The sequence below is a fragment of the [Bacteroides] pectinophilus genome (assembly GCA_025146925.1).
Taxonomy (GTDB): domain Bacteria; phylum Bacillota; class Clostridia; order Lachnospirales; family Lachnospiraceae; genus Bacteroides_F; species Bacteroides_F pectinophilus.
In genome coordinates, this window is record CP102260.1 from 2,640,172 (window position 1) to 2,697,620 (window position 57,449).

Genomic DNA, 57,449 nt, shown 5'->3' on the forward strand with positions numbered 1-57,449 from the left:
AAGAACTGCTGCCACCTGAGATGACAGACGACCTAATGTATACTGAGAAGCGTCAACCACATACCATTTTCTTTCAATTGTTGATGGACTAGCCACAAAACTCTTCATCGGTTTTCCTCCTGATAATTTTAAAAAGTAACTGTTGTTTTTATGATTAAATGCTTATCCGGGGCTAATGGCTAAGCACCTATCTAACTGAATATAATTATTTGAATATATTAATTGGATACAAATAATACAATAAAACTATAAAAGTATGTCTGCTACAGATTCATACGCCCATACCAAGCGCACCATAAGATTATATAATATACAGACTGTCATGTCAATATTTTTTTCATAGTTTCATAGTTTCGTGCCTACATGCTTAATCTCAATCAGCGTCAGTCCCTGTGGCGGCGCTGTTGGACCTGCAAGCTCCCTGTTGCATCCGTCAAGTGCCTCTTTGACGCTTAACGGTGTACGTCTCTTACAGCCTGCATCTATGAGTGTTCCGGCTATTATACGCACCATATTATAAAGGAATCCATTGCCGCTGACACGGATTACAATCTCACGTCCCCTGTCAAGGTCAAACTTCTCTCCCCCGTCTTCATCCTCACTGTCCGGCACATCCCTGCTAAGACTCCGTCCGGTTACTTCAATGGAATATATCGTACGCACCGTTGTCTCAGCCTGCGTATTAACAGAGCAGAAGCTCTTGAAATCATGTTCACCCAAAAGGTACTGCGCAGCCTCATTCATAGTCTCCAAATCAAGTGCGTAATGACAGAAAAATGTATTATTCCTCATCTGCGGAAGTCTGAAGGTTCTGTTAAGTATATGGTATTCGTATGTCTTGATTGTACTGCAATGTCTCGGATGATAGTCCGGTGGCACCTCGCATGACTTCTGCACCACTATGTCTTCCGGCAGTCTGGCATTAAGCGCATAGGCAAATTTTTCTGCCGGTATTCTCGATTCCGTATCAAATACAGCAATATTTCCAAGTGCATGTACACCTGCATCGGTACGGCTTGCCCCGATAACCCGGATATTCTCGCCGCATATACTGCTGAGCGCAGCATTAAGCCTTCCTTCAATCGTATCAGCATTATTCTGCACCTGCCATCCGCTGTATTTGGTTCCGTCATATGCAACTATAAGCTTTATACGTCTCATATCAGTGCTCCGCCTCTCAGCACACGTATGGCAATCATAAGCGCAAGGTACAGTGCAAGCACCAGATATGCCCTGTGGTCACATGCCTTGTACTTAAGCGGGCGCATCTTGGTTCTTCCTTCACCACCATGATAGCAGCGTGCTTCCATCGCTGTTGCAAGCTCATTGGCGCGTCTGAATGCCGACACGAACAACGGCACAAGAATCGGTATCATTGCCTTGGCACGCTGCATAAGGCTGCCATGCTCAAAATCAGCGCCTCTTGCCATCTGCGCCTTCATTATCTTATCTGTCTCTTCTATAAGAATCGGTATAAATCTCAACGCAATCGACATCATCATTGCTATCTCATGCACGGGAACTCTTACCTTATTAAGGAATCCAAGTCCTTTTTCAAGCCCGTCTGTAAGGTCATTAGGCGTTGTTGTAAGCGTCATAAGTGATGAACCGATTATAAGATAAATAAGCCTTATAACCATAAATGATGCCATCTCCACGCCTTCCCATGTAAGACGGAATATCCAGAACTGCACTATAGGCTCTCCGTCCGTGAGAAACAGGTTAAACACTGCACTGAATATAGCAATGAACACAATACTCTTAAGTCCTCTTACCATGAACTTGAATGGTACGTTGGATATCTTAATCATGGCTGCCAGAAACAGTGTGGCGATAACGTACATAATGATATTGCGTCCGAGGAACAATGATATAAGAAATACCATCGTTCCCACAAGCTTAACTCTTGGGTCGAGCTTATGTATCGGAGACTGTGTCTGGTAATATTGTCCAATAGTAATATCTTTTAACATGTCTTAATCCCTTTATAAAGCCTCAGAATACTCTCCTTAGCTTCCTCTATCGTAATCGCATCAGTATCTACGTCAAGTCCTGCGCCACGCAGTTCATTCATTATATATGTTACGTCCGGTGCAGCAAGTCCTACCCGCTCAAGCTCTTTGTAATGTGCAAATACATTGCGCGGCTTATCGTCATATATAAGCTGTCCCTGATTCATGACCATGATTCTGTCAACATAACGTGCAACATCCTCCATGCTGTGGGATACAAGAATTACTGCAATCCCTGTCTCATCATGAAGCTTTCTTATATGTCCGAGTATCTCGTCGCGCCCCTTTGGGTCAAGTCCCGCTGTAGGCTCATCAAGAATCAGATAATCAGGTCTCATTGCAAGCACACCCGCTATCGCCGCACGCCTCTTCTGGCCTCCCGACAGGTCAAACGGTGACTGGTAATAAAGATTCTCCTCAAGTCCTACAAGGCGCAGTGCCTCGAATGCCCTGAGCTGCACATCCTTCTCGGAAAGTCCCTGATTACGCGGTCCGAAGCACACATCCTTGAATATGTCCGTCTCAAACAACTGATGCTCCGGATACTGGAACACAAGTCCTACCTTGTTACGGAGCTTACGCATGTCATAATCTTTATCGTAAATGTCTTCGCCGTCAAAGAAAATGTTGCCGCTTGTTGCCTTTATAATGCCGTTCATATGCTGTATGAGCGTTGATTTGCCCGAACCTGTATGTCCTATAAGTCCTATAAATTCACCTTTGTCGATTGCACAGCTTACATCCTTAAGAGCATGCTTTTCAAAACCCGAACCTGCCTCATATGTATAATTAACCTTATCAAGTATCAGTGCCATTACTTTGCACCTCCGTTCTTTGGTGCTCCGGCATCAGCCATGCACTTCTTAAGAGCATCCCTGAACTCTTCGTGTGTAAGTATCCCGTCAGGCATGTCAAGTCCTGACTTCTTAAGCTCATATGCAAGCTCTGTAACCTGCGGCACATCAAGCCTCAGCTCCTTAAGCCTGTCTACCTGTGAGAATATCTCCCTTGGCTTTCCCTGCATCACAAGCTTACCGTCATCCATTACAAAGACCTTGTCTGCATCTATTACCTCATCCATGTAATGTGTTATAAGTATTATAGTCACTCCTTCACGCCTGTTAAGCTCATGAAGGACTTTCATTACATCCTTGCGTCCGTGTGGGTCAAGCATCGCCGTCGGCTCATCAAGGACTATACACTTCGGTTTCATTGCCACAATACCTGCAATGGCTATTCTCTGCTTCTGTCCGCCTGAGAGCTTATTAGGTGAAGCGTTGCGGTATTCGTACATTCCGACCGCCTTAAGGCTCTTTTCCACACGTTCCCATATCTCTTCTGATGGTACACCTATATTCTCGGGTCCAAATGCTACCTCCTCATCTACAAGTGTACATACAATCTGATTGTCCGGATTCTGAAAGACCATTCCGGCACTCTGTCTTATATCTAAAAGACGCTCCTCGTCAGAGGTATCAATTCCGTCAACATACAGTGTTCCCTCCGTAGGATACAGGAGTGCATTGATATGCTTTGCAAATGTTGACTTCCCCGAACCGTTATGTCCAAGCACGGCAATAAAATCACCCTTCTGCATTGTGAGACTTACATTGTCCACAGCGGTTGTGATTCCTTCAACATTGCCCTCTTCGTCGCGTCTGTAATATTCAAATGTTACGTTCTCAGCTACTATTATATCCTCATGATTTTTAAGGCTCATGCATATTCCTTCCCATGGTATGGCAAAGGCACAACAGCATACACCGTTGTGCCCCACCTTTATCATGTACAATTATTATACTAACTCAAGTACAACTTCCATTGCAGCATCGCCCTTACGTGGTCCGATCTTAATGATTCTTGTATAACCACCCTTGCGATCTACATACTTAGGTGCGATCTCATCGAAAAGCTTTGCAACAAGATCAACTTCCTTTGTATTCTTCTTGCGTCCGGCTGCCTCTGTAGGAACCTCAGTTACTGTGTAAAGCTCCTTAAGCATAAGATGTCTTGCATGAAGACGTGAAGGCTTATCCTTCTTGATTGTCTTCTCTACTGACTCATATACTGTAACCTTCTTGCCATCAACAACTTCCTTAACTCTCTTGCCTTCAGCGTCCTTCTTAGGAACCTTAGCTGTAACTGTTACTTCCTCGAAGTTATCCTTCTCCTTAACAGCGAGTGTGATAAGGTGCTCAGCAATCTTTCTTACTTCCTTAGCTCTTGCCTCAGTTGTAACAATCTTACCATTGTTGATAAGTGCTGTAACCTGGCTTCTTAATAAAGCCTTTCTCTGGCTTGATGTTCTTCCAAGCTTTCTATACTTTGCCATTGATATCCTCCTTCTCCGCTTATGCGGCAACATACGGTACCGGCAAGCACCGAATGCCGTAACCACGCTTCTTTGGACTTACTGGTTACTTGTTATTATGGAAACACGCAGTACCATGCTTCTTTGGACTTACTGGTCTGCGCGTAACACTACTTCTTAATAATCAATCGGTATCAGTCTTCGTTAGGGCTGAGCTGTAAGCCAAGCTCCTTAAGCTTTGCAAGAACTTCCTCAAGTGACTTGCGACCAAGGTTACGAACCTTCATCATGTCATCAGGTGTCTTATTGCAAAGTTCTTCAACCGTATTGATACCGGCTCTCTTAAGACAGTTGTATGAACGAACTGAAAGCTCAAGTTCATCTATTGTCATCTCAAGAACCTTCTCATGCTCATCTGTGCTCTCTTCAACCATTATCTCAGCTGTCTTAGCGTTCTCTGAAAGATCAATGAACAGGTTAAGGTGTTCGCTGAGTACCTTGGCAGCAAGGCTTACAGCCTCGTCCGGAGCAAGTGTGCCATTAGTATATACATCAAGTGTGAGCTTATCATAGTCTGTAACCTGACCAACACGGGTATTCTGAACAGCCATATTGACACGCTCAACAGGTGTGTAGATAGAATCTACAGCGATAACTCCAACAGGAGTATCCTCTGTCTTATTCTTATCTGAACTTACATATCCTCTGCCCTTTGTGATTGTAAGCTCCATAGAGAGCTTACAACCATCACCGCCGTTAAGATGTGCGATGACAAGGTCAGGATTAATAATCTCAATATCTCCATCAGTCTGAATATCAGATGCCTTAACAACACCCTCACCTTCAAACTCGATGTATGCTGTCTTAGGTTCGTCTGAGTCGCTGTTGTTCTTGATAGCTAAATTCTTGATGTTCATGATGATTTCGGTTACATCTTCCTTAACACCCGGAATTGAACTGAATTCGTGCAACACGCCTTCGATCTTTACCTGACTAACTGCAGCGCCCGGTAATGAAGACAACATGATTCTTCTTAATGAATTACCAAGTGTTGTGCCATAACCTCTTTCAAGTGGTTCTACAACAAATCTTCCGTACTTTTTGTCATCAGAGATTGTTGCAATCTCAATTTTAGGTTTCTGAAAATCGAACACTATTTAGCCCTCCTTATTAATTGGTATTACTTAGAATACAACTCGACGATAAGCATCTCGTTAACAGGGACATCAATGATATCTCTTGTTGGGACTGCCTTTACTGAACCCTTAAGAGCTTCTGCATCAGCCTCAAGCCACTCTGGAACTACTCTTCCGCTTGTAGCATCAAGGATCTGCTTATATCTCTCTGAGCCCTTTGACTTCTCTCTGATTTCGATAACATCACCAGCCTTAACAAGGTATGATGGGATGTTTACGCGCTTGCCGTTAACAAGAACATGCTTGTGATCTACGATCTGTCTGGCTTCCTTTCTTGTTCTTGCAAAGCCCATTCTGAAAATAACGTTGTCAAGTCTGAGCTCAAGTAAGATCATAAGGTTCTCACCTGACTGGCCTGACATCTTCTCTGCCTTCTTATAGTAGTTGCGGAAAGGCTTCTCAAGTACACCATAGATGAACTTTGCCTTCTGCTTCTCTCTAAGCTGAAGACCATACTCGCTGATCTTTCTTCCAGCGTTCTTAGCCTTTCTCTTAGACTTCTTATCTACACCTAAATATATTGGATCAAGATCTAATGATCTGCATCTCTTAAGAACAGGAACTCTATTAACTGCCATCTTATCCTAACCTCCTAATTAGACTCTTCTACGCTTTGGTGGACGGCATCCGTTGTGTGGAACTGGTGTAACGTCCTTAATGCTTGTTACTGTAAGACCTGCTGCTGAAAGTGCGCGGATTGCTGCCTCTCTGCCTGAGCCCGGTCCCTTTACCATAACATCTACTGACTTAAGTCCATGAATAAGAGCAGCCTTTGTAGCTGTCTCTGCTGCCATCTGTGCAGCATATGGAGTTGACTTCTTAGAGCCTCTGAATCCAAGTCCGCCGGCACTTGCCCATGAAAGAGCATTACCTTCTGCGTCTGTCAATGTAACGATTGTATTGTTAAAAGATGACTGAATGTGTGCCTGTCCGTGCTCAACATTCTTCTTAACACGCTTCTTTGTCACTTTTTTTGTAACTTTCTGAGCCATTGTTAAACAAACCTCCTGATAATTTTGACTTAAAGATTGATTATATTATCAATTACTTCTTCTTATTAGCTACTGTCTTCTTAGGACCCTTGCAAGTTCTTGCGTTAGTCTTAGTCTTCTGACCTCTGCATGGGAGTCCCTTTCTATGACGGATTCCACGGTAGCATCCGATTTCCTTAAGTCTCTTGATGTTCATAGCGATGTCTCTTCTGAGATCACCTTCAACAAGGATGTTGTCATTCTCAATTACGTCACGAATCTTTGCTACTTCTTCGTCTGTTAAATCTCTAACGCGAGTATCAGGATTAACCTGAGCCTCTGCGAGGATACGATTTGATGTTACTCTACCTATTCCATAGATATAAGTAAGACCAATTTCAACACGTTTTTCTCTTGGTAAGTCTACACCTGCAATACGAGCCATGTGCTTATTATACCTCCGTTAATATTCTTATTCATTCTTCACTTATGATCGGATAACACGTACGCAGCTCGTCACTTGTGACGCCTGAAATGTGTGCGCAGCACTAAACCGTCATTATATATAATAGTAATAATCCGTGCCCGGCGGCGTTATACAACGTTGCCTGCCGTATCATCACTGCAGCCGCAAAACTATTGTTGGGATGTGATATCCACTTCCCGGTTCATGCCATAAGGCATGTACATGCAAAAAGACAGGAAGATAGCATCTTTCCTGCGATAAAGGACTCGGTATTATCCTTTAGACATATTAGCCCTGTCTCTGCTTGTGCTTAGGGTTCTCACAGATAATTCTGATACTTCCCTTTCTTTTGATGACTTTGCATTTCTCGCAAATTGGTTTAACTGATGATCTAACCTTCATTGCCAAAGCCTCCTTTCAAAAAAGTACGTTTGTTATTATATCACATATAAAATGTGAATAGCAAGAATAAATTTACAAATATATAAAAATATTTTTAAAAATATTACTGTCTGTGCTTACTTATCTCTCCAGATAATTCTGCCCTTAGTAAGGTCATATGGTGAGAGCTCAATTGTTACCTTATCACCAGGAAGGATTCGGATAAAATTCATACGGAGCTTTCCACTGATATGTGCAAGTACCTGATGGCCATTCTCAAGCTCAACCTGGAACATTGCATTAGGAAGCTTCTCAACTACCTTACCTTCGATTTCGATTACATCTGATTTTGACATTTAAATCCTCCTCATAAAACTGATTATTGATTATTCTGATTATATAACTTCAGGCTTCTTCTTACATCTTCATTCGTTATCTCCAGTCCCGAATCCAGCTTTGCTGCAATTTCTTCTGCCTGCGATGCAATAAACTGAAGATGTTTCTCTTTCTTTTTCTTGGGATTGCTTACTTCTTTAAGTCTCCCGTCAGAAAGATACACGAATCTGTCGTCCCTGTCAAGTATAACATACAGGGTATCTTTGTCATGCCCGGCCTTCGACCTCGCAAAATATCCTTTTTTAAAGCGTTCAATCATAACTGTTACTCCTGCGCTGCTTTATAAATACTTTGCTGCTTCTTCTTTGGAAAGAGATAATATCTCAGGTCCGTTGTCTGTTATAAGAATTGTATTCTCATAATGGGCTGAAAGTGAATGGTCTGCGGTAAGTACTGTCCAGCCGTCATCCATCCATTTGACATTCTCCGTTCCTATGTTAATCATAGGCTCAACAGCAAGCGTCATTCCGCTTACAAGCTTCATGCCTCTGTGTGGCTGTCTGAAATTAGGCACCTGAGGATCCTCGTGAAGATTGCTGCCTACTCCGTGACCTACAAGCTCCCGTACTATGCCATAGCCGTAAGGCTCTACATAGTCTGCTATAGCATTGGATATCTCAAAGAGATGTCCTCCGTTAACTGCTTTCTTAATTCCTTCAAAGAAGCTGTGTCTTGTAACATCAATAAGCTGCTGCGCCTCTTTGCTTATCTCGCCAACACCATGTGTTCTTGCAGCATCTGAGTGATATCCTTTATATATAACACCGGCATCAAGGCTTACTATATCACCTTCATGCAGGACATGCTTCCTGTCTGGTATACCGTGAACGACTTCGTCATTAACAGATACACATATTGATGCAGGATAACCTTCATAATTCAGAAAGGAGGGTTCACAGCCATAGCTCTTGATAATGTCGTATCCGACCTGATCTATGTGCTTTGTCGTAATCCCCGGTTCAATTATCTTAGCGAGTTCTTCATGCACGATGGCAAGAATTCTTCCCGCCTCGCGCATTAACTCTATCTCTCTTTGTGACTTTACTGATACTGACATATCTATCCTCTTATATAATATACCCGGGATTAACCAAGTATCTTAACTATTGAGTTAAATACTTCGTCCATATCAACAGTTCCATCAACCTCTTTCATGATTCCCTGCTTAGCATAGTAATCAATAAGTGGCTGTGTCTGCTTGTGATATACATCAAGTCTGTTCTTGACTGTCTCAGGCTTGTCGTCATCACGAAGTATAAGCTTCTCGCCGCATGCATCACATATACCCTCAACCTTGGTAGGGTTATACTTGATATGGTATGTTGCACCACATCCTACACATGCACGTCTGCCTGACATACGGTTGATGATATTCTCATCAGGCACTTCTACGTTAATTGCGTAATCAACCTTCTCACCAATTGCCTTAAGAGCCTCGTCAAGAGCCTCTGCCTGAGGTATTGTACGTGGGAAACCGTCAAGTACATAACCGTTAGCACAATCCGGCTCCTTAAATCTATCTATAACCAAGTCTACAACGAGTGAATCCGGAACAAGCTCACCCTTATCCATGTATGTCTTGGCTTTCTTTCCAAGTTCTGTTCCGTTCTTTATGTTGGCCCTGAAGATATCACCTGTTGAGATGTGTGGAATTGAATACTTCTCAGCGATTCTTTTAGCCTGTGTTCCCTTACCTGCGCCTGGCGCACCTAACATAATAATCTTCATATGACACCACCTGTTCTTAAATAGCGTTATAACGCATGCGCGAAAATATAATCTTCACGCATACGTTATCCGCCTGTCTATGTTCAAATATATTAATCTGACAAAAATCCTTTGTAATATCTCTTAGCCATCATTGACTCGATCTGCTTAGCTGTCTCAAGTACTACACCAACTATGATTATGATTGATGTTCCACCGAATGACACGCTTGCATTGAACAGACCTGAGCAAAGGATTGGAACCAGTGCAACTACCATAAGGAAAACTGCACCGATAAGTACAATATAATTCAATACCCTGTTCAGATAATCGCTTGTAGGCTTACCCGGATTAATTCCCGGAATAACACCGCTCTGCCTTCTAAGATTATTGGCAATCTCAAGCGGGTTGAATGTAATAGATGTATAGAAATATGCAAATACTACAATCAGTATAAGGTATACAAGCAATCCGATTGAATACTTCCAATCAGACGTTCTGCACCAATATGATGAGCTTAAGTATCTAGTCCACTCATGCTGCTTAGTTGAAAACAGCTGAACAAGGATTACCGGGAACTGCATCAGTGATGATGCAAAGATAATTGGCATAACGCCTGCGGTATTGACCTTAAGCGGAATGTTCGTTGTACGGCCACCCTGATAAGGAAGCTTACCTGCGCCGTTGATCTTATTGGCATAGCGAACTTCAATTCTTCTCTCGCCGTCCTGGAGGAAGCATATGAATGCTACCAGGGCAACAAGGATTGCTAATATGATTGCAGCGGCAAGAACACCCTTAGCGATGCTCTGCGGCTTAACGAACTGCTCAAAAAGCACTACCATATCTTCCGGAATGCTGGAAATGATATTGACAAGAAGTACGATTGATATACCATTGCCTACGCCATTTTCAGTGATTCTTTCACCAATCCACATAAGAATTGCTGAACCTGCAGTCAGTGTTGCAATAACAACTATAATGCTTGCAACATAGTGAACTGTACTCATTCCCTTATAGCCGGCAATAAGCCCCTGCTTACCAAAGCCAACTGCCATGGCGATACTCTGTATAAGGGCAAGACCAACAGTCACATATCTTGTAATGGCTGCCATCTTTCTTCTTCCATCTTCGCCCTCTTTCTGCATCTCCTCTAACTTAGGAATTGCAATTGTGAGAAGCTGGATGATAATGGATGATGTAATATAAGGAGTTATACTCAGTGCAAATACCGACATTCTCTCAAAAGAACCGCCGGTAAATGCATCGAGAAGGCTTAAATCCTCAACCTTGTTCAAAAGTGTACTAAAATACTCTGTGTCGACACCCGGAATCGGTACTAAGCTACCGATTCTCATGATGACAATCATTGCAAATGTATAAAGAAGTTTGTTTCTGATTTCCTTAATCTTTAATGCATTACAGAGTGTTTTGAGCATTAGCACACCTCACATGTTCCGCCAAGTGCTTCGATCTTTTCCTTAGCTGCTGCACTGAAGCTGTTAACCTTAACATTAAGCTTCTTTGTAAGTTCACCATTGCCAAGAATCTTAACGCCATCCTTAGGATTGCTTACTAAACCTGACTCAACTAATGCTGCAATAGTAACCTCAGTACCGTTTTCGAATCTCTCAAGTGCGCTGACATTGATAGCTACGATTTCCTTGTGGTTTCTGCATGTGAAACCTCTCTTAGGAATTCTTCTATACAATGGCATCTGACCACCTTCAAAGCCTGGTCTTGGAGCTCCTGAACGAGCCTTCTGACCCTTATGACCCTTACCGGCTGTCTTGCCATTACCTGAACCATGTCCACGGCCTCTTCTGAAATTATCGCTCTTAACTGATCCTGCTGCAGGACTTAAATTTGATAAATCCATTATGGCACCTCCTTCTAATCAATAATTATTACATTTCCTCTACTTTCAACATGTAACCAATCTGCTGAATCTGTCCTCTTGTTGCTGCATTGTCTGGAAGTGTAACTGTCTTATGCATCTTTGTAAGACCCATAGCTTCAACAGTTCTTCTATGCTTAGGAACAGCACCGATTGGAGACTTAATTAAAGTAATCTTTAACATCTTATCTGCCATTTTACTAATCCTCCAAATTCACAACAATTAATCATATAACTCAGCTACTGACTTACCGCGGAGCTTTGCAACTTCCTCAGGTGTCTTTAACTGGCTAAGGCCCTCGATTGTAGCAAGAACTACGTTCTGCTTATTGTTTGAGCCTAATGACTTTGTACGGATATTCTTGACACCTGCAAGCTCAAGTACGGCACGCGCAGGACCACCTGCGATAAGACCGGTACCTTCTGGAGACTTCTTAAGAAGTACGCTTGCACTTCCGAACTTTCCGATAAAATCATGTGGAACACTATTATTCTCATCACGTGCTACTGTAACGAGATGCTTCATAGCATCTTCCTTACCCTTACGGATAGCTTCAGGAATTTCGATTGACTTACCAACGCCTGCACCTACGTGACCATTGCCATCACCAACAACTACGAGTGCTGCAAAGCGGAAGTTACGTCCACCCTTAACAACCTTTGTTACACGCTTGATTGATACTACCTTTTCTGTAAGCTCTAACTGACTAGCATCAACGATTGTACGTTTCATATTGTTTGTTTCCTTTCTTCAATATTAGAATTCAAGACCAGCTTCTCTAGCTGCATCAGCTAAAGCCTGGATCTTTCCCTGATATATGAATCCGCCTCTATCAAAGACAACAGTTGTAATATTCTTCTCTAAAGCTCTCTTTGCAATTACAGTACCTAAGTATGCAGCTGCATCAACGTTATTAGTTTTCTCGAGCTCAGCCTTAACTTCCTTCTGAAGTGTTGATGCTGAAACGAGTGTCTTACCAACTGTATCGTCAATAATCTGAGCGTACATATGATTATTGCTTCTAAACACAGCTAAACGTGGTCTCTCAGCTGTACCGCTGAAACGATTACGTAATTTTCTATGCTTATTCTCACGAACTTCTGTTCTTGACTTCTTACTAACCATCTTTGTTCACTCCTTTAATTATTTCTTACCAGTCTTACCGACCTTACGTCTAATAACCTCATCAGCGTACTTGATACCCTTGCCCTTATATGGCTCTGGAGCTCTCTTGCCTCTGATTTCAGCAGCGTACTGGCCAACTTTTTCTTTATCAATACCCTTAACAGTGATCTTGTTATCCTCAACTACAGACTCAAGGCCTTCAGGATCTTCCATCTCTACCGGATGTGAGTATCCAAGTGAAAGAACAAGCTTCTTACCCTGCTTCTGAGCTCTGTAACCAACACCGTTAATCTCAAGTGTCTTTGCGTAACCTTCTGTTACACCTGTAACCATATTAGCGATAAGAGTTCTTGTAAGACCATGAAGTGACTTCATCTTCTTAAGATCATTAGGTCTTGTTACAACAACCTCTCCATTCTCTAACTTAATGTCCATCTCTGATGGAAGCACTCTCTCAAGTGTTCCCTTAGGACCCTTTACAGTCACCTTATTATTTTCTGCTATCTCAACAGTAACACCTGCCGGAACAGCGATAGGCATTCTTCCTATACGTGACATGCCGTGCACCTCCTAAAATTGTGAGTGATTTATAATTACCAAACAAATGCAAGAACTTCTCCACCAACGTTGAGCTTTCTTGCTTCCTTATCGGTAACAACGCCCTGGTTTGTTGAAATGATTGCGATTCCAAGTCCATTAAGAACCTTAGGAAGCTCTTCCTTATTTGCGTAAACACGAAGACCCGGCTTAGAAATTCTCTTAAGTCCTGTTATAATCTTCTCGTTCTTATCCTTACCATACTTTAATGTAATACGGATATCTTTGAAATTACCGTTGTCAACAAGCTCAAAGCTCTTGATATAACCTTCCTTGAGAAGAATCTCAGCAATTGAGATCTTCATCTTTGATGCAGGAACATCAACTGTATCATGCTTTGCAGTGTTGGCATTACGGATTCTAGTAAGCATATCTGCTATTGGATCTGTCATTGAAATGTACCTCCTATACTAATTACCAAGATGCTTTCTTAACGCCAGGGATCTGACCCTTGTAAGCTAATTCACGGAAGCAAATTCTGCAGATTCCGTATTTTCTTAAATATGCATGTGGACGGCCACAGATTCTACATCTTGTATATTCTCTTGTAGAGAACTTCTGTGGTCTCTGCTGCTTAATCTTCATTGAAGTCTTAGCCATTGAATTTCCCTCCTGTTATTACTTCTTAAAAGGCATGTTGAACTGTGTAAGGAGCTCTCTTGCTTCCTCATCAGTCTTTGCTGTTGTTACGATGATAACGTCCATACCTCTAACCTTGTCGATCTTATCATACTCGATCTCAGGGAAGATGATCTGCTCCTTGATACCAAGTGCATAGTTACCTCTTCCGTCAAATGAATCAGCGCTTACGCCTCTGAAGTCACGTACTCGTGGAAGTGAAAGGTTAACAAGTCTGTCAAGGAACTCGTACATTCTGTCTCCACGAAGTGTAACCTTGCATCCAAGAGGCATACCCTCTCTGATCTTGAAGTTAGCGATTGAATTCTTAGCTCTTGTGAGAACCGCCTTCTGTCCGGCGATTGTCTCAAGCTCCTTCATTGCTACATCAAGAATCTTTGAGTTTTCCTTAGCCTCACCGATTGCCATATTGATTACTATCTTATCAAGCTTTGGTACTTCCATAGGGTTCTTATAACCGAACTTCTTTACCATAGCATCCTTAATCTGATCATTATATAAATCTTTAAGTCTACTCAATTTTCCTGACCTCCTCTCTCAATTAATCGATTACTTCACCAGTTGACTTTGCTACACGAACCTTCTTCTCATCCTGGAATGTGTATCCAATCTTTGTTGTCTTACCGTTATGAACATACATAACGTTAGAAATGTCGATTGGAGCCTCGTGGTGGAGGATTCCGCCCTGCTGGTTAGCTGCGCTTGGCTTAGCATGCTTTGTAATCATGTTAACACCTTCAACTACAACCTTACCCTTCTTGGCATCAATTGAAAGAACTTTTCCTTCCTTATCCTTATCCTTACCTGCGATTACTCTTACGAGATCGTTCTTCTTAATTCTGACAGCTGACATTCTCTCGGTACCTCCTTATAATACTTCCGGAGCAAGAGAAACAATCTTCATGAACTGCTTATCTCTCAGCTCTCTTGCCACTGGTCCAAAAATACGTGTTCCTCTTGGTGTCTTATCATCCTTGATGATAACAGCAGCATTCTCGTCAAATTTAATATAGGAACCGTCTTTACGACGTGTACTCTTAACAGTACGAACAACAACGGCCTTAACAACATCGCCCTTCTTTACAACACCGCCTGGTGTTGCATCTTTAACAGTAGCAACGATAACATCGCCGATGCTTGCATATCTTCTGGTTGAACCACCCATAACACGGATGCAGAGGATTTCTCTGGCGCCTGTATTGTCGGCAACCTTAAGTCTGGTTTCCTGTTGAATCATGATATTACTCCTTTCAGCAATATTCGATATTATTCTATATTACTTCGCTCTACTGATGAGCTCTACAACTCTCCATCTCTTATCCTTTGAGAGCGGTCTTGTCTCCATGACCTTAACTACATCACCGATCATGTATTCGTTGTTCTCATCATGAGCCTTAAGCTTATATGTTCTGTTTACAATCTTCTTGTAAAGTGGATGCTTAACGTGGTCTTCTACTGCAACAACGACTGTCTTATCCATCTTATTGCTTACAACTCTACCTGTACGAGTTTTTCTTAAATTTCTCTCTTCCACGACAAATATCTCCTTTCTGGGAATCTGTCCATTCAGTTACCGGCAATTACTTAGATGCTGCCATAACTGTCTGGATTCTTGCGATATTTCTACGAACTTCCTTAATTCTTGCAGTGTTCTCCAACTGATTTGTTGCATTCTGCAGTCTGAGGTTAAAAAGTTCCTTCTTAGCAGCTACTAATTCATCATTCAATTCTGCAGCTGATTTTGTTCTTAAATCTTCTACATACTTATTAGTTTTCACTGTTATCACCGCCTTCTAAATCTGCACGTGAAACGATCTTGCACTTGCAAGGAAGCTTATGTGTTGCGAGACGTAAAGCTTCTTTTGCAACATCTTCAGGAACGCCTGAGATTTCGAACATTACACGACCTGGTTTAACGACTGCTACCCAATACTCAAGATTACCTTTACCTTTACCCATACGAACACCGATAGGCTTCTGAGTTACAGGCTTATCAGGGAAAATCTTAATGAATACCTTACCACCACGCTTAATGTAACGTGTCATGGCAATACGGGCTGCTTCTATCTGGTTTGATTTGATCCAACATGGCTCCATTGCAACGATACCATACTCACCGTTGCTGATCTTATTACCTCTTGTTGCCTTACCGGCCATTGAGCCACGGAACTGTCTACGATATTTAACTCTCTTAGGTAGTAACATTACTGCTCGCTCCCTTCCTTAACTGTTTTTGTTGGAAGTACCTCTCCTTCATATATCCAAACCTTAACACCGACCTTACCGTATGTTGTGTTTGCCTCAGCAAAACCATAGTTGATGTCAGCACGTAATGTCTGAAGTGGAATTGTACCATCGCTATAGAACTCAGTACGAGCCATATCTGCTCCACCGAGACGGCCTGAGCAAGATGTCTTGATACCCTTAGCTCCTGCCTTCATTGTTCTGCCCATGCAAGATTTCATTGCTCTTCTGAATGAGATACGATTCTCAAGCTGCTGTGCAATATTTTCAGCTACAAGCTGAGCATCCTTGTCTGGTCTCTTAACTTCCTTAATATCGATTGAAAGCTTCTTATCTGTTAACTTCTGAACGTCCTTCTTAAGGTTCTCAATCTCTGCTCCACCCTTACCGATTACGATACCAGGCTTTGCTGTGTGAATGATAATCTTAAGTCTGTCTGTTGTACGCTCCATCTCTATTCTTGAAATGCCTGCGCTGTAAAGTCTCTTCTTAAGAAACTTTCTTATATTATAATCTTCAACGAGGTTATCTGCAAAATTATCTTCTGCATACCACTTTGAGTCCCAGTCCTTAATAACACCGACTCTTAAGCCATGTGGATTAACTTTCTGTCCCATATGATACTCCTTTCATTATCTTTCATTAAGCACGATTGTGATGTGGCTCATTCTCTTCTCGATTCTGTAAGCCCTACCCTGTGCTCTTGGATGAATTCTCTTCATTGTAGGTCCCTTGTTTGCGTAGCACTCTTCAATATAGAGCTTTGAAGGATCCATTCCATTGTTGTTCTCAGCGTTAGCGATAGCTGATTCCAATAACTTCTTTATTAATGATGAAGCATATCTTGGGTTGTAAGTTACGATACCAAGTGCTGTAGCAACGTCCTTACCTCTGATTGCATCTAATACGAAACATGCCTTCTGTACTGATACTCTGGCATATGATAACTTAGCTGAAGGTCTTGTATCCTTAACAGCGTTTCTTTCTCTCTTGATCTTTGATCTATGTCCGCTAGCCATGAGTGAACCTCCTTTCAACAAATATTATCTTGTCTTCTTTTCGTCTTTGCCATGTCCTCTGTAAGTTCTTGTTGCAACGAACTCACCGAGCTTGTGACCAACCATGTCCTCTGTAACATATACAGGCACATGCTTTCTGCCGTCATGAACTGCGATTGTATGTCCAACCATTGATGGGAAAATTGTTGAGCGTCTTGACCATGTCTTAACAACCTGCTTATCGTTAGCAGCGTTAAGGGCATCAATCTTCTTTAATAAGCTCTCATCCGCAAATGGTCCTTTTTTAAGTGAACGAGCCATAGGTTCTAACCTCCTTAAAATCCTGTTAAATTACTTGATTGCCTTACCGTTACGTCTTCTGATGATCATCTTGTTAGACTGCTTGTTCTTCTTACGAGTCTTAAGACCAAGAGCAGGCTTGCCCCAAGGTGTCATTGGGCCTGGACGACCAACTGGTGCACGTCCTTCACCACCACCGTGTGGATGGTCATTAGGGTTCATAACAGAACCACGAACTGTAGGACGAATACCCATGTGACGCTTACGTCCGGCTTTACCAAGATTAATAAGGCTGTGGTCTCCGTTACCTACAACGCCGATTGTTGCGCGGCAGATTACAGGAACCATTCTCATCTCGCCTGATGGAAGTCTGAGTGTTGCATACTTGCCTTCCTTAGCCATAAGCTGAGCTGAGTTACCAGCTGAACGAACAAGCTGACCACCCTTACCAGGATAAAGCTCAATATTGTGAATCTGTGTACCTACCGGAATCTCAGAAAGTGGTAAGCAGTTACCTACTCTTACTTCTGCCTTAGGTCCATTCATTACTGTCATGCCATCTGTAAGTCCTTCAGGAGCAAGGATGTATGACTTCTCGCCATCTGCGTAGCAGATAAGTGCGATGTTAGCTGTTCTGTTAGGATCGTACTCAATTCCGATAACCTTTGCAGGAACGCCTTCCTTATTTCTCTTGAAATCGATTAATCTATATTTCTTTCTGTTTCCACCGCCACGGTGTCTGACTGTTATCTTACCCTGATTGTTACGACCTGAATTCTTGCTGAGTGAAACAAGAAGTGACTTCTCTGGAGTTGACTTTGTAATCTCTGAGAAATCTGAACCAGTCATATTTCTTCTGGAAGGTGTATAGGGATTATATGTTTTGATTCCCATTTTCTTAACTCCTTTCATGTTCTAAACATGTTGTGTAATATTGTTTTCTACACTGTTGTGCTAATTAAAGACCCTCGAATACCTCGATATCCTTGCTGTCCTCTGTAAGCTGTACGATAGCCTTCTTTGTAGCTGCTGTCTTACCAACAACCATTCCGCGTCTCTTCTTCTTGCCGTCGCGGTTCATTGTATTAACCTTAGCTACCTTTGTTCCTGCGAACATCTTCTCTACAGCTTCCTTAATCTGAGACTTTGTAGCATCTGTATGAACAAGAAATGTATACTTCTTGTCAGCCATGTCAGCCATTGACTTCTCAGTGATAACTGGCTTGAGGATTACATCATAGTACTTAATGTCTGCCATTATGCGTATACCTCCTCGATTTTTGCAACTGCATCCTTAGTAACAACAAGTGTGTCATACTTAAGAATGTCATATACGTTAATTGTGTTAGGCTGTGAAACCTTAACATCAGGAATGTTACGAGCTGAAAGAATTACGTTTGCATCGTTATCTCCGATAACCATAAGTGCCTTATCAAGCTTAAGGTTCTTCATAACATTTGCAAAATTCTTTGTCTTAATCTCATTGAACTTGATCTCATCAAGAACAACGATCTTGCTATCTACTACTCTAGAAGTAAGTGCTGACTTAAGGGCAGCTCTCTTCTCCTTCTTATTCATCTTGAATGAATAATCTCTAGGAGTTGGTGCAAATACAACACCACCGCCAGTCCACTGTGGAGCTCTTGTTGAACCCTGTCTAGCGTGGCCTGTTCCCTTCTGTCTCCAAGGCTTTCTACCACCACCGGAAACCTCTGAACGTGTCTTTGCCTTCTGTGTACCCTGACGGTTGTTAGCAAGCTGCTGTACAACGGCCATGTGTACGAGATGCTCATTGATCTCTACACCGAAGATTGCATCGTTCAATTCTAATGAGCCAACTTCTTTGCCTTCAATATTATAAACAGATACGTTTGCCATCTGTGTGGTCCTCCTTCCCTAGTAAAGATTACTTATCAGTCTTTACTGTCTCTTTCAGTGTTACTAATGATTTCTTAGGTCCAGGTACTGCACCCTTAACTAAGATGATATTGTTCTCGGCATCAACTCTCACAACTTCGAGATTCTGGATTGTGATTCTCTTTGCTCCCATCTGACCAGGCATTCCCTTGCCCTTGAATACTCTACCAGGTGTTGTTGCTGATCCATTAGAACCCTGATGTCTATGGAACTTAGAACCGTGAGCCATAGGTCCTCTTGACTGTCCATGTCTCTTAATAGCGCCCTGGAAGCCCTTACCTTTTGAAATGGCTGTAGCATCGATCTTATCGCCTGCTGCGAAGATATCTGCCTTGATCTCGTCCTTAACATTATACTCGCTGGCATTCTCGAATCTGAACTCTCTTACAAATCTCTTGTAAGAAACACCAGCCTTGTCAAAGTGTCCCTTCATTGGCTTGTTAACAAGCTTTTCTCTCTTGTCTGCGAAACCAACCTGAACTGCTTCGTAACCGTCGTTCTCAAGCGTCTTTACTTGTGTTACTACACAAGGGCCAGCCTGAAGAACAGTTACAGGTGTTAAAACACCGTCTTCATTGAAGATTTGAGTCATTCCGACTTTTGTAGCTAAAATTGCCTTCTTCATTAAATCTTTCCTCCTGTTTAATCTACAGCGGATAAGATGATTACGAACCCGGTAAACCTTGTTGCGTAAGCGCATCTCATCATCCTAGAACAGTTAAATATAAGTGGAACCTTCACCACTGCGGTTTGTGTTGCTTCTATATTAAACCCTTCAGGATTACTACTTAGTTTATGAAAAAATTCAACCTCGTTGTCTTACCCGATGCGTCAACCCATACATCAATGCAACTGTTATGGTTTGAATTACTTCATCTTGATATTGATGTATACACCAGCAGGCATCTCTAACTTAGAGAGCGCATCAACAGTCTTCTGTGATGGTGTGAGGATATCGATAAGTCTCTTATGAGTTCTCTGCTCGAACTGCTCTCTTGAATCCTTATACTTATGAACAGCTCTAAGAATTGTAACAACTTCCTTCTTTGTTGGAAGAGGTACCGGTCCGCTCACCTGAGCTCCCGTCTTCTTTACTGTCTCGATAATCTTCTTAGCTGACTGATCAATTAACTGATGATCATATGCCTTCAATGTAATTCTCATTACCTGATTTGCCATAATAAAAAAGTCGCCTCCTTTTCGCACTTCAGAACTTAAGTACGACAAGCGGTGACTGTACACTCCCCCGCGTGTATCATGAACTATCATGCTCATAATTACTCTCGCGGTCATTTCTGTATAATTAACAGATGATATTCTGTACAGTGACTTGTCGCCATTTTGTTGAAACCGATGGGTTGTATCGGTTTTTGACATTCGCTCCACGGAATAACCTGCTTAGCTTTCGCTTCGCAGCAACTTCTCGTTTCATTGCTATCATGTCACAGCAAGGATTAGTATACCTAATAAATCTGATATTTGCAACAACATTTTTAAAAAAATATTGTTTTTTTTAAGGAACAATCCATATAAAGGCAGGGTACAATGCCCTGCCTCTTACAACCATGTATCAGATACTATTTAATATAGAAGAAACTCAATGCACCGTTATTACTTATTATCGGTTCTTCACTAAGCAGTCCTCTCAATGCATTCTCAAGATTCAATACATCATCATCCTCATATGCCCGTCTGTCAATATATATTCCTGCGAATCCTTTTTCCCTGACAGTCTTAAGCATCTTGGGAACATCATCATTGTTCACTGTAGACAGCCAGTTGTCAGCATCTCTTCCGACAACACCGCCATAGCTCCATCTTAATGTCTTAGAATGGATAAATCCTATCCAGAGATCATAATCATTCATATCATTAACAGCGCCGCCCTCAGGATATTCATGATAAGGAAGCTGGTATATCATCGAGCCTGCAGGAAGAGAATCCTCTATTCTGGTTACAAATTCATGGTCGGATATATAATAATTCTTAAAGTTATCATAATCAAACCTAAGTCCCGGATACTGGAACCATATTCCCCAGAGTGTCACCACTGCACACACCGCAGCAAACACCCCATATACTGAGCCGCATGCATATCTGCCAAGCTTTGCGATTCTGCCTGACTCAAGAATCCTTGTACCCAGTACATTAAGCAGTATACACACTGCAGCTATCGAGATAAATGCTATAAATATCGAAATTCTGTTATAACATCTTATCATATCCGTAACAAGCAGTCCGAACAGACTTCCGAAGCCTCCTATCGTTCCGAGAAGTATCGCAGCGATATTAAGCAGCGACAAAAGCTCAAGCTGGACTTTGTATGGCTTGTCATCTCCCATGCGCTTAAGAAACAGTACAACAAGCAGCGCAAGAAAACCGATGCATCCCATAATTCCAAGATAAGCCATGTAATTCTCATTAACAAGCGGCATTGCGTCATTATATTCATTTATAATATTCTCAAGTGACGAACTTCCATGTGACTCCAGCGGAATAAACAGCTGGGCTATCTTAAGCGAATATGTCTCAACACCGTCAAGAGTACGCATGAATCCGTCCTTATTGGCTCCATTCGCCCTTATGTAGAGCACATTAGGCATAAGCGCCCCCACCATAAATCCGGCCACAAGAACTATAAGCGATAATGCCTTGCCAAGATATCCGAACTTCTTCTCCTTAAGTGCTTTTACAAGCCCTGTTATAATAAGAAAGAAACATGTAAAAAATGCATAATAGGCAATTCCGTTATTAGCTATGCATGCTGATAAAACTATTGCAAAATAGTTCTTCCAGTTCTTAAAAAATCCTCTGTTAAGTCTGAAGAAATTGTCATCCTCATATATCCATATACAGAACAGAATCGATATCGGCACAAAATAGTAGCATGCAAGCACATAATGATTCATTCCGCGCATGAATATGTACGGCATAAATGTAAATGTAAGCGCTCCGGCAACCGAAATCCATGGTCGTATCCTCATCTGCCTCAGTGCAAAGTACGCAAGCAGCGCAATCATAGGAAATGTTGACAGGAACATAAGATTAACTGCAATTGCAGGATTATCCGTGAATGCCACAAATATCTTAAGCACCATATTATCAAAATTATGCAGTGAACTTGCATAAAAATCATACCCATAATATCCGTAAGGCGCACCAAGCCTGTCCGTCTCCATAGTATTCATGCCTTCTTTAAGTGTTACGGCATTAACAAGGTATGACATTCCATCGCCGCCGTCGTATGACATCGGATACTGCAGGTCAAAATTCTGCATATCCATAAATACGTACATCAATACGCCGGTAAGCACCAGCATAACAATAACAGCGATAACATCTTTGTATATCTTCTTAACGAAACCTTTCATTCTGACCTCCGTGCTGTTCTGATATAATAAAACAGTTATCACAATATTATCGCTTTATATATGCCATTCTGTCAATTAAATTTTAATTAATTAATTCAATTAATTCTTCCGCCTGCAAGTGCGATTGCACCGATAAAGTTCTTAAGCTCACCCTTGAACAGCTCTGCCTTGGCATTGTCATCGTCATCTTCATACGCTTTGCCGATTGCCTTAATTGCCTCGTTGACAGCATTCTGGTCAACCTCAACACCAATCTCCTTAAGGTAATCCTTAGTTGCATTGTATACCTGTATCGTCCAGTTCACACCTTCGAGTATGCTCTTTGCATAATCCTCAGTGTCATCAGCCTTGCCATTCTCAAATTCAAATGCAACATTACCAAGTGCTCTCTCAAGCTTCTTGCAATATTCTGATGCAGTAAGCACCGCTTCAATTACTTCCTTATTATCTGCTCCGTTAACTGTATTATCTGCCATTATTCTATCCCTTTCTTACTGTCTTTGTACAAAATGCTGCAAGCTTCCGCCTCCCAGCATCAGATTATAAATATGTATCGGCATGAACATGCAGAAACTTTATATTCTGCCATTCTTTTACGTGATTGAGATTGTGAGATTGCCTTTTGTCCCACTCCTCTATATAATATCTCATATAAAGACTGGTGTCTGCGCACAAACTTGATATGTGCAAAATGCAGCGCAGGAATGGAGATTAGTATGAATATTTTAATATACAGATACGGAAGCATTTGTGAGCCTGACATCATCGAAGCATTTAACAGAATGTCTGTACATGTTGATGAGGTTACTGATGAGATATATAACAAAAAAATAACACCTGCCGAAGGAATAACTGTGCTAAAGAAGCACCTTGACAGCGGCACTGCCTATTCACTTGTATTCACAGTCAATTTCTTTCCGTGGATTGCAGAAGTGTGCAGCATATATGGGATAATGTATTTTTCACTTATCGTCGACAGTCCGGTTATGGAGCTGTATTCCGATTCGATAAAGCTTCCGTGCAACCGGGTATTCTTATTCGACCGCTGCCTGTATGATGAATTTGCAGCAGATAATCCGGGACATATATTCCACGTTCCGCTCGCCACCAATATTCAGCGCAGCCGCCGCGTAATCGACAATGCAGGCTCTGCGCAGAAGCAGCATTTTGCAAGTGACATATCATTCATCGGTTCACTGTATACCGAAAAGTGCCTGTACAATCAGGTAAAGCTTCCAGCTTACTATGAAGGCTTTGCCAATGCACTCATTGACGCGCAGCTTAAGGTATACGGATATAATTTTATAGAGGAGTGCCTCAGCGATGATTTTGTAAATGTTTTCCTTGCTAACGCACCAGACCATTATACATTCCCGGAGGCCAGCCGCCACGCATGGAAGGCACTTGTGGCACAGCAGTATATAAGTGTCAAAGCTGCCGAGCAGGAGCGTATCCGTGCGCTCAAGATGCTGTCAGAGAATTTCAGCGTTGACCTGTACACCGGCAGTGATACATCTGTCCTGCCGCATATACACAACCGCGGATTTGCGCGCTCACATACCGAGATGCCTCTTATATTCAACCAGAGCAAAATCAACCTTAACATAACCGCACGCTCAATACGCTCCGGCCTGTCACTGCGGATATTCGACATTCTCGGCTGTGGAGGATTCCTGCTGACCAACTATCAGGCTGAGCTGCCGGAATATTTTGAGATTGGAAGCGAGGTTGAAGCATTCTCATCAATGGAAGAGCTTCATGACAAATGCGCTTACTATCTGGCACATGACAGCGAACGCGAGGCAATTGCACGCCGTGGATATGAAAAAGCAGCCCGGTATCACTCATATGATGCAAGACTGCTTGAGATGATGGATATGGCGCTTTCATGTAATTCATAGGCATCTCTTCTACATAAACATCTGCCTTACCCTGTCCTCATAAGTATGTGCCGCCGCCACCTTAATATGACCGTTTGCCGCAATCGCACGGCGTTCCTCATCATGTTCAAGGTAGTAGCGGCATTTACTTATAAGGTCTTCATCACTTTCATAATAAACAAAATCTTCCCCCGGAATAAAATGTTCAAGAAGATCCGCCTGATAATTCGACATCAGAAATCCCCCCGCCCCCATAATATCCATGCAGCGCAGCGGTATCCCCGTCTGTATGCTCCTAAGCGAGATGTTGAGATTAATGCGGCTGCATTTGAACACATACGGCATATCATTGTAATAATCAACCGCTCCCACATTATGCACCCCCGGAAGCTCCGGTGTCGGATTGTGTGTATACAAATTGACACGGCTGTCCGGAAGCTCCTCTGCCAGCATCCCGAGCAGATGGCGGCGTTCCCTCTCTGCAAGTTTACGTGCAAGGAAGTAATTAGCGTATACATATTCGGGTGTCTCAACACCATCCCTGTTCGGTTTGTAATCGAGTGCCTTCTTCATCTCCTCAAGCACCGGACCTTTGAGCATCTCTTCCATAAAGAAATATCCCTGCACCTTCATCTGTGCTTCTATAATTCCGTCAAGATATCCCTTTGCAAAATCCGGCATAGATGAAAGCCGTTCGTACAACTGATGCTTTTCGTTATACATTGAACCGACAAATGCAATATCACCACTTACGCGCTTAACTGCCTCCGGTGCCAGACCTCTGCCATTCCCCGACGGACTTACATGCATTGCATCAAGTCTTCTGACATTAGCGGCAAGCGGCATGTAATGCACAGTTGTTATTCCTTCCGATGCGAATCTGTCCGCAAGTGCCCTGTCAAATACATAGACATGATTGCATGGATTAATTATCGTATATGAAAATAACGACACCAGAGGACTGTCATATACCCACGCCACATACTTTACGTTATGCTTTTTGCATACATTAGATATCAGCGGGCTGTAATTAAATGTAAATACCGCATCAGAATCATCCCCCTTATTAAGATACTCTTCAATAAGCGCATCCAGCTTCGCCTCAGCTTCCGGATTAACGCGGTCATGTATCGCCTCAAACTCAACGCATATTACATTAATGCCGAGATTATGCATTGCATCAAGCATATCTTCTTTGCCAAAATTCTTCCATTCAGGAAATAAAACATTCATACCAATTCCTATTCCTGCGCTGCCCTTTGCGCATATCATGTTTGTATGCTTGTGCACACACAAAGTGACCGTTATTCTAACCCATCCAGCAGTTCCACAAAGTCCCTTGCCCTGTTAATCCATCTGTGGTTTGCCGATGCATTCTCATATCCTGCTTCAGCAATCGCACGCATCTTTGCATCATCAGCAAGCAGATTCTTAATCATTCCCGGCAGTTCATCTATCCTCTCAAGGTCATACATTACAATATCCCTGCCATTAGTGAAATGCTTTTCAAGATATGTAGTCTTATCCGTAAGACACACTGTATGATTAAGCATTGTATTAGCTATACGCTCCGTCATTCCCGCTTTGTGCCATGACATTATGTTAAGCGCAACCTTAGCCTGTCCCATTAGCTTTATGCCTTCCCTGTAAGATACATCAGGATGTATTATAAGATTATCCCTTACAGCAAGCGGGCAGTTATTCCAGCTTGAGCCGAACACATGAAGCGTGATGCCTGCATCAAGGATTGCCTCTATTACTTTTTCGCGGTAGTAGAACATCACAATACGGCATACATCCATACAGTCTGTTAGTGTTGCTGCAAATGCGTCTGCTTCATCCACAGTGCATGCAGGCTCACCGCACTCATGGATAACATCAGCAAGTGCCGCTTCACTTGTCATGTTGGGGTTATCCTTCATCTTTTCAAGCAGCCTGTATGCAATATCCTTCACCTCAGGCCTGCATTCTCTCTCAAGCGCTGCCATTCTTTCTCTGTAATCATGATATGATGCAACAAAAACCACGTCATATACCCTGTCGTCCCACACTGTCTGCTCTGATTGCAGAAGTTCAATACCGGCCGGCGGCAGATGCCTGCCTGCTTTAATTGCCGGATAATGCCTGTTTATGTAATCAGCATAATTTTCATCCTGCGTAAGCACATAGTACCTGTCAAGAGGCAGTGTAAAATGATAATACAGATACAATGGATGGTCATAAAGGAAATTAAACTTTGGTGCCTCAATCAGATTGTTAACAAGTTCATTGGAATCTTTCATCTTAACCGAGAACAACGCTGTCTGGAATCCCACAACCGCGCGGTACCTGTTACCTACAAACCGTGCCAGTCCTCCGGTTCCATGTTCTGCCATGTCATACATAATTACCGGCACACCGCATTGTTTCAGGCTGTTGGCAAATTCATACGCAAATGACTTAAGCACATTAAAGCATATCGGATCTCCCATGTATATAACTACAGGTCTTATCGCATCATCAATCCTGTAGTACTCGTCCTTCTTAGCTATCATCAGCTCAAGTTCTGATGTAAAATACTGTCCGATTCCATATGCATCCGCTTCCGTTATATACTTTGCCAGAAGCCTGTCAAAGCACTCAGCCGCCTGCAGCTGTGCGGCATATCTTCCGAATACATACGCATACATGAGATAATGTTCCTGATAAAGCATCACGCATGACTGTTCAGACATAATTATCCGGACATTCGTGCCTTTTTCCGCAATATTATCTTCCAAAGCCAGCGCCCTTGCCGCAAGTTCAAAATCTTCACCGCATCCCAGCCTGTCATTGAACCCGGAATATTCTGCCGCGAATTTTCTTGATATGGCAATTCGTTCAAGGCGTCCTGCGCCTTTTTCAATCAGCTCCGGCAGTGTCAAACATCTGTAATCTTCCGGTGTCATAAGACGGCTGATTATGCCGTCATCAATTATCTCCCCCGGCGCAATGTATATCATGTAATCTCCAGATGTATACGATATTGCCGCATTCTTAAACTGTGATATCGTAGAATAATCCCTGCCGCTTGCGTCAGCAAAAGCAATTCCAAGCTTCTCAAGCTCCTCCCGGTACACATCACAGTTATCCGCACATACCGCAGCAGCTTCGTAAACATCGCATAAAGCCATGCTCTTCGCTGTTGCAAGCACTGTATCAACGTCTTCATCTCCGCATATATATAATATAATACTTACTGTTGTCATTCTTTTCCATCCCGGTTATCTGTATATTTGACATCGGCTGCCTGTCACACATTGCGCTGTTTCTTTGTAAATTATAACATTTTCCCTGATATAAACCAATTCATTCTTGAAAGTTTTACCGCATTTGATATAATATTTGATAACGCAATAATGACATTACGTGAAGGACTTTATATATATATGCGAGCTTCTACAAAAAAGATTATTAAGGCAATCGGATTTATCTGTGTATTGTGCCTTGTTTATATATTATATTTTAATTTCAGCTATTATCTGTCTGAGAATAATTTTCTTCGTTGTACTCTTAATGAGGCACACGAATCCAAAGACTATACCATGTGTTTTATCGGTCCGTCAACGACATATGGCTCTTTTGTCACGGAAGAATTTGACGAACTGCTCGGCGTGAAGTCTATTAATCTTGGCAGTGAAGGTCAGCTTCCATGTGACTCATATCTCATTTTAAAAGATTTTCTGTCTGACAATAAGCCGCAGTATGTTGTTATGGATGTATGGTATCAGTACTACATGAACAATGATATTTATTACCGCACTAATACCAACTCCACAATTAAGACGCTTGCAGCTATAAGGCCGTCTCTTGCCAAGACAGCGTTTGGTCTCAATATGTTTGTCAAGCGTCCTGCAATATGGAGTACTTTTGCATTGCCTAAGATTACGTTTGAGCCGCTCACAACCGGGTATAGTAAGTTCTACAGTCTTGAGTCCTGCATTGATACCTACCAGTATAAGAACCAGTACTATTTTTCCGAATCAGGCACGCGTCTCTATAAGCAGGGAATGGGGAACTGGAATTACGGCAAACTGAGCATGGATTCTGAGACAACATGGCAGGGCTCATATTCCTCAATTGCGACTGAATATTTCAATAAGATTGTCAAGCTCTGCAAAGATAATGACATTGAACTTATCATGGTTACTCCGGGTGCTGATGACGCCTACGTTCTTACGATGGGGCATTATGACGAAGCGCACGCCATATTCCAGAAGCTTGCCGATGACAATGGCATCCGCTATTATGATTTCACATATGCAAAGCCGGATGTATTTGCAAGAGCTGACTCGTTCTATCACAACTCTTCACACATGTCATCCGAAGGCGCACACGCCCTTACATACCTCCTCATTGACCTTATCAGGGCGAATCCGTCGGATGATGAATTATCCGGCTACTTCTACCAATCATATGAAGAGTACTATTCAAATGTTGACATTGCCAATGCATGGATTGAAAAAGACAGTGGTGGCAATCTGGTTGCCAAAGGACTGTATGGCATGGATTCAGAGCCGGAATACTGCTTCTACAGCCGTGTCCACGGTTCCAAGAACAGTGACTGGACTCTGCTCCGCGACTATTCAGACGACAACACACTTACACCTGCCGAATATCAGAACCGGGATATTGAAGAGATTCAGGTATGCGTGAAGCTTAAGGATGGAGAGAAGGTTAAGAAGGCGTATTTTAAACTATAATACGCCTTTTCTTTTTTGCAATAATTCTTATTAATCCCTGCTTTTTGACCTGAATAAAGATTTTTCCTGTCATCCTTAGAATATCCCGTGTCTGTGCTGCAGGCGATAGTGATTTTCTATCCGGCCTGCTCGCCTTTAATCATCTCTTTACATGTGACATTCCTACAATCAGGTCTTCAAAATCACATACTTTTCATTCAATTCACGTATACCTACTGCTTCGTTATATTCACATCTGAATTCCGGTACTGCAATATTGTCCAACATATCAAGCCACCATAACACATCTGTAAATCCGAGCATATGCCTGAACCTTACTGTACCTGAGATTCTTGGATTTATCTCAAAAATATACAGGCGGTCATCCTTTTTTCTTAGCTGTATATTTATGTATCCTTTAAGATTAAGCAGCTTTGCAATCCTTATTGCAAGCTCTGCATATTCCCCGGCATTGCTCAGCTTAACAATATTAGAGTATCCGTTTTTCAGCTCACGCCGGAAGGCTATTGTATTAATTACAGCAATATCCCGGAATACACCTATTGTATACTCTTCATCACTGTCTATGTATCTTTGGTACACACAGTCTTCGCCTTGAATATTGTCATTAATATTGTTAAATGCTGTCTCATCCGCGTAATATCTCTTCTTAATATCTGCTATTTCACCGGCGGAATATATCTGTATTCCCTTTGATCCGTTAGATTTTCTCGGCTTACATATATAACTGCTGCCATCCACTTCTATAAGGCATGGATTAACATATGTGTCTGGAACATCAAATCCGTTATCTGTTAATAGCTGCGCAGTCTTATACTTATCAAGGCATATGTCAAGTATACGTTCGTCCTGAATAACTATCTTGATTCCATGTTCCTCAAACAGCTTTCTGTTGTCACTTACAACCTCTATCTCGCGCTCATTCACCGGGATAAGATGAGTAATGCCATACTCAAGGCACTTTCCAAGAAGTTCTTCTGTATAACCTTCTTCTACAGCATATCTGCTCTGCCAGAACTTCTTAACACGGTCCATTCCTGCTGCTATACTGTTGACATCGCAGCCATAAAGCTCCGCATCCTGCTCCTGAAGTATTTTAAGTATTCCATTGGCAATATCACCGCTGACTGCGGTTACAAGTATCTTTCTCATTATTCACCCCTGTGCAGAATATCAATTAATTTCTTATTATCCGGATCATAGTTTTTAATATCTCTTTCCAGCTCGGACATATCATAGCTTACATTAAAAAACCTGACATCGCCGGCATCCGTATCAACATATGCATATCCAAATCCCCTGCCATCTCTCTGCTGTCCAAGTGAACCCGGATTTATTATTGTTGTATTGCCCGTTCTTCTTATATCACGAAAATGTGTATGGCCACAGAATACATAATCATACTTCATATATTCCTCTTTGCATACGAGTGGGTCTTTCGGATACATTCTTCCGTTAAGTACGTTTTCAAATGTACCGTGTATGATTGCTATTTTCTTAGTTTCAAGTTCTATCTCCAGAACTTCCGGCAGCTCAGATACATACTCAAGAGCTGTCTCATCAAGCATTGCATACGAATGACCGTACTGTGCGAAATACCTTTTCGCATTATCATTGCCATACGCAATATCTATTGCTATTTTATCATGATTTCCCTTAACTGCATACAGATTATCCATTTTTCTGAATGCTTCTGCAATCTCATGCTGTCCATAATAATATCCGTGCATATCACCGCAAAAAAAAAGGCAGTCATACTCTACCTCTTTTATATCTCTAAGGAACTGCCTTAATGCATATTGATTACCATGTATATCCGAAAATGCTATTACCTTCATCACGGCACCTCCATGCTGATTATCAGTTATTGCTGTTCTGCATCATTGCCTTATCATCATAGTTACGCTTCGCAGCATTACCATTCTCATCAAATCGCTGCTCACCAACTATTGTCCAGTCTGTGCAGTGTTTGCATACCTCAGGCAGCTCATCCCATTTATGCTCAAGATGCTTGCATACCATCTTCTCATTACGTTCTTTCCACACCTGCCTGATTGACTGATTATTAATATTGCCATATACAGTCCTGCCATCAGCATCCATGGCACATGTAACAACATCACCGTCCCATGTTATCGCACACACACCGACTGCATGTCCGCACGCATATCTCTCATCAGTCTTTTCATGTGTTATTCCCTCATGCTGTCCGCCCCATGATATAAGACGCCTTACAGTTGTCCAAGCTCCTCTTGCTCTCCAGTATTCAACTATCTTATCAAGCTCGTCCCTGTTCTCATCCATCTCCATTGCTTTAACTTCAATTATCGGAGTCTTAAGACCGCGCTCAGCCTTACGCTTCAGAAGATACTCAATATTATTATAAAGCACATCCCTGTCAGCTCCTATACGGATTTTTTCATATACCTCTTTTGAAAATCCATCAACATCAATACTTATAAAATCAATTCCTGAATCAAGCAGCATCTCTGCCATTTCTTTATTTATAAGAGTTCCGTTGGTATTAATATTTATATTCTTCAGGCCCTTTTTCTTGGCATAATCTATCATATAATAGAGCTTGTACTTAACGAGAAGCGGTTCACCGTAAAAGTCAAGCCATACTCTGCAATACACATTGTTATCTGCAATCTCATCTATTATCTTCTTGTAAAGAAAGATATCCATAAATCCCTTTTTTCTTGTAAGCTTGTCATTGATACACGTTGTGCAGTTAAGATTACAGTGATTACCGACTTCGACAATTACATTCAAAGGGAACTCCTTCATCTCGAATTTTTTTTCTATTTCTTTCACATTCTCGTACATACCCATTCTCCATTTCTGTGATTTTAATAACATCTACAATTGACCCGCAACAGATAGTATACTGTCTTCGATACTTATCTGCGGTTTATATCCAAAATCTGCTCCGGCTGCATCCGGTGATATAATCCATCTTTGACTGTCGCTGTCAGTTTTATTGTTAAGCAAGCTTATATCAGATCTGCTCCTTAACTGCTCTTTACATAACTCAGCAAGCTCCATGTCGCTTATGCTGTTACCCGCAATATTGTATACACCATTTGCATCCGATTCTATAAATCTGTCCACTGCGCATGTCAAATCTCTCACATCAAGATAATTCTGCACACGCATACCATTGCCGTATATCTGCAGCGGCTGATTTTCAAGACACCTTTTAACAAATACTGAAAATATCTTATTATCCGGCATTCCACATCCCACCGGCGACGGTATCCTTAAGCATCCATATCTTATGCCGCATGCCCCAAGTCCCTGTACTATCTGTTCTCCAAAATACTTTGTGTAATGATACACTGTTGCAGGTTTTACCGGATGTTTTTCTGTTATTGGAACGTATTGTGGAATTCCTATTACAGGAACGCTTGATATATACACAAAGCAGCTTACTCCCGCTGTTTTAGCAAAGTCAGCGATATTCTGTGTTCCAAGGCAATTGGTATTATAAAGCTTCTCAACATCATCACTTATCTCTGCTGCTGCGTGTATGACAATATCAATACTTCCGTTATACTTTTGAATACACTCAGACAATCTCTGTCTGTCAGCGATATCACAGCTTATATATTCCCTGACATCCGCACGGCTTATCTCTGCTCTTCCAAGCCCAATAATATCGTGCTCTTTCTTAAATGCATCTGTTAAATTCTTCCCTATGAATCCGTTACATCCGGTTATTAATATTTTCATTTACAAAAAGTCCGTACTGATATGATTTTCTATAGTTACACTTCGTGCCGGCACAACACACTCTTTCTCCGCCGTGTCATGTGCCAGATAGCTGCCTGCTCCAATCAGCGTATAATCTGCAATATGAATGCCGTCCTTAGTTGCCGCATTATTTCCGATAAAGCAGTTATTTCCAACCGTTACATTGCCTGCCACCGAGCACGATATTGCAAAAAAATTAAAATCTCCAGTAACCGAATGGTGGCTGAGCATCGACTTAGGATAGAATATGTTGCATATGCCTGCCTGTGAATAAGGGCCAAGGATTGCATGTTCAAATATAAGGCACCCTTCTCCCACTCTTTCCGCCATAACAACTGCGGAAGAATGCACAAACGAAAGCACTTTTATCTCCATTTCCTTAAGTTCATGATATATCTTTTTCCGCGCATCATTCATTGAATTATAGCCCACTGCAATGTAACACCCAAGCTCATGTACATCATATATATCATTAATATCTTCATACGCTACAACTTTTCTGCCAAGATGCATCGTATCTGTTATATATTTTCTGTTAACACAGAACGCATCTATATTCTCACCTGCTGCCATAAGCTCGTAGAAGAGCACATCGGCCAGATCAGTTATTCCAAATATTATTTTCTTCATATTCTTATCAGGCATTCTCTTTGATCCATTCAACTGCCAATGTCAGCACTCTGTTAACCTGTTCATCAGTAATTCCATAAAACAGTGGGAATCTTACTATACGTTCACTTTCACTTGTTGTATATACATCCTCGCCAAAGAACCTGCCGTATTTCATCCCCGCCTTTGATGAATGTAACGGTACAAAATGAAATACACATCCTACACGATTCATATCGCGCATATACTCAAGGAACGCACTTCTCGTCTCCAGATTCTTAAGCTTTAACCAAAACATGTGCGCATTATGTTCACAGTCATCCGGAACCATAGGGAGTTCTACTTTTCCACTCTCAACAAATGGTGCAAATGCTCTGTAATATCTGTTCCATGTTGCCTTGCGGTTATCGTTAATCTCATCCGCACACTTAAGCTGCGGCCAGAGAAATGCCACATTGAGCTCGCTTGGCAGATATGATGAACCAAGATCTACCCAGCTGTATTTGTCAATCTCACCTCTGAAGAACTTAGACCTGTCCGTTCCCTTCTCCCATATTATCTCTGCATGTTCAATATATTTTTCATCATTGATAAGAAGTGCACCGCCTTCTCCCATTGTATAATTCTTTGTATCATGGAAGCTGTAGCAGCCGATTGCACCTATCGTACCGAGATATCTTCCCTTATATGTAGACATAACACCCTGCGCAGCATCTTCAACAACAGGTATATTGTGCGCATTGGCAATCTCCATAATCTCGTCCATATTGCAGGCAATTCCTGCATAATGTACCACAACAATTGCTTTTGTCTTTTCAGTTATCGCCTCAGCTATAAGCTTTTCATCTATGTTCATTGTCCTGGGCTTAACGTCAACGAATACTATCTTTGCCCCCTGCCTTGCAAATGCACTGGCTGTTGTAACAAATGTATATGAAGGCATTATAACTTCGTCGCCTTCCTTTATTCCAAGCAGCATCGCAGCCATCTCAAGTGCAGCAGTACATGACGTTGTCATAAGAACCTTCTTAGCCCCGAACCTGTCCTCAAGCCATTCGCTGCACAGCTTTGTATATCTGCCATTGCCGGAGAGCCTGTTATCCCTGATTGCATCCTCCACGCACTTCATAGAGTCTTCAAGACATATAGCCTTATTAAACGGAATAGGTTCCATTATTCTCCTCCTCTGCAATTATATAATTCCTGAGTTCTTCACAGAATTTCTTCATGTTACCGACACTATCCACATTGTTAAGAAGCTTATCCTGATGTTCACAGTATTCCTGCTGCTGTTTCATAAATCCAGCATCGTGTATATACTTTTTTATAATCTCCGGATATTGGGCCAGCTCCCCACATACAAAGCCTTCGCCGCGGATTGCCACATCACAGTTACCAAGTGTAACTATAGGCGTATGGTTTTTCAATGCCAATGAAGCTCCCGTCCCGCCGCCGGTTCTTGGCGGATTAACAAATAAATCACCATCAGCCATTGCTTCCTGAAGATTGTCTGCATATCCTATGAATATATACCTGTCACTTTTATCTGATGTTTTTATTTTATTCTTCAATTTATCGCACTCACCAATCACCTCAACATAAACATCAGGTTCATCTTCCAGGATCTGGTTAAGCACGTTCAGGAATTCATCTGTCACTTCACGGTCAAGCCTGTTCCCTACTATCAGCAATATGAATTTATCTTTTTCCTTTTTATTGCGCAAAGCAGCATTCTGACGTGATATTTTGCTAACCGCGGTCAGCTCATTAGCTATCATCAATTCATATACTTTTTTATCTTGCGTCAAATATGAATCATATATCTTTTCCGCCTCACCTTCGCAATGAAAGCGTCGTACAATGACCGGTGCCGCCGAATGTACCGGGGTTCCAACACATGGAAAGCTGCATACAGTTGTAAACCTGGAGCATACATCCGCGATTATATTCATGCCACCTATATCAATTATAAATTCAGGATTCACTCCACGGACGTAATCAACTGCCATTTCAAGTTCCTGATTAAAAAACTGTGATGTAAATGCTATATTACATACATTAATGCATAGTCCAAAATGATCCGTCTGAAGTTTCTGGGTCGTCTCTACCAAAGAATTATCTACGGCATGATAGTAAACATCATTCTTTTTATCTTTTTGGACACCACCCATGTATCCTATAAGCACTATCACATTATATCCCAGCTTCTGCAGATAGTTATATATGTTACACACTATCATTGTAGGCGCATGGACTTCCGCAAGTATACTCCGAGCCGCTATTAATACTGTTCCTTTTTTTCTTTCTGCGAATGGGATGTAGGCTAATTTTTCTTTATTGATATGCGAAGATATATCGTTAACGGCGCTAATGTATATTCCATCTGTCTGTAAAAAGAGCTTATTACTGACATCAATTGCATTGCTAAATGTAAGCACTCCAATCTGATAAATATAATTAATCAATGACAATGCATCAATATTGTTATGCATTAAAGCATTATTTATATACTTAATTATCTTTGCATCCTTAATTATATACAATAGATACGAAAATAGATATATTCCATCAGACCAATCATCGCCGATACATCTGCTTATATTCTCCAATGTGTCATCCTGCTCTTTTGCAGTCATGGAATAGAATGACTTTCTCAGTTCATCATTAAACTTTTCGTCTTTAAGCTGTATGCCATTAAGTAAATTCTGTAAAAATTCCATATCTCCCAATCATTTCCATATACTATTCTAAAATCCGGCATCAGTCCGCAACATATACATCTGAATACTTCAAAACTCTCCTGTGCTTATATTCAGTATTAATCTTTTCATTAGCATGTCCTGACGCATTAGTACAGATTAACTCTATAAAATTAGCTCCACACTCATATGCATGTGGATATCCTCCTCCAAATCTTGGATTTATCTCAAGAATGCTGTATTGTCCGTTATGCTCCATAACATCTACATCCAACGGACCTACAAGACCTATCTTTTTTACCGCTCTGCTTACCAGTTCTATAACCGAAGCATTCATGTCCGTAACAGATTTTTCTGTTTCCCCCGCTCTCATTCGCAGTTTCTCTTTGCAAAAGCATGATATAATCTCATTACTCATCATATCAACATAAACATCAACACCATACTCACGTCCCGACATATCAGGCTGCACTATCAGTTGTTCATTATACTCTTCTATTAATGCTTCCAACAGCTTTTTTGAATGAACATGAAATGTGTCAACGCTTCCCGCACCAGCTCTCGGTTTCGCAAAAACATTGATTCTGTCTCCGGACGATTCACAATAATCCTCAGCCTTATAAGTAGGCACTGACTGTATGCCTGCATCTGCAAGGTAATTATTCAGATTCAGCTTATCCCGGCACAACTTTATTTTTTCATAGTCTGACAAAGCTACCATAACACCGATTTCTTCAAATATACTTCTGATTTTTGCAATAAGAATAATCTCATCTTCGTGTAAAGGAATTATAATGTCTATATTTTCTTTTTTACATATATCGACCAATGTATCAGTATAATCCGGTGAGTCCATGCGTGGAACAATGTAATATTTGTCCGCAACATATAATGCCGGTGCATCCTTACTGCAGTCCGTTACGACAACCTTATCCACGCAATTGCGATTAGATGTAAAATATTTTACAAGCTTATATCTTGTACCGCAGCTTAATATAAGAACATTCATCATTCCTCATCCTCTACATAATTCCATTTCATTGCTGTTCCCTTTTTAATATCGCACGAAGCTCTTTTTCCAATAATGTCCTTATAATACTTTGTATGCAATCCATATCCCGGACGTATTGACCTCATGTTATCAGGCGTAAATATTTCACCCTTTTTAATATCACTTACAACATATAAAGACCTTGATCTTCCTTTACTCTTTTTCTGTTTCTCTGTGAGCTCATATGTTACCTTTCCAAGCGCCTTTTCAACATTCCTGATATCTGTTACCATATTCTTAAATTCCTGAGGCTCCATTGAAAATGTTCCATCTGGTCCGCCATCTTTTCTACTGAGTGTCAGATGCTTTTCAATAACTCTTGCTCCAAGTGCAACACCTGCGACAGCCACCGCACTTCCAAATGAATGATCAGACACTCCCACTACACAATCAAATGTCTCCGACATATTAGTAAGCGTCCTGAGATTAATCTCCTCATATGGAGTCGGATATTCTGATACACACTTCAAAAGTATCACTTTGTCATTCCCCGCTTCTTTACACGTGCGTAATGCCAGCTCTATATCTGACATATCTGCTATACCCGTTGACATAATTATGGGTTTTCCTGTCATTGCTGCCTTCTTTATCAATGGTATATCATTAAGTTCAAATGACGCAATCTTATATGCAGGCACATTAAGCTCTTCAAGAAAATCAATAGCAGTCAGATCAAATGGAGATGAAAAACATGTTATTCCGACTTTTTTTGCATAATCCATTAACTCTCCATGCCATTCCCATGGTGTATATGCCTCTTTATATAGTTCAAAAAGGTTCATATTCTCCCAAGGGCTTCCAGGTGTTGCCATAAATTCCGGTCCACGGCAGTCTATAGTAATTGTATCAGGTCTGTATGTCTGAAGTTTTATTGCATCTGCACCACACTCTTTTGCAACATCAATTATCCTTTTAGCTCTGTCCAGATTATGCAGATGATTAGCTGACATCTCCGCAATAATGTATGTATCAGATTTGTCACTCAGTTTTTTACCATCAATCATCAATTCTTTACGCATCCGTATCCCTCTGTTTCATATATTTATACTTTATTTCAGCAATCGTCCAATCCGATTCATTATCTATATCCTGTACTTCAGTCTCCTGCACTACAATCGGCATTATATTGTCGACTATAATACCCTTTCGTTTTATATATTCCTCAGCATCGTATATATAAAACTGCCCAGCATCATGATATTGCTTTTCAAGATCCTGCGATCTCATCTGTGAGAATTCTTTATATTTATATTCCACGCAGCCATCTTCAGATATAACAAAGCATCTCTGTGGAGGAAATGAAAACTGTACAATAGGCATTACTTCAACAGGCTTTTTCTCTATCATAACATTCATTGCCTCGATTAGCTTTTTAGCTGTCACAAACGGAGCCGTAGGATATATACAGCATATATAATCATACTTTATCCCCATTTCTGAATACTTATCTGTGACTTCCATTATAACATCAGATGTTGTAGCATAATCTCCGGATGTCGCCGCTTCTCTCATAAATGGAACATCAGCGCCGTATTCTCGTGCTATATCTGCGATCTCTTCACTATCTGTGGATACCATAACTTCATCAAAAAGCCCACTATTCAATGCTGCCTCAATTGAATAAGCAAGTATAGGCTTTCCGCAAAATTCTCTGATATTTTTCTTAGGTATTCTTTTACTGCCGCCACGCGCCGTTATTATCGCTATACTCTTCATATTTACCTCATTTTTGCTGCCCTATATTTTTTTGGATGTATTCCGCTATTCTTAATGCGCCGTTTCCATCTATAATTCTACTCATATTAATTCTGCATCTGCTTATATACTCCGGCGTACTCAGTATTTCATAGATGCATTCAACTGTTTTTCTCAATACCCCATCAGTATCAATCCTAGCATCTCCTGCATACTTTAAAATACCATGCGATTCCATCTTCTGTGCAAACGCGACATGATCTTCTGCAAATGCAACGCATACGGTCGGGGTGTTACATGCACATAACTCATATATTGACGTTCCCCCTCCCGACACCGCAACTGCACTTTGTCTCATTATTTCTGCCATATTAGATATATTTTGCAGAACAACTAACCTTTTCTCATGTTCTGCCATATTATCCATAGCCTGCCTGTCACTGTTCATTCTTCCCAGGACTGCAACACATGTATAATCCTTAAAGCGTTCATCCTCTAATATCATTCGGGCAAGTCTTTGTGTAATATGGTATTGGTCAGTTCCACCTGTTGTAAGCATAATCTGCTTTTTTACACTTGTCACTTTTTTCCTGGAAGAAAACTCATCCCGCAGCGGCATGTACTTCATCCCCGTAAGCAATCCGGTATTTTTTCCGTCATAAAGTTTCTGTAATGTATCCTCCTCCGGCCACTGTGAATAATGAAGTGCAAATGATATGTCATACGCACATCTACACATATCATCAATATACATCACGGGGACATGCCTGTTAACATCCGTCATAAATTCTTCAGTAACAAGATATGAATCAACTACCAAAAATTCTATTCCGGCATATTCTATATAATTTGTTACTTCATTAATTCCTGCATTCCAATCATCCCATGGTGCATTTATTACATGATATTCAAACTGATTTTTTTGTAATATCTCCTCATTACTTGTATCTGAAATTATAAATATGCACTTCATGCCAAGCTCTCTGCATTTATTTGCAATTGACACACACCTCATCATATGACCGGTTGCGACATTAATATTGGCATCAAGTCTGAATCCTACTCTTACTGTTGTTCTTCCCATACTTTCAATTTCTCCGAAATATATTCCATCTCATAAAAGCCATATCTTTGATCGCACGGAATGGTCAGCACATTATCCGCCAGAAATTTTATGTCAGGATTATTCACACTTTCCTTTAATCTCCAGTGAACATTGCAATATATATTACAGCTAATCAGATATTGTAATAATTTATCCCTGTTGTCACACTCAATCCACATTCCCAAAGGTACTGCGCCATCTTTGCTGCATGACTTCACTTTAAATGAATTCATCCCATTCACTAAATCACACAGACGGTTATAATTATCAATTCTCTTTTCCCTTATATCATCCATATTGCAATTAAATATATATCTTTTAGAGAATTCAGACATTGGATATATTCTATAGTCTGAAAATAGCTCTTTAATTGACTCTGAATAATATTCTAAATAATTTTCTTTTAGGTTCTTATTTTTGAAATTCCCACTGACATATTCCCGCTTCATAGCCTGTACAAGCATGTACAGATTTGTATATCTGCTGACAATATTATTGCTGGGTTCATCCGGAACAGGCATGCATTTACTGCATATTATGCCTCCATCCGGTATTGCAAACCACTTTCTCAGGCTGCCTACTATATAGTCGCCAAAACCAATGGTAAAATCTCCACTGCTAAGAAGTGCCATCGTAATATCCTCAATTACAATTATTCCTTTACTCCTGCACTCAGATATAATATCCATCAAACTTTGTGAAACCGGTATTCCAAAATAGTGAACTACATATATACTTTTTATTCCTAAGTCTAGTTGAGCTTTTATCTCGTCCACATTTACTTCAAGGTCTGCGTTGATACAATATGCAGAATACTCCATACCCGCGCGCTTAACAGCATCTGTGACTGTACCACATACATAATCTGGAATTAGTATTGCATCAACACCAAACTCTTTTTGGATGAAATTCAATAAGACTTCTATAGCATTTCGCCCACTCTGATAAAATACATTTTTATACTCCGGTTTTTCTGCCCCCATAAAAGGCAGACCGAAATTTTTCATGCTGTCTGCTGAATTCTCTGGCAACTGATACATACACCAATCATCCAGTTCTATTACACTGCCAATTTCCATATAATCACCTAAACATTTTCATATATTTTAACAAGGAGCTTTCTTTGTTTAATAACCCTTTATTCTTATTATAATCAAATGTTATCTGTTTTTCAACGATACCTAACATCATGCTTCAGCTTCAATTGAGTCTATAAGCTTTCCAAATGCCTGCTTCGTAAGCTCACAGCCCTGCTTATATCCTTCAAGCAATGCAATTCCCTTGTCAGCTGCAGTCATTGCTTCTCTGTCTGCCGATTTCTTCTCTTCATACAGCCCTTCAAGCGCCTCATGCTCATTCTTTGATGAATACATTGATATAAGATGTACAAGTGGTTCTCTGTTAGCCATATCATTAAATTTCTGTATTTTTTTCATTACACTGTTGAATGCACTTCCACCGGTCTTCCCCTCTGCAATAAGCTCCTTAAGCCTCATATAATTCTTAATCTCTTCATTGAAACTTTTATTAAGCTCGTCACATCTGTCATGCATCTCAACAATGTAATCATATACTGACGTAATCTCCTCATCAGCAAACACATCAGGTACATTATTTATTATCGATGCGTTGAAACTTACGTTACACCACCTTGCAATTGCTTCCTTAAGTGTGCAGTTTTCTGCTCCCTTTATATTAGCTCCGCCTTCAGTTGCATTAAGCACCTTAACATCCTCGTTATCTCTTATCACTCCCTCAAACCAGTCTTTGTACATTGCAAAGTTTCTGAATGTAAGAATCTGCTCCCCGTTGATGTCGGTGACATATGTGTATTTGTAGCTGTCCTCTTCACTTATGCCTGATTCTTCATATACATTGGACGCATGCTTTTTATTATTGGTAAATGCAAGATCCTGTCCTACAAGAATTATTTTCTTGAATCCCAGAAGCAATGCAAGTGAAAATGCATTATTTGCGACAGACCCACCTGTTCTCAGCGGTGCTATGTCATGTCCGAAATGGCGGTAAAAATAGAGTACAAATTCATCCTCCGTAAATACAAACATCTTAGCTTTATGCTGTCTGTATACCTCCTGCCTTGACTGTCCGCAGACGACCATAGGAATATGCTTCACTCTCTCATCTTCAAACAATACAAGCGGCTTATGAGAATCAACCGTAACAATCATGTCAGGCATTATATTATATTCAAGCATTTTTCTTATTGCTGAATCAACAGCCACAACAAATGCATGTCCCTTGGCTGCCCTCACATCTTCAATATTCTTATCAAGCGAAGGTCCGGCTGATACTATCAGGAACGGAACATTCTCTGTATCAACGCCGGCATTTTCAAAATACTCTGCGAGTTCATTCACCGTTGAGTGCTTGGACATATTCCAGAGATTAGCTATAACATTGTCAGCCATCTCATAGCCTATATCGGCAAGAGTATTTTTCTCACCCTGAAGCATATTGGCCTCACGCCAGCACATGTCATGGAACTCCTGTATCTGTTCTGCATATAATCTTCCATAATTAGGTGCAATGATAAATTTAGAAAGATCAATAAGTTCATACCTGAATATAATCCCAAAATACTGGCTGAATGTGTTGGTATTAATCCCCTCTGCAAAGACAAGAACTCTTCTGTCGCCAAAGCTCTCTGTCATATCCACGTTTTCAATCAGGCTAACGAACACCTCTGGATCCGGTTCATATGCAATAACTATATTCTCATCACCAAGTCTTTTTAGAAGCTCCTGCAGGTACATTCCATTCCCCAGTCCACACAGAATGAATATATTTCTGTAATGAATCTCTCCCTGTGCATCCGCAAGCACTTTAGCCGCATACTGTACATCGTATCTACTGTTAAGGTACCATATTCTTCCTTCTTTTTCTTTTGCAAGAATCAGCTCTTCATTGGCTGATCTGTCAATATATACTGTCTTATCCTGATTACCATTTTTATTAACATAATTCACAATGCCTTCTTCAATATCTTTCATCTTCTCAGCAAGGCACTCTATATTCTTTTTTGCCAGTTCATTCACTCCTGTGTACCTCCGAGTTCATTCTCAATATCAGTGAAGAAAAGCATTCCTTCTTTTATCTCATAAAGCAATGTATCTGCCAGCATAATTGTGTCCTTACTGTCAATTGCAGTCATAAGATTCTGCATCTGTGACAGCAATATATCTACAGGAACCTCAATCCCTCTGCCCTCCAGTTCATCAGTTCTGTTAATATATCCAAGATATATATTATTAACATTTTTAACTGTATCGCCAATAATCTGCTGAGCCCCCGATACATCATTGGCATAAAGCATATTTGATATATTTTCTGCTGCTTTTACATATTCTTTGAGCTTCTGTATCTCCATTATTCCTCCAATAATTATCTAAAAAATAAAGCTGGCATTACTGCCAGCTTTATTAATACTCATTATTGCTATATTACTGTAACAGTGACAGTACACCCTGTGTAGCCTGATTAGCCTGTGCAAGCATCGACTGTCCGGCCTGTGCAAGGATATTATTCTTGCTGTATTCAACCATCTCTGTAGCCATATCAACATCACGGATACGAGACTCAGCTGCCTGTGTATTCTCAGCAGTTGTATTCAGGTTGTTGATTGTATGCTCAAGTCTGTTCTGAAGAGCACCGAGTGTTGAGCGCTGTGTTGAGACAAGATTGATAGCGCTCTGAATCTTGTCCATCGCAGAACCTGCTGATGCAAAGCTTGAAACCTTAAGTGAATTAACACCAAGCGAAGATGCATCCATGTTCTTTATTGAGATTCCGATTGACTGTCCGCTAAGTGATCCAACCTGAAGATTCTTTGATGAGAATGTCCCATCAAGAAGATTCATTGAATTAAACTGTGTTGTTGACTGAATTCTGTTAACCTCACTTGTAAGCTGGTCAATCTCCGACTGAATAGCTGTACGGTCGGTTGATGTATTGGTATCATTAGCAGCCTGTGTAGCAAGCTCGTTCATTCTCTGAAGGATTGAGTGTGTCTCGTTAAGAGCGCCTTCTGCAACCTGCACAAGTGAGATACCATCCTGTGCATTAGAAGCAGCCTTGTTAAGGCCTCTGATCTGGCTTCTCATCTTCTCAGATATTGAAAGCCCTGCTGCATCATCTGCTGATCTGTTAATTCTATAGCCTGATGAAAGCTTCTCTGTAGATGTTGACTGTGCTGATGTTACGATTCCTAACTGTCTGTTAGTATTCATTGCTGAAAGATTGTGCTGTACTACCATAATATTCGTCCTCCTTGATAATGCACTCCATTAATTAGTTTTGTTTATGTTTTGTATGTATGACAATCATCAAATCTCCCTGACTGATGTATCATTCTTAAGTACACTATGTATATCGACCAATTCTTCCAATACTTAACCCTTTTATATTTATTTTTATATTTTATTTTAAAAAAAGAGAGCAGATATAAAATCTGCCCTCTTCTTAAAACATAAACAAAAACAAATTTGTCTGTACATCATCCAAAGGATGACTTTCCTGCAATCAAACCAAAGATTAGCCGAGGAGTGAAAGAACACCCTGTGTAGCCTGGTTAGCCTGAGCAAGCATTGACTGTCCAGCCTGAGCAAGAATGTTGTTCTTGCTGTACTCAACCATCTCTGTAGCCATATCAACGTCACGGATACGAGACTCAGCTGCCTGTGTATTCTCAGCAGTTGTATTCAGGTTGTTGATTGTGTGCTCAAGTCTGTTCTGAAGAGCACCAAGTGTTGAACGCTGTGTTGATACAAGGTTAATAGCACTCTGAATCTTGTCCATTGAAGAACCTGCTGATGCAAAGCTTGAAACCTTAAGTGCGTCAACACCAAGTGAAGATGCATTCATGTTCTTGATTGAGATTCCGATTGACTGTCCGCTAAGTGATCCAACCTGAAGGTTCTTTGATGAAAATGTTCCATCAAGAAGATTCATTGTGTTGAACTGTGTTGTTGACTGAATTCTGTTGATCTCGCTTGTAAGCTGATCAATCTCAGCCTGGATAGCTGTACGGTCTGTTGATGTGTTAGTGTCGTTAGCAGCCTGTGTAGCAAGCTCGTTCATTCTCTGAAGGATAGAATGTGTCTCGTTAAGGGCACCTTCTGCAACCTGTACAAGTGAGATACCATCCTGTGCATTAGATGATGCCTTATTAAGACCTCTAATCTGGCTTCTCATCTTCTCAGAAATTGAAAGACCTGCAGCGTCATCACCAGCTCTGTTGATTCTGTAGCCTGATGAAAGCTTCTCTGTTGACTTTGACTGTGCGCTCTGAACTCCGCTAAGCTGTCTGTTAGTGTTCATTGCTGAAAGATTGTGCTGTACTACCATAGTATTTTCCTCCTTGAAATTCTGATGGCTTCCATGCCATCAATATTTTGTTTTTGTTACTAGCAACACATTATGTATTGCTGTTATTTATTATATCGGACGTTAGTCTTGAAACTTTAGTCCTAATATAAACTTTTTTAATTTTTTTTGTCCATGAACTGTGGAGCTATATCCACCTTGCTCATTGACTTATAGTAACGGGATGCCATCTGTGTACTTCTCTTGGCTTCCCTTACTTCCTTCTTAAGCGTCGAGAACTGCTTATCCGCGAGGACCTTATTGCGCTGTTCCTGTGCTTCAACCTTAACACTTAACTCTGTAACCTTTCTGATTAACTGCTGCATAGACTTAATCTCTCCGGCATACTGCTCTTTCCTGCCGTCAAGCTGTTCCCTCACTCTTGCAAACAGCGAAGCGAATCCATCGTCAAGCCGTTCAAGCTGATCTATAAGCTCAGCCTTCTGATGCACTGTCGCATCAAAATCATCAAGTTCAAACGGCTGTGCCTGCAATATCTCATTCTGATTATCGTTAATACCTGCGATAGCTTCAAGCACTTCTGCTTTTTTATTAAGGCTGTCGGACATCAGTGACAAATAATTACTGCTAAGCTCTGCCATGTCATCCTCCATTCATGTTACTTGTTAACATCTGCTCCGTTATGAGTAATCTTCATAACTTCCTTCCATGTGTCGCGAAGTGTTCTCAGATGAACAAGGACTTCTTCAAGTATATCCTTATCCTTTTTGACATTAGCCTCGATAAGTCTATTATAAATGTATTTGTAGACATTGTCAAAGTCTTTTGCTACCGGATATTTATGATTAAGTGTTGCCTGAAATTCCTCTATAATATTCTCAGTCTTAACTATGTAAGTATGTGCTTTCATGACATCATTCTTCTCTATAGCCATTATAGCTATGTTGCAGAACTTGATTGCACCGTCATACAGCATAAGCGTCAGCTCTGCCGGTGATGCCGTCAGTATCTTACTGTTATTATACTGTGAATATGCCTGATTTAAAGCCATTCTCTACCTCCATGCCGGAATGTTTAACACACCAAGCTTATATTTTGTAATCTTTAGTATCAGCTAAAATAGTTTGAAAGTGAAGACTGCTGTGAGTTAAGCTTAGAAAGCGCAGACTCCATTGAAGAGAACTTCTTATAATAGTAATCTTCCTTCTCACTTATCTTAGTCTCCCATTCTGATATCTTAGTGCTGTAATTAGAGTACTCTGTATTCATCTGCTTGTCATTATATAATGTATATGCACTGCTGAGATTTGTTCTCGACATTCTCTTTGTCAGGTCATTATACACTTCAGTAGTCAATTTGCTGAAGAATTCCACAACCGTATCAGGGTCGCTGGCAATAGCTGCCCTCAACTTATCTGTATTGCCCGAAGTCTGCGAATCATCTGCATTACCGTCAATATGGAAAGCACCATGTTCATTATCTCCGGCTGTAAAATAACTGAGTGTCGCAATACCAAAACTTGAAAGATTATACTTTGTTCCGTTAATCTCATAACTCTTAAGCATATTAGTCTTCATGGAATTAGAGATTGTTGACAACGTATTGTCTTTGCGGAGAAGTGAATCCTTAATCTTAGTCTCCCACTTCTCAATCTCTGTATCTGTCATGGCATCCTTCTCGTCATCAGTAAGCGGCTCATAGCCCTTGGCACTTGAAGCATTGTACTTCTCATCCATATAATTGACAATCTCATTATATTCCTTAAAGAAGTCCTTTATCATATTATATATGCCATCAACATCTGTATCTGTTGTGATTGTTACAGGATCCGAAGCACTATTGACACTGAGTGCCTGAATTGTAAGCCCATTAACAGAGAAGTTGTTGGTATTACTTGTAAATGTTGCTCCGTTAAGTTCAATAATTGCATCCTGACCTGTTATTCTCACAGCCGCAGAACCGGAAGAACTTCCAATCCCAAGGAGTTCATTATCTGCTGCTGATGCCTGACCCGCATCAGCTTTTTTCTGTGCTTCCTCATACTGTGCAAGCTTTGTCTTGGCTTCCTCTCTCTGCGCCTTATATGAAGCAATCAGATCAGAAGCAAGCTTGTTAGCGGAATTAGCTGCAGTTGCTGCATCAAGTGTATCACCTTCAGCAAAATCAACAGTAATAAGTGCATTATCCTCTGTTGCACTGTCAGCATCAAAAGATGTCTCGTCAAAGCTGGAATCAACTTCCTTATGAAGGTTATAGATTGCCTCCATATTAGAAGCTATTGTCTCTTCGTTAGTCTTAATTGCCGAACTGATGCCTTTGATATACTTGTCAATGTCGTTATCTTCCATTACGGCAGTTGTAGATCCGTCATCATTAACTGTTTCTTTCCGGGTACGTGTAACCAAAAGTGTATCGTTGCCAAGATCTCCGGCGACCTTCTCCGCTGCTGCAATTCTTGAATTAAACTCATCAAGTTCAGCTGTCTCTGTATCATTGAGCTTCTCTCCTGCTGCCTTACGGTCCTCAAGCTCTTTCTTACGGTCGCTGTTCTTAAGAGCATCTATCTTCTCATTAACTGCCTTGAAAGCCTCTGCCCTGCTCGCAGCTGTTGCAGTCTGTGATACAAGCTTGCCATCTGCGTCATATGTATCTTCATATGAAAGCTTGGCAGCGTATATCTCAGCATATTCCTTGCGATATGCAAGTGTCGTCTCGTTAGCATTCTTAAGACTCGAATTGCCTGCAAGGTATGACTGTATCGTCTTATTATAAGATGCTATCTTTGAATTATAAGCAGACTTTGCATTAGCAACTACATCTGCATCTGTCCATCCGGCAACTGTTGAATAATTATTCTTAGCCTCTGATGATGTAAGAAGCCCAAGTGCCTTAAGTGCTCCCGTGCCATTGCCATCAGCCCCTTCAAGAGTGAATTCTCCATCAAGACCTGACGTCTTACTGTTAATAAATATTCTCTGGTTGCCTGAGTCAAAGTTAGCACTGAGACCTGCATCCTTAAGTGCTGCAACAAACTGATTAACTGTCATATCTGATGTAAGGCTTACAGTCTTCGTCCCGCCTGATGCTGTTGCCTTGACCTTAAGTGTTCCGCCATTAGCATAATCACCCATGCCGGTTATCTCACTAAGCTTGGTACTTCCCGTAACAGAAGCCTTCTCGCCATCCTTCGTTGCGGATATAACACCGCCTGTCAGGTATCCTGCTGATGCCAGCTGCTTAACAATAAGCTTCTGATTACCGTTAACAGCGCCTGATGATGCTGTAACCTTGGCAATCGTTGAATTAGAAACTGATGATGTCTTCTTACTGTATGAAGAGCTAAGTCTCATAGCAGAAAGCTTGCCTGTATAGAAGCTGTACACCTTCGTATTAAGTGTCTTCCATGCATCCTGCTTCCATGAAAGCTTAGTCTGTGCTTTTTCAAGATTAGTCTTAGTCGTTGAATATGAGGACACCAGTGCCTGTACAATTGCATCTGTATCGAGTCCTGAGCTCATACCTGAAAGTCTTATTGGCATTGTATACGCCTCCTATCTCTTCTCATCTACAAGGATACCTGCAAGTTCCCACGCCTTCTCAAGAAGTTCAAGTGCCTTCTCAGAAGGTATTTCCTTGATAATCTCATCTGTATCCTTATCTTTGATCTTAATCGTTATCCTGTGTGTCTCTTCGTGATAGCCGAATTCTGCTATTGTATTCTTATTGATTATCTTGTTGACATCCTTCGCAACATTCTTCATTGCCTCAATATCAGACTGCATATTGCGCTTTGAATCACTGCCTGTCTTGCTGTCCTGTGTACCGTCACCGGCCTTAGCTGATACAACCGCCTTCTGTGTTGCAGACTGAGCCTGCTGTACATACTGTTCCGCTGCTGTATCTGCCTGCTTTGGCTGTGCAGCATTCTTTGTCTGAGTCAATGTCTGAGGCTGCATAGATACTGCCTGTGCTACGCCTTTAACTGAGTCCATTCCCATGATTAACACCTCCATGTGCATCAAAAAAAATACATAATCTAACTTTTTCTATATTGTTTTATCGGCATCATGCCATAAAAAATTAACCTATTTAAAAATATTTTTCAGCGTATCCGCATCTACAGAATTCGCAGCCGCCTTATTAGCTTCCTGAATCTGCACATACACTTCCTTACGATAGATAGGCACTGACTTAGGGGCACTTATTCCTATCTTGACCTGGTCGCCTTTTATCTCAATGACTTTAATCTCGATATCGTCATTAATAACGATAGCCTCGTCCTTTTTTCTTGATAATGCCAGCATCCTATTCACCGCCCTTCTTTGAAGCAGCACTTATTATATCATATATAGGATACTTAACAGGATATTCTTCATTATCAGCAATAAGCTGGCATCCTTTGCGGGTATCTGCATTTATTATAATCGGTGCCTTGAGGTTACATGTCATCTTTTTAATATCCTGTCCTACAGTAAGTGTAACAAATACCATAAGTGGTGCATTAAGGATATCATCCCCGATTGAAGCCAGAAGCTCATCTTCAACAACCGGATCATATCCCTTGTATACAATATCCGGATTCATAACAGGTAATGCAAAATTCTTATCATCAACTGACTGGAGCCATACAACCTCCCTGCCGTTATCTCTCTCCGAATCATATATGATAGTAAATTTTTTATAATCCTCGAAGCCCATAATTCCCATATCAAATGTAATTATCTTGTCTTCGCTGATATCAATAGTACCAAACCATTTAGTCTCAACGACCATAATCAACGCCTCCAATTCCGCCCTTCGCAATATAATAATTATCATATGCTTCCGGCCGTTTATTTATAAGAAATCAAGAAGTGACTGGCGGACAACCTTACTTGCCGCACTTATCGAAGAATTGTATACAAGCTCGGCTGAGTAATAATTAATCATCGCATCCTCGAGTTCAACATCCTCATTCTTAGACTTAAGTTCTTTAAAGTTAGTCTGCTGCTCTGTAAGTCTAGACTCATTAAGCTCGAGCCTTGATAGTCTGTTGCCGATATCCGCCTGCTGCTTACGATTCTCCTGATCGTAATTCTGCATCTTTGTCACTCCTGCGTCAAATACTTCCTGCATTGAATCCTTAGCAAGATCAAACTGCTTATCAAGCACTTCCGACAGCTCCTCTATTCTCTTCTGCGCAACCTCATCGTTAGCATACATCGGAGATTCCTTCATCTGCTTAAGCTTAGCCTGTGCAGTCTCAATATCGCTTACGGTACTTACTGTGCTGCTAAGATCATCAACATCCCTTCCGAGATAAATGTTAAAGCACTGTGAAGCAGATGAATTAACTCTTATCTTCTGCGAAAAGTTAACCATGTATTCAAGCTGCTTGTCAAGCATTCCGTAATTATCGGCGGCAAGCTCCTCATTGTATGTTATCGGTGTATATGCTGTCCCGTTCTTATCGGCAAGTGCCTTTGCATCTCTGTCGGTACGTACGCACATAAAATAATGTTCCGGCTTTACATCGCCCTTATCAAAGTTAGTCTTGCTGTATGTCACATTAAGATTCTTCTGGTTACGTGTCTCAAGGTATGCATTCTTGCCAAAGATAAGCTCGCCTGTGTTGGCATTATATAATATCTCATCGTCTCCCGGAATTGCATTATCATCAGTTGTTGACTTAATAGGATACTTATCGGCAACATTAACCATGACAGGATTGCCGTCTGCATCTGTAACCAGCTTACCGCTCGCATCTGTCTTCTGATACTGAAGCACAGGGATTGTATTGGAATCCGTATCACTGTATGCGAGCCGCATACGATATACCTCTGCCCTGTCAACATCAGGTATTGCAGCAGTACTGTTTATATAACTCTCAAGATCCGTAACATCTACCGGATTGCTGTACACATACTTGGTATCAAAGTTGTCAGCCGTAAGTCCCTGTGTAATGCTGTAGCTGTAATTATCGGCCTCTGCCTCTGATGCAAATGTAAGCCTTGAATCTGTTCTGTATCCCGAGAAGACATATCTTCCCGCATAATCTACATTACCCTGGTCATAATATGTCTCTTTGAGATTCTGGAGGTCATCCGCAAGAGTTGCCCTCTGCTCTGTGGAATATGAATCAGTAGCGCCCTGATTGCAATTCTTGTAGAGATCGCTGACAACATTCTCTCCCTCTTCAAGTGCGCCCTGAATTACCTTCATCCATGAATTGGCATCAGGTATATTCTTCTCAAGATACTGTGTGACCTCGTTAAGGCTCGAACGGAGTCTAAGAGCACGAATTGCAATAATAGGATCCTCAGACGGCCTGTTTATCTTCTTCTTGGTAGACATCTGTGTATCTAGCGTACTGAGCTGATTCTTATTCACTGCTATATTGGCAAGTGAATTGTTGATCATCATTGTATTAGTTATTCTCATATGATTTTACACTCCTGTTCCATTAATAAGTCTGTCATATATCTCGTTCATAACCGACATCATCTTAGCACTGAGGTTGTATGCCTCCTGATACTTCATAAGGTCCATGCCTTCCTCATCCTGATCAACGCCCATAACTGACAGTCTCTGATTCTGTACCGTTGTCTTGAGATTAGTAAAGTTCTTGTTGAACTGTGTTGCCTTGCTGGAATCAATAGCCACATCGCCCATAATACTTTCAAGAAAATAACCGCCCGTTCCATTGCCATACATTTTCTTATCCCTGAGCTCAAGTATGCTCTCAACCAGGTCATTATATGATTCGCCTTTATTCTCATCCGTTGTCGTTGCAAGCTTAGACTGGTCAAGAACAAGTTCGTTATTAACAGTGATACTTGATGCGCTCATTGCTGAGTCCTCATACTTTGATACAAAAAGCGGAATTCCTTTCTCTCCGTTAATCGTTCTGGCATTAGGACCTGCAAGCACATCATTAACGGCAGTTGTGAATATCTGTACGAATTCATTAAGTTTTGACTGGTAATAAGGTACACCCTTAAAATTAGTATTGTTGACCGAAACTCCTTCTGTCTCAAGAACCGGATTGCCATTGGCATCTGTTGTCTGCTTTTCTATCTCGCCATTACATCCGTCTCTTGCCTCGATAAGTGCCTTAAGCGAACCGTTGAGAGTACTGCTGTATTCACCAAAGCTCATTCCGCTCTCCCATGTAATCTGATACAAGCCATCCGCATCAGATGCATTACGTGGGTTCTCCTTCGCCGTTACCATAAGCTTGTTGGAATTATTATTGTCTACAAGCACCTGTCCGTTAATATATACTTTAAAGCAGTTGGTATTAACACCAACCGGTGTCTCTGTTGTCTCTATATTAACAATCTGTGAAAGCTCATCAAGAAGGTTATTACGTGCATCACGCAGATCATTAGCAGTTCCGTGATTAGCCTCAATCTGGTTAATCTGCTTATTAAGAGATGCAATGCTTGTCGAAATAGTATTAATCTTATCTACCCTGTTACCAATCTCTTCATTCGTATCCTTCTGTACGTTCTTAAGGTTACTTGAAAGAGTATTAAAATAATCTGCGAGACTCTGCGCTTTATTGATAAATTGATTACGGACAGATTCCTCCGCCGGCTGCTCCTGAAGCTGTATGGCTGACTGGAAGAAATCCGCATAAGCCTTGGTAAAGCCCTCAAGTGTATACTCATTGAGATAATCCTCAAGCTGGGTCATATATGTCTGCATTGTATTGTAATATCCGTAATTAGTCTCATTGCTGCGGTACTTAACATCATAATAGCTGTCGCGCACCTGCTGTATGCTATTGACAATTACACCCGAACCTGCCGTACCGTATTTGGCGTATGTACGAAGTGCGTTATCTGCGCTCACATCAGTCTGCTGACGTGAATATCCCTTTGTGTTTACATTTGATACATTATGTGCTGTCGTATTAATAGATACGCTTGCTGCCTGCAGCCCTGTGTAAGCTATATTCAACCCAAAAAATGTTGATGGCATCTCTTCTCACCTTCCTCTTAATCAAAATGAATACAAAGGCAGCACAAATGCTTTGCCAGCATCCATACTGCCATAACTCCATCCTTGTCTTTATTAACTTCCAAGCCGCGTCACAATGTGTTCAAGCATCTGGTCAATCACATTGATATATCTTGATGCTGCATTGTACGCCTGCTGATATTTAATCATGTTCTGAAGTTCTTCTTCAGAAGATACACTCTCAGTCATCATTCGCTGCGAATCATATCCGTCTGCCATCGATGACTGCGTATTAACCATTCCTTTAAGCACTTCACCCGTAGTAGCCACATTAGCAACCACACTGTCATAGAATGACATAAAATCTTCCTTGGCATACTTAGACGGACTAATTGCTGCAAACTTGACATTCCATGCCTCAAGGAGTTCCATCGCCTTGTCCATGTCCTCACCGCCGTCATTCTTCTTGGACAGCGGAATAAGTTCCTTATGCTGTGCTGCAGTCGGATTAACCTCAATGTTGCCAAGTGTATAATCAGAATCACTTCCGAACTGGTTCTGCGTATTGAACACATACATATCTTCACCGTTAACATTAATCTTAATGTAACGTTCTGTATTCTTACGCGAAAAAAGCTCTGTTCCCATCGTCTCGTTGTCATCCATGCCAACGCTTGACTTTTCCTTATCAAGTACCTTATACCTGTAAGTCTTGGAACCATCCGCATTAGTAATCTCTTCACAGCCCGGAATCTCTTTTGTATTGCCGTTATTATCAGTATATGTAAGCTTTGTCGCACTGTCATATGTTGTCTGTGGACAAAGTATATCATTAAGTGATGTAACTATTCCGTTAACAAGCTTGTCAAAGCCGGCCATAGTGCTGAGTATTACTGATGGTTCAATATACTTATTGTAGTATTCGGCATCCTTTTCATACTGTGCGTAGTCTGCAAGATACTGCGGATCCGTATCACCGCCCGCATAATCCTTTGCTTCCGGTCTTACCGGAACATCCGTGTAATCAGCTGTTGTATTACCTCTTGCGAGAAGAAGTCCTTTGAGCTCACCAATATCATTATTATTGATTGCTGTTATCTCCTCAAAATCATTAAAAACAGCTCTGTTATTGAACGCTTCCCATACCGGTCTTAACAATCCTGTTCCATCTATGTCTTCTGTTCCCATCTTGTTAACGCCAAAAGATGTAACGAATGAAAATCCTTCAAGTGTAACAAGAAGTGTCTTATTATCAGTCTCCTGATATGTAACCTTGGCATATGCACTCAGTTCATCAAGCGCCTTATCTCTCTGATCACGAAGATCATTCGCACGCTCACCCGAAAGTTCAACCTGTGTTATCTTCTTATTAAGTGAACTTATCGTCTCTCCAAGCTCATTAATTCTGTCAACCGTATTGGAAACCTTAGTATTAAGTGTTGTCTGGTAATCCTTCAGTCCTTTATATATAGAGCCTGCACGATCGATAAATGTTGTTGACATCTGAATAAGTGCACTTCTCTTAATCGTACTCTCCGGTTCACAACTTAGTTCGTTGATGGCATTCTTAAGATCCTTAAGTGAATCCTCAAATGTTACCCCGTTAAGCTCTCCAAACAGGCTTTCAATCTCAACAACTGCGTCATACTGTGTTGAATAATATCCCAGTCGTCCATTCTCCTGTCTGTAAGCTGCATCTATAAGATCATCTCTTACTCGTCTTATTGCAAGTGTATCAACACCTACTCCATAAGACTTATCCTGTGTTATTGTCTGTCCTATCTTAAAATATTCTGCTGACGATAATGCAACCTGCTGCCGTGTATATCCCTTGACATTGACATTAGCAAGGTTATGTGCTGTCGTGTTCAGAGCCGTCTGTGCGGAACGAAGGCCTGAGCTGCCAACATACAATCCCGTCATTCCATTAGCCATTGTGGTGTCCCCTTTCCAGTCTTATATCTCACTGCTTCGCGTCAAATGTTCCTTCGCTGACGGACTGTCCAACTCCATACGCATCCTTGCCATAGTTGGCCGTAACAGGTGCCATCTTAGCACTCTTGGCTATGTTGATCTCAAACTCAAGCATGTCAAGCGACTGCTGCAGCAATACCCTGTTATTATCATTAAGCATTATCAACTGATTCATCGTTTCCTTCAGGCTGTCATGCACTCTGATGAGTTCCTGCTGGAACTGCGGCTGTTTCTCCATCATGCGGATAAGCCTGTCAATCTTCATCTCATCAAGTGGGACATTAAGAACATTGGCAATATCTTCCACATGTTCTTCTCTCGCTGACTCAAGAGCATCCAGCTTCTCTATTATCTGCTGTTCTCTTCCGACAATAATCTGAAGCTCATCAATATCATTCCTGATAATTGCATCGGTCTTCTCCTTTGCAATATCAAGAAGGCTCTTATATTCAATATCTTCTTTTCCTAATACATCAATAAGATTCTCAATCAGACTTGCCACTTCAATCCACCTGTCCCAAATATTCTACCTGAATCCGCTTATCAGAATACTATAGTCTCCATATTACCAAGTATCTTGTCCGCGATTGCCTCTGCACTGACATTATATGTTCCTGCTGCCAGTCTTGCCTTAATATCGGCAACCTTATCCATTCTGACATCTGAGGCATCAGCGACTGCTTTCTTTGCTACCGAATAACTCTTAGCTGAATCTGAAATCTCATACTTATATTCATTATCAGCCTGCTTTCCGGTTGCCTTGCTCTTGTATTCAGCCTTTGTCTGGTATACCTGACTCACTGCATTATAAGCATCTATACGCATAAGCATATCACCTCCATTAATATTCCTGTCAAATGTATCGGACACATTTTCAAAAAACTTAACAGCAATTTGAACATTTTCAAATCATTTTTAAAAAAGCATGCCAAAGCGTACATTCATATACCCTCTGCCATGCTCTTACATTCCGCAATATTCACATCTACTCAAAGAAACGCATCTTTGCATTACTGTCAGTCTTTCTCTGTGGTTTCGCAGGTTCCGGCTGTGCATATGCCTGTGAAAAGCCGTTTGCCATATTAGCACGGCACTTATCGCAGAAGCGGCCTGACTTAATCATGGTACCGCATCCCTCACACGGAATTCCGATAGGTGAATCATCCGCAAACGCAAGCCTGTCTTCACGTACCCATCTCTGAATCTGCTCAGGTGTTACATCACACTCTTCCGAAATCATTGTCATCGTAGCCCCCGGATTCTCCTCTATATATTCCTTAACCTTGGCAAACTTATCTTCCATCTTCTGGACACATCTCGGACAAAGTCCTCTGTAAGGTCCTCCTATATAATTATAAAGCGATCCACACATTCTGCAATTACGTACATCCATGACTATCTCCTCCATTCCCTTATTATAGCACATCAACATTATAGTGCACAAAACCGGCCTCAGCCTATACCTCAGAACCCTCTCCCTATGCAAAGCACAACACTGTACACCTCATGTACTCCGCCTTCATGAAGTGCTTTTGCACATGCATCCATAGTGGCTCCTGTTGTATATATGTCATCCAGTATAATTACTTTTTTATATCTTACTACATTTTCCGTAATAATAAAAGCATTTTCAAGATTTTTAAATCTTTGTTTGTCATCCAGCTCTTTCTGTGGTACGGTACTCCTGTCTCTGATAAGCACAGTGTCATCCGAAGGTATTCCAAGCCGTTTTCCCAATGCGTCCGCAACAAGCTTCGCCTGATTGAAGCCTCTGTCAGCAAGTCTCTTTGCATGAAGCGGCACCGGAAGTATTGCCTGCGCTCCCCATCGCTTTATGTGTTCTGCATACTGCGATTCAATCTCCTGTGCATATATATCCGCAAAGCATCTGCAATTCTGATACTTAAATCTGTATATTGACTGCTTTATCCCATCAGTATATCCCCAGACTGCTATTCCCTGTGTATATGAATGATGATGCGTCATGCAGTCGTAACAGTACTCCCGCTCCCCGTCTGACATCTGTTTTCCACACTTAAGGCAGCGCGGATTGTGGATATATTTTAATTTTTCCCTGCATGTTGTGCATATTCCGGATTGATCTATAATAACATCCGAACAGACCGGGCAGACATCAGGATA

At 41.2% G+C, this 57,449-nt stretch carries 72 protein-coding genes (2 of these 72 only partly in view); 2 read left to right on the top strand and 70 right to left on the bottom strand.

Features of this window, described 5'->3' with window-relative positions:
* From rplM to NQ488_12640, 39 genes are all read right to left on the bottom strand, one after another.
* Positions 1-108, bottom strand: the beginning of a protein-coding gene (gene rplM / locus NQ488_12450; protein UWN95347.1) for a 50S ribosomal protein L13. The gene continues 321 nt to the left of window position 1, outside the view; only the first 108 of its 429 coding nucleotides appear in the window; its start codon is at positions 106-108; its stop codon lies off the left edge, out of view.
* 237 nt (positions 109-345) lie between these two features.
* Positions 346-1,161: a tRNA pseudouridine(38-40) synthase TruA gene (gene truA, locus NQ488_12455; GenBank protein UWN95348.1), complete on the bottom strand. Its 816-nt coding sequence runs from the start codon at positions 1,159-1,161 to the stop codon at positions 346-348.
* Positions 1,158-1,973 (bottom strand): energy-coupling factor transporter transmembrane protein EcfT, encoded by an 816-nt coding sequence (locus NQ488_12460; GenBank protein UWN95349.1) that lies wholly within the window; start codon positions 1,971-1,973, stop codon positions 1,158-1,160. The genes truA and NQ488_12460 overlap by 4 nt, the downstream gene beginning before the upstream one ends.
* The gene (locus NQ488_12465; protein UWN95350.1) at positions 1,967-2,827 is read right to left on the bottom strand and encodes an energy-coupling factor transporter ATPase; all 861 of its coding nucleotides are present in this window, start codon (positions 2,825-2,827) and stop codon (positions 1,967-1,969) included. Before NQ488_12465 ends, NQ488_12460 begins: the two co-directional genes overlap by 7 nt.
* On the bottom strand, positions 2,827-3,732 hold the full coding sequence (locus tag NQ488_12470) for an energy-coupling factor transporter ATPase (protein UWN95351.1): 906 nt from the start codon (positions 3,730-3,732) through the stop codon (positions 2,827-2,829). The genes NQ488_12465 and NQ488_12470 overlap by 1 nt, the downstream gene beginning before the upstream one ends.
* A gap of 75 nt (positions 3,733-3,807) precedes the next feature.
* A complete protein-coding gene (locus NQ488_12475) occupies positions 3,808-4,344 on the bottom strand; it encodes a 50S ribosomal protein L17 (protein UWN95352.1) in 537 nt (178 codons plus the stop codon).
* A gap of 173 nt (positions 4,345-4,517) precedes the next feature.
* On the bottom strand, positions 4,518-5,477 hold the full coding sequence (locus tag NQ488_12480) for a DNA-directed RNA polymerase subunit alpha (GenBank protein ID UWN95353.1): 960 nt from the start codon (positions 5,475-5,477) through the stop codon (positions 4,518-4,520).
* 26 nt (positions 5,478-5,503) lie between these two features.
* The gene (rpsD, locus tag NQ488_12485) at positions 5,504-6,097 is read right to left on the bottom strand and encodes a 30S ribosomal protein S4 (GenBank protein ID UWN95354.1); all 594 of its coding nucleotides are present in this window, start codon (positions 6,095-6,097) and stop codon (positions 5,504-5,506) included.
* A gap of 18 nt (positions 6,098-6,115) precedes the next feature.
* Positions 6,116-6,511: a 30S ribosomal protein S11 gene (gene rpsK, locus NQ488_12490; protein ID UWN95355.1), complete on the bottom strand. Its 396-nt coding sequence runs from the start codon at positions 6,509-6,511 to the stop codon at positions 6,116-6,118.
* Positions 6,512-6,563: 52 nt separating this feature from the next.
* Positions 6,564-6,935 carry a 30S ribosomal protein S13 gene (gene rpsM, locus NQ488_12495; protein ID UWN95356.1) on the bottom strand — a complete coding sequence of 124 codons (372 nt, stop codon included), beginning with the start codon at positions 6,933-6,935 and terminating at the stop codon, positions 6,564-6,566.
* Between the two features lie 309 nt (positions 6,936-7,244).
* Entirely contained in the window at positions 7,245-7,358 is a 114-nt protein-coding gene (gene rpmJ, locus NQ488_12500) for a 50S ribosomal protein L36 (GenBank protein UWN95357.1), read from the bottom strand.
* A 116-nt stretch (positions 7,359-7,474) separates the two neighbouring features.
* On the bottom strand, positions 7,475-7,693 hold the full coding sequence (gene infA / locus NQ488_12505) for a translation initiation factor IF-1 (GenBank protein ID UWN95358.1): 219 nt from the start codon (positions 7,691-7,693) through the stop codon (positions 7,475-7,477).
* Between the two features lie 23 nt (positions 7,694-7,716).
* The gene (locus NQ488_12510; protein ID UWN95359.1) at positions 7,717-7,992 is read right to left on the bottom strand and encodes a KOW domain-containing RNA-binding protein; all 276 of its coding nucleotides are present in this window, start codon (positions 7,990-7,992) and stop codon (positions 7,717-7,719) included.
* A gap of 21 nt (positions 7,993-8,013) precedes the next feature.
* Positions 8,014-8,790, bottom strand: a complete 777-nt coding sequence (map, locus tag NQ488_12515; GenBank protein UWN95360.1) for a type I methionyl aminopeptidase — start codon at positions 8,788-8,790, stop codon at positions 8,014-8,016.
* A 29-nt stretch (positions 8,791-8,819) separates the two neighbouring features.
* Positions 8,820-9,461: an adenylate kinase gene (locus tag NQ488_12520; protein ID UWN95361.1), complete on the bottom strand. Its 642-nt coding sequence runs from the start codon at positions 9,459-9,461 to the stop codon at positions 8,820-8,822.
* Between the two features lie 92 nt (positions 9,462-9,553).
* Positions 9,554-10,879, bottom strand: a complete 1,326-nt coding sequence (gene secY, locus NQ488_12525) for a preprotein translocase subunit SecY (protein ID UWN95362.1) — start codon at positions 10,877-10,879, stop codon at positions 9,554-9,556.
* Complete coding sequence (rplO, locus tag NQ488_12530; GenBank protein UWN95363.1) at positions 10,879-11,319, bottom strand: 50S ribosomal protein L15; 441 nt, start codon at positions 11,317-11,319, stop codon at positions 10,879-10,881. The genes secY and rplO overlap by 1 nt, the downstream gene beginning before the upstream one ends.
* A gap of 28 nt (positions 11,320-11,347) precedes the next feature.
* Positions 11,348-11,533, bottom strand: coding sequence for a 50S ribosomal protein L30 (rpmD, locus tag NQ488_12535; GenBank protein ID UWN95364.1), 186 nt, complete (start codon positions 11,531-11,533; stop codon positions 11,348-11,350).
* Between the two features lie 27 nt (positions 11,534-11,560).
* Complete coding sequence (gene rpsE, locus NQ488_12540) at positions 11,561-12,070, bottom strand: 30S ribosomal protein S5 (GenBank protein ID UWN95365.1); 510 nt, start codon at positions 12,068-12,070, stop codon at positions 11,561-11,563.
* 24 nt (positions 12,071-12,094) lie between these two features.
* Entirely contained in the window at positions 12,095-12,463 is a 369-nt protein-coding gene (gene rplR / locus NQ488_12545; protein ID UWN95366.1) for a 50S ribosomal protein L18, read from the bottom strand.
* 18 nt (positions 12,464-12,481) lie between these two features.
* Positions 12,482-13,021, bottom strand: coding sequence for a 50S ribosomal protein L6 (gene rplF / locus NQ488_12550; GenBank protein ID UWN95367.1), 540 nt, complete (start codon positions 13,019-13,021; stop codon positions 12,482-12,484).
* Between the two features lie 35 nt (positions 13,022-13,056).
* Positions 13,057-13,458, bottom strand: coding sequence for a 30S ribosomal protein S8 (gene rpsH / locus NQ488_12555; GenBank protein ID UWN97163.1), 402 nt, complete (start codon positions 13,456-13,458; stop codon positions 13,057-13,059).
* Positions 13,459-13,474: 16 nt separating this feature from the next.
* The gene (locus tag NQ488_12560; protein UWN95368.1) at positions 13,475-13,660 is read right to left on the bottom strand and encodes a type Z 30S ribosomal protein S14; all 186 of its coding nucleotides are present in this window, start codon (positions 13,658-13,660) and stop codon (positions 13,475-13,477) included.
* Between the two features lie 18 nt (positions 13,661-13,678).
* Positions 13,679-14,218: a 50S ribosomal protein L5 gene (gene rplE, locus NQ488_12565; GenBank protein ID UWN95369.1), complete on the bottom strand. Its 540-nt coding sequence runs from the start codon at positions 14,216-14,218 to the stop codon at positions 13,679-13,681.
* A 22-nt stretch (positions 14,219-14,240) separates the two neighbouring features.
* Positions 14,241-14,552 (bottom strand): 50S ribosomal protein L24, encoded by a 312-nt coding sequence (gene rplX, locus NQ488_12570; protein ID UWN95370.1) that lies wholly within the window; start codon positions 14,550-14,552, stop codon positions 14,241-14,243.
* Positions 14,553-14,567: 15 nt separating this feature from the next.
* Positions 14,568-14,936: a 50S ribosomal protein L14 gene (gene rplN, locus NQ488_12575; protein ID UWN95371.1), complete on the bottom strand. Its 369-nt coding sequence runs from the start codon at positions 14,934-14,936 to the stop codon at positions 14,568-14,570.
* Between the two features lie 39 nt (positions 14,937-14,975).
* Positions 14,976-15,233 carry a 30S ribosomal protein S17 gene (gene rpsQ, locus NQ488_12580; GenBank protein UWN95372.1) on the bottom strand — a complete coding sequence of 86 codons (258 nt, stop codon included), beginning with the start codon at positions 15,231-15,233 and terminating at the stop codon, positions 14,976-14,978.
* Positions 15,234-15,279: 46 nt separating this feature from the next.
* Positions 15,280-15,477 carry a 50S ribosomal protein L29 gene (rpmC, locus tag NQ488_12585; GenBank protein UWN95373.1) on the bottom strand — a complete coding sequence of 66 codons (198 nt, stop codon included), beginning with the start codon at positions 15,475-15,477 and terminating at the stop codon, positions 15,280-15,282.
* On the bottom strand, positions 15,467-15,904 hold the full coding sequence (gene rplP / locus NQ488_12590) for a 50S ribosomal protein L16 (protein UWN95374.1): 438 nt from the start codon (positions 15,902-15,904) through the stop codon (positions 15,467-15,469). The genes rpmC and rplP overlap by 11 nt, the downstream gene beginning before the upstream one ends.
* The gene (gene rpsC / locus NQ488_12595) at positions 15,904-16,560 is read right to left on the bottom strand and encodes a 30S ribosomal protein S3 (GenBank protein ID UWN95375.1); all 657 of its coding nucleotides are present in this window, start codon (positions 16,558-16,560) and stop codon (positions 15,904-15,906) included. The genes rplP and rpsC overlap by 1 nt, the downstream gene beginning before the upstream one ends.
* 15 nt (positions 16,561-16,575) lie before the next feature.
* Positions 16,576-16,962: a 50S ribosomal protein L22 gene (gene rplV / locus NQ488_12600; GenBank protein UWN95376.1), complete on the bottom strand. Its 387-nt coding sequence runs from the start codon at positions 16,960-16,962 to the stop codon at positions 16,576-16,578.
* Positions 16,963-16,986: 24 nt separating this feature from the next.
* The gene (rpsS, locus tag NQ488_12605) at positions 16,987-17,262 is read right to left on the bottom strand and encodes a 30S ribosomal protein S19 (protein ID UWN95377.1); all 276 of its coding nucleotides are present in this window, start codon (positions 17,260-17,262) and stop codon (positions 16,987-16,989) included.
* Between the two features lie 30 nt (positions 17,263-17,292).
* Positions 17,293-18,135 carry a 50S ribosomal protein L2 gene (gene rplB / locus NQ488_12610; GenBank protein ID UWN95378.1) on the bottom strand — a complete coding sequence of 281 codons (843 nt, stop codon included), beginning with the start codon at positions 18,133-18,135 and terminating at the stop codon, positions 17,293-17,295.
* Between the two features lie 64 nt (positions 18,136-18,199).
* Complete coding sequence (gene rplW, locus NQ488_12615) at positions 18,200-18,499, bottom strand: 50S ribosomal protein L23 (protein UWN95379.1); 300 nt, start codon at positions 18,497-18,499, stop codon at positions 18,200-18,202.
* Positions 18,499-19,119 (bottom strand): 50S ribosomal protein L4, encoded by a 621-nt coding sequence (gene rplD, locus NQ488_12620; protein UWN95380.1) that lies wholly within the window; start codon positions 19,117-19,119, stop codon positions 18,499-18,501. The genes rplW and rplD overlap by 1 nt, the downstream gene beginning before the upstream one ends.
* Before the next feature lie 28 nt (positions 19,120-19,147).
* The gene (gene rplC / locus NQ488_12625; protein UWN95381.1) at positions 19,148-19,783 is read right to left on the bottom strand and encodes a 50S ribosomal protein L3; all 636 of its coding nucleotides are present in this window, start codon (positions 19,781-19,783) and stop codon (positions 19,148-19,150) included.
* Positions 19,784-20,025: 242 nt separating this feature from the next.
* On the bottom strand, positions 20,026-20,337 hold the full coding sequence (rpsJ, locus tag NQ488_12630) for a 30S ribosomal protein S10 (protein UWN95382.1): 312 nt from the start codon (positions 20,335-20,337) through the stop codon (positions 20,026-20,028).
* A 398-nt stretch (positions 20,338-20,735) separates the two neighbouring features.
* Positions 20,736-22,529: a hypothetical protein gene (locus tag NQ488_12635; protein ID UWN95383.1), complete on the bottom strand. Its 1,794-nt coding sequence runs from the start codon at positions 22,527-22,529 to the stop codon at positions 20,736-20,738.
* A 95-nt stretch (positions 22,530-22,624) separates the two neighbouring features.
* Positions 22,625-23,005, bottom strand: coding sequence for a hypothetical protein (locus tag NQ488_12640; GenBank protein ID UWN95384.1), 381 nt, complete (start codon positions 23,003-23,005; stop codon positions 22,625-22,627).
* Positions 23,006-23,245: 240 nt separating this feature from the next.
* Between NQ488_12640 and NQ488_12645 the strand changes: the two genes are divergently transcribed.
* Positions 23,246-24,430 (top strand): glycosyltransferase, encoded by a 1,185-nt coding sequence (locus NQ488_12645; GenBank protein ID UWN95385.1) that lies wholly within the window; start codon positions 23,246-23,248, stop codon positions 24,428-24,430.
* A gap of 9 nt (positions 24,431-24,439) precedes the next feature.
* On the opposite strand, the gene NQ488_12650 is transcribed toward NQ488_12645, so the two are convergent.
* Together NQ488_12650 and NQ488_12655 are read right to left on the bottom strand one after the other, a co-directional pair.
* A complete protein-coding gene (locus NQ488_12650; protein UWN95386.1) occupies positions 24,440-25,642 on the bottom strand; it encodes a DUF3880 domain-containing protein in 1,203 nt (400 codons plus the stop codon).
* Between the two features lie 71 nt (positions 25,643-25,713).
* A complete protein-coding gene (locus NQ488_12655; protein UWN95387.1) occupies positions 25,714-27,636 on the bottom strand; it encodes a glycosyltransferase in 1,923 nt (640 codons plus the stop codon).
* 150 nt (positions 27,637-27,786) lie between these two features.
* Between NQ488_12655 and NQ488_12660 the strand changes: the two genes are divergently transcribed.
* Positions 27,787-29,130: a hypothetical protein gene (locus NQ488_12660; GenBank protein ID UWN95388.1), complete on the top strand. Its 1,344-nt coding sequence runs from the start codon at positions 27,787-27,789 to the stop codon at positions 29,128-29,130.
* A gap of 168 nt (positions 29,131-29,298) precedes the next feature.
* Here the strand turns inward: NQ488_12660 and NQ488_12665 are convergent, their stop codons facing one another.
* The 29 genes from NQ488_12665 to NQ488_12805 form a co-directional block, all read right to left on the bottom strand.
* Positions 29,299-30,282, bottom strand: coding sequence for an ATP-grasp domain-containing protein (locus tag NQ488_12665; protein UWN95389.1), 984 nt, complete (start codon positions 30,280-30,282; stop codon positions 29,299-29,301).
* On the bottom strand, positions 30,282-30,968 hold the full coding sequence (locus NQ488_12670) for a metallophosphatase family protein (GenBank protein UWN95390.1): 687 nt from the start codon (positions 30,966-30,968) through the stop codon (positions 30,282-30,284). Before NQ488_12670 ends, NQ488_12665 begins: the two co-directional genes overlap by 1 nt.
* Positions 30,969-30,990: 22 nt before the next feature.
* A complete protein-coding gene (locus NQ488_12675; GenBank protein UWN95391.1) occupies positions 30,991-31,959 on the bottom strand; it encodes a radical SAM protein in 969 nt (322 codons plus the stop codon).
* A 33-nt stretch (positions 31,960-31,992) separates the two neighbouring features.
* Positions 31,993-32,865 carry an NAD(P)-dependent oxidoreductase gene (locus tag NQ488_12680; protein UWN95392.1) on the bottom strand — a complete coding sequence of 291 codons (873 nt, stop codon included), beginning with the start codon at positions 32,863-32,865 and terminating at the stop codon, positions 31,993-31,995.
* Positions 32,866-33,549 (bottom strand): hypothetical protein, encoded by a 684-nt coding sequence (locus NQ488_12685; protein ID UWN95393.1) that lies wholly within the window; start codon positions 33,547-33,549, stop codon positions 32,866-32,868.
* Positions 33,524-34,669: a dTDP-4-amino-4,6-dideoxygalactose transaminase gene (gene rffA, locus NQ488_12690; protein UWN95394.1), complete on the bottom strand. Its 1,146-nt coding sequence runs from the start codon at positions 34,667-34,669 to the stop codon at positions 33,524-33,526. Before rffA ends, NQ488_12685 begins: the two co-directional genes overlap by 26 nt.
* Positions 34,650-36,215 (bottom strand): glycosyltransferase, encoded by a 1,566-nt coding sequence (locus tag NQ488_12695; protein ID UWN95395.1) that lies wholly within the window; start codon positions 36,213-36,215, stop codon positions 34,650-34,652. The genes rffA and NQ488_12695 overlap by 20 nt, the downstream gene beginning before the upstream one ends.
* A gap of 40 nt (positions 36,216-36,255) precedes the next feature.
* Positions 36,256-37,206, bottom strand: coding sequence for an ATP-grasp domain-containing protein (locus tag NQ488_12700; GenBank protein ID UWN95396.1), 951 nt, complete (start codon positions 37,204-37,206; stop codon positions 36,256-36,258).
* On the bottom strand, positions 37,203-38,264 hold the full coding sequence (gene pseI, locus NQ488_12705; protein UWN95397.1) for a pseudaminic acid synthase: 1,062 nt from the start codon (positions 38,262-38,264) through the stop codon (positions 37,203-37,205). The genes NQ488_12700 and pseI overlap by 4 nt, the downstream gene beginning before the upstream one ends.
* The gene (pseF, locus tag NQ488_12710; GenBank protein ID UWN95398.1) at positions 38,257-38,961 is read right to left on the bottom strand and encodes a pseudaminic acid cytidylyltransferase; all 705 of its coding nucleotides are present in this window, start codon (positions 38,959-38,961) and stop codon (positions 38,257-38,259) included. Before pseF ends, pseI begins: the two co-directional genes overlap by 8 nt.
* A gap of 7 nt (positions 38,962-38,968) precedes the next feature.
* Positions 38,969-40,024, bottom strand: coding sequence for a UDP-2,4-diacetamido-2,4,6-trideoxy-beta-L-altropyranose hydrolase (gene pseG / locus NQ488_12715; GenBank protein ID UWN95399.1), 1,056 nt, complete (start codon positions 40,022-40,024; stop codon positions 38,969-38,971).
* Positions 40,006-41,124 (bottom strand): hypothetical protein, encoded by a 1,119-nt coding sequence (locus NQ488_12720; GenBank protein ID UWN95400.1) that lies wholly within the window; start codon positions 41,122-41,124, stop codon positions 40,006-40,008. Before NQ488_12720 ends, pseG begins: the two co-directional genes overlap by 19 nt.
* Before the next feature lie 108 nt (positions 41,125-41,232).
* Positions 41,233-43,101 carry a DUF115 domain-containing protein gene (locus tag NQ488_12725; GenBank protein ID UWN95401.1) on the bottom strand — a complete coding sequence of 623 codons (1,869 nt, stop codon included), beginning with the start codon at positions 43,099-43,101 and terminating at the stop codon, positions 41,233-41,235.
* The gene (locus NQ488_12730) at positions 43,098-43,433 is read right to left on the bottom strand and encodes a hypothetical protein (GenBank protein UWN95402.1); all 336 of its coding nucleotides are present in this window, start codon (positions 43,431-43,433) and stop codon (positions 43,098-43,100) included. The genes NQ488_12725 and NQ488_12730 overlap by 4 nt, the downstream gene beginning before the upstream one ends.
* 73 nt (positions 43,434-43,506) lie before the next feature.
* Positions 43,507-44,319, bottom strand: a complete 813-nt coding sequence (locus NQ488_12735) for a flagellin (protein UWN95403.1) — start codon at positions 44,317-44,319, stop codon at positions 43,507-43,509.
* Positions 44,320-44,596: 277 nt separating this feature from the next.
* Complete coding sequence (locus NQ488_12740) at positions 44,597-45,409, bottom strand: flagellin (GenBank protein UWN95404.1); 813 nt, start codon at positions 45,407-45,409, stop codon at positions 44,597-44,599.
* 137 nt (positions 45,410-45,546) lie between these two features.
* Positions 45,547-46,029, bottom strand: a complete 483-nt coding sequence (flgN, locus tag NQ488_12745; GenBank protein UWN95405.1) for a flagellar export chaperone FlgN — start codon at positions 46,027-46,029, stop codon at positions 45,547-45,549.
* Positions 46,030-46,046: 17 nt separating this feature from the next.
* Positions 46,047-46,439, bottom strand: coding sequence for a flagellar export chaperone FliS (gene fliS, locus NQ488_12750; protein UWN95406.1), 393 nt, complete (start codon positions 46,437-46,439; stop codon positions 46,047-46,049).
* A gap of 59 nt (positions 46,440-46,498) precedes the next feature.
* Positions 46,499-48,928, bottom strand: coding sequence for a flagellar filament capping protein FliD (fliD, locus tag NQ488_12755; GenBank protein UWN95407.1), 2,430 nt, complete (start codon positions 48,926-48,928; stop codon positions 46,499-46,501).
* Between the two features lie 12 nt (positions 48,929-48,940).
* A complete protein-coding gene (locus NQ488_12760; protein ID UWN95408.1) occupies positions 48,941-49,387 on the bottom strand; it encodes a flagellar protein FlaG in 447 nt (148 codons plus the stop codon).
* 87 nt (positions 49,388-49,474) lie between these two features.
* Positions 49,475-49,693 (bottom strand): carbon storage regulator CsrA, encoded by a 219-nt coding sequence (gene csrA, locus NQ488_12765; protein ID UWN95409.1) that lies wholly within the window; start codon positions 49,691-49,693, stop codon positions 49,475-49,477.
* Position 49,694: 1 nt separating this feature from the next.
* On the bottom strand, positions 49,695-50,162 hold the full coding sequence (locus NQ488_12770; protein ID UWN95410.1) for a flagellar assembly protein FliW: 468 nt from the start codon (positions 50,160-50,162) through the stop codon (positions 49,695-49,697).
* A 63-nt stretch (positions 50,163-50,225) separates the two neighbouring features.
* On the bottom strand, positions 50,226-51,809 hold the full coding sequence (locus NQ488_12775; protein ID UWN95411.1) for a flagellin: 1,584 nt from the start codon (positions 51,807-51,809) through the stop codon (positions 50,226-50,228).
* A gap of 6 nt (positions 51,810-51,815) precedes the next feature.
* Positions 51,816-53,354, bottom strand: coding sequence for a flagellar hook-associated protein FlgK (gene flgK / locus NQ488_12780; protein UWN95412.1), 1,539 nt, complete (start codon positions 53,352-53,354; stop codon positions 51,816-51,818).
* A gap of 93 nt (positions 53,355-53,447) precedes the next feature.
* Positions 53,448-55,268, bottom strand: a complete 1,821-nt coding sequence (gene flgK / locus NQ488_12785; GenBank protein UWN95413.1) for a flagellar hook-associated protein FlgK — start codon at positions 55,266-55,268, stop codon at positions 53,448-53,450.
* Positions 55,269-55,296: 28 nt separating this feature from the next.
* The gene (locus NQ488_12790; GenBank protein UWN95414.1) at positions 55,297-55,809 is read right to left on the bottom strand and encodes a flagellar protein FlgN; all 513 of its coding nucleotides are present in this window, start codon (positions 55,807-55,809) and stop codon (positions 55,297-55,299) included.
* Positions 55,810-55,850: 41 nt separating this feature from the next.
* On the bottom strand, positions 55,851-56,138 hold the full coding sequence (gene flgM / locus NQ488_12795; GenBank protein UWN95415.1) for a flagellar biosynthesis anti-sigma factor FlgM: 288 nt from the start codon (positions 56,136-56,138) through the stop codon (positions 55,851-55,853).
* 154 nt (positions 56,139-56,292) lie between these two features.
* On the bottom strand, positions 56,293-56,700 hold the full coding sequence (locus NQ488_12800) for a flagellar protein (protein UWN95416.1): 408 nt from the start codon (positions 56,698-56,700) through the stop codon (positions 56,293-56,295).
* A gap of 71 nt (positions 56,701-56,771) precedes the next feature.
* Positions 56,772-57,449: the 3' portion of a ComF family protein gene (locus NQ488_12805; GenBank protein ID UWN95417.1), read on the bottom strand. The gene runs 39 nt beyond the window's last position; only the last 678 of its 717 coding nucleotides appear in the window; its start codon lies off the right edge, out of view; its stop codon occupies positions 56,772-56,774.

Bases quoted from the DNA above. Each gene is read 5' to 3' on its own strand.
- NQ488_12560 (UWN95368.1), bottom strand. From the start codon at position 13,660: ATGGCTAAGACTTCAATGAAGATTAAGCAGCAGAGACCACAGAAGTTC.
- NQ488_12640 (UWN95384.1), bottom strand. From the start codon at position 23,005: ATGGCAGATAATACAGTTAACGGAGCAGATAATAAGGAAGTAATTGAA.
- secY (UWN95362.1), bottom strand. From the start codon at position 10,879: ATGCTCAAAACACTCTGTAATGCATTAAAGATTAAGGAAATCAGAAAC.
- rpsE (UWN95365.1), bottom strand. From the start codon at position 12,070: ATGAAACGTACAATCGTTGATGCTAGTCAGTTAGAGCTTACAGAAAAG.
- pseI (UWN95397.1), bottom strand. From the start codon at position 38,264: ATGCGTAAAGAATTGATGATTGATGGTAAAAAACTGAGTGACAAATCT.
- NQ488_12660 (UWN95388.1), top strand. From the start codon at position 27,787: ATGACATTACGTGAAGGACTTTATATATATATGCGAGCTTCTACAAAA.
- rplO (UWN95363.1), bottom strand. From the start codon at position 11,319: ATGGATTTATCAAATTTAAGTCCTGCAGCAGGATCAGTTAAGAGCGAT.
- rffA (UWN95394.1), bottom strand. From the start codon at position 34,669: ATGGAACCTATTCCGTTTAATAAGGCTATATGTCTTGAAGACTCTATG.
- rplV (UWN95376.1), bottom strand. From the start codon at position 16,962: ATGGCTAGCGGACATAGATCAAAGATCAAGAGAGAAAGAAACGCTGTT.
- rpsD (UWN95354.1), bottom strand. From the start codon at position 6,097: ATGGCAGTTAATAGAGTTCCTGTTCTTAAGAGATGCAGATCATTAGAT.
- infA (UWN95358.1), bottom strand. From the start codon at position 7,693: ATGTCAAAATCAGATGTAATCGAAATCGAAGGTAAGGTAGTTGAGAAG.
- fliD (UWN95407.1), bottom strand. From the start codon at position 48,928: ATGCCAATAAGACTTTCAGGTATGAGCTCAGGACTCGATACAGATGCA.
- flgM (UWN95415.1), bottom strand. From the start codon at position 56,138: ATGCTTATGCGTATAGATGCTTATAATGCAGTGAGTCAGGTATACCAG.
- rplX (UWN95370.1), bottom strand. From the start codon at position 14,552: ATGTCAGCTGTCAGAATTAAGAAGAACGATCTCGTAAGAGTAATCGCA.
- NQ488_12665 (UWN95389.1), bottom strand. From the start codon at position 30,282: ATGAGAAAGATACTTGTAACCGCAGTCAGCGGTGATATTGCCAATGGA.
- rpmD (UWN95364.1), bottom strand. From the start codon at position 11,533: ATGGCAGATAAGATGTTAAAGATTACTTTAATTAAGTCTCCAATCGGT.
- NQ488_12675 (UWN95391.1), bottom strand. From the start codon at position 31,959: ATGTACGAGAATGTGAAAGAAATAGAAAAAAAATTCGAGATGAAGGAG.
- rplP (UWN95374.1), bottom strand. From the start codon at position 15,904: ATGTTACTACCTAAGAGAGTTAAATATCGTAGACAGTTCCGTGGCTCA.
- rpsK (UWN95355.1), bottom strand. From the start codon at position 6,511: ATGGCTCAGAAAGTTACAAAAAAAGTGACAAAGAAGCGTGTTAAGAAG.
- truA (UWN95348.1), bottom strand. From the start codon at position 1,161: ATGAGACGTATAAAGCTTATAGTTGCATATGACGGAACCAAATACAGC.
- flgN (UWN95405.1), bottom strand. From the start codon at position 46,029: ATGGCAGAGCTTAGCAGTAATTATTTGTCACTGATGTCCGACAGCCTT.
- NQ488_12730 (UWN95402.1), bottom strand. From the start codon at position 43,433: ATGGAGATACAGAAGCTCAAAGAATATGTAAAAGCAGCAGAAAATATA.
- NQ488_12520 (UWN95361.1), bottom strand. From the start codon at position 9,461: ATGAAGATTATTATGTTAGGTGCGCCAGGCGCAGGTAAGGGAACACAG.
- NQ488_12470 (UWN95351.1), bottom strand. From the start codon at position 3,732: ATGAGCCTTAAAAATCATGAGGATATAATAGTAGCTGAGAACGTAACA.
- flgK (UWN95412.1), bottom strand. From the start codon at position 53,354: ATGCCATCAACATTTTTTGGGTTGAATATAGCTTACACAGGGCTGCAG.
- pseG (UWN95399.1), bottom strand. From the start codon at position 40,024: ATGGGAAGAACAACAGTAAGAGTAGGATTCAGACTTGATGCCAATATT.
- map (UWN95360.1), bottom strand. From the start codon at position 8,790: ATGTCAGTATCAGTAAAGTCACAAAGAGAGATAGAGTTAATGCGCGAG.
- NQ488_12465 (UWN95350.1), bottom strand. From the start codon at position 2,827: ATGGCACTGATACTTGATAAGGTTAATTATACATATGAGGCAGGTTCG.
- rpsS (UWN95377.1), bottom strand. From the start codon at position 17,262: ATGGCTCGTTCACTTAAAAAAGGACCATTTGCGGATGAGAGCTTATTA.
- NQ488_12720 (UWN95400.1), bottom strand. From the start codon at position 41,124: ATGGAAATTGGCAGTGTAATAGAACTGGATGATTGGTGTATGTATCAG.
- rplW (UWN95379.1), bottom strand. From the start codon at position 18,499: ATGGCAGACATTAAGTACTATGATGTAATCCTCAAGCCAGTTATCACT.
- rplF (UWN95367.1), bottom strand. From the start codon at position 13,021: ATGTCACGTATAGGAAGAATGCCTATCGCTGTTCCGGCAGGTGTTACT.
- NQ488_12655 (UWN95387.1), bottom strand. From the start codon at position 27,636: ATGACAACAGTAAGTATTATATTATATATATGCGGAGATGAAGACGTT.
- fliS (UWN95406.1), bottom strand. From the start codon at position 46,439: ATGGCTTTAAATCAGGCATATTCACAGTATAATAACAGTAAGATACTG.
- rpsM (UWN95356.1), bottom strand. From the start codon at position 6,935: ATGGCTCGTATTGCAGGTGTAGACTTACCAAGAGAAAAACGTGTTGAA.
- rplR (UWN95366.1), bottom strand. From the start codon at position 12,463: ATGGTTAGTAAGAAGTCAAGAACAGAAGTTCGTGAGAATAAGCATAGA.
- pseF (UWN95398.1), bottom strand. From the start codon at position 38,961: ATGAAGAGTATAGCGATAATAACGGCGCGTGGCGGCAGTAAAAGAATA.
- rplN (UWN95371.1), bottom strand. From the start codon at position 14,936: ATGATTCAACAGGAAACCAGACTTAAGGTTGCCGACAATACAGGCGCC.
- NQ488_12760 (UWN95408.1), bottom strand. From the start codon at position 49,387: ATGGGAATGGACTCAGTTAAAGGCGTAGCACAGGCAGTATCTATGCAG.
- NQ488_12775 (UWN95411.1), bottom strand. From the start codon at position 51,809: ATGAGAATAACTAATACAATGATGATCAACAATTCACTTGCCAATATA.
- csrA (UWN95409.1), bottom strand. From the start codon at position 49,693: ATGCTGGCATTATCAAGAAAAAAGGACGAGGCTATCGTTATTAATGAC.
- NQ488_12770 (UWN95410.1), bottom strand. From the start codon at position 50,162: ATGGTCGTTGAGACTAAATGGTTTGGTACTATTGATATCAGCGAAGAC.
- rplC (UWN95381.1), bottom strand. From the start codon at position 19,783: ATGAAGAAGGCAATTTTAGCTACAAAAGTCGGAATGACTCAAATCTTC.
- rpsC (UWN95375.1), bottom strand. From the start codon at position 16,560: ATGGGACAGAAAGTTAATCCACATGGCTTAAGAGTCGGTGTTATTAAG.
- NQ488_12510 (UWN95359.1), bottom strand. From the start codon at position 7,992: ATGATTGAACGCTTTAAAAAAGGATATTTTGCGAGGTCGAAGGCCGGG.
- rpmJ (UWN95357.1), bottom strand. From the start codon at position 7,358: ATGAAGGTTAGATCATCAGTTAAACCAATTTGCGAGAAATGCAAAGTC.
- NQ488_12700 (UWN95396.1), bottom strand. From the start codon at position 37,206: ATGATGAATGTTCTTATATTAAGCTGCGGTACAAGATATAAGCTTGTA.
- flgK (UWN95413.1), bottom strand. From the start codon at position 55,268: ATGGCTAATGGAATGACGGGATTGTATGTTGGCAGCTCAGGCCTTCGT.
- NQ488_12460 (UWN95349.1), bottom strand. From the start codon at position 1,973: ATGTTAAAAGATATTACTATTGGACAATATTACCAGACACAGTCTCCG.
- NQ488_12670 (UWN95390.1), bottom strand. From the start codon at position 30,968: ATGAAGGTAATAGCATTTTCGGATATACATGGTAATCAATATGCATTA.
- NQ488_12475 (UWN95352.1), bottom strand. From the start codon at position 4,344: ATGGCAAAGTATAGAAAGCTTGGAAGAACATCAAGCCAGAGAAAGGCT.
- NQ488_12680 (UWN95392.1), bottom strand. From the start codon at position 32,865: ATGAAAATATTAATAACCGGATGTAACGGATTCATAGGGAAGAATTTA.
- NQ488_12695 (UWN95395.1), bottom strand. From the start codon at position 36,215: ATGGAATTTTTACAGAATTTACTTAATGGCATACAGCTTAAAGACGAA.
- NQ488_12800 (UWN95416.1), bottom strand. From the start codon at position 56,700: ATGGATGTACGTAATTGCAGAATGTGTGGATCGCTTTATAATTATATA.
- rplB (UWN95378.1), bottom strand. From the start codon at position 18,135: ATGGGAATCAAAACATATAATCCCTATACACCTTCCAGAAGAAATATG.
- NQ488_12740 (UWN95404.1), bottom strand. From the start codon at position 45,409: ATGGTAGTACAGCACAATCTTTCAGCAATGAACACTAACAGACAGCTT.
- NQ488_12650 (UWN95386.1), bottom strand. From the start codon at position 25,642: ATGAATGTTTTATTTCCTGAATGGAAGAATTTTGGCAAAGAAGATATG.
- rplD (UWN95380.1), bottom strand. From the start codon at position 19,119: ATGGCAAACGTATCTGTTTATAATATTGAAGGCAAAGAAGTTGGCTCA.
- rpsJ (UWN95382.1), bottom strand. From the start codon at position 20,337: ATGGCAAATCAGGTAATGAGAATTACATTGAAGGCATATGATCATCAG.
- NQ488_12735 (UWN95403.1), bottom strand. From the start codon at position 44,319: ATGGTAGTACAGCACAATCTTTCAGCAATGAATACTAACAGACAGTTA.
- NQ488_12645 (UWN95385.1), top strand. From the start codon at position 23,246: ATGAATATTTTAATATACAGATACGGAAGCATTTGTGAGCCTGACATC.
- NQ488_12635 (UWN95383.1), bottom strand. From the start codon at position 22,529: ATGAAAGGTTTCGTTAAGAAGATATACAAAGATGTTATCGCTGTTATT.